The sequence below is a fragment of the Halospina denitrificans genome (assembly GCF_004364635.1).
Classification (GTDB): domain Bacteria; phylum Pseudomonadota; class Gammaproteobacteria; order Pseudomonadales; family Oleiphilaceae; genus Halospina; species Halospina denitrificans.
The window spans coordinates 397,337-455,007 of sequence record NZ_SOAX01000002.1 but is presented as its reverse complement, the minus strand read 5'-3'; the positions used below and the strand labels follow the sequence as shown (position 1 = coordinate 455,007).

Genomic DNA, 57,671 nt, shown 5'->3' with positions numbered 1-57,671 from the left:
AACCCGGACCGGACACTCCGAACACAACCTATCGACTCGGGTATCTTGATGCGGCGGGCTACCGGTTGGCGGTCCACTATTACCGCCAGCCCGAGAGTCTCGGCACGGTGTTCCTCTTTCATGGCTACCTGGACCACACTGGGCTCTATAGCCGCATTATCCACCATTGCCTGTGGCAGGGCATGGACGTGCTCGTCTATGATCTGCCCGGCCACGGCCTGTCCAGCGGTGAGCCCACGGCGATCCAGAGCTTTCGGGAGTACCAGCGGATTCTGCTGACGGTTCTGGCACTGAGCCGGGGGCAGACAACAGACCCCTGGATTGGGGTTGGGCAGAGTACCGGTGGCGGTGTGCTGGTGGACTACCTGCTGTCCTGCCGTGAGGCGCCCGAGGCCATCGCCTTCAGGGGTGTGGTTCTGCTCGCACCGCTGATTCGGCCCGCGGGGTTCCGGATGGGAAAGCTGGTCCATACCCTGACGCGACCCTTCCAGGATCAGTGGAAGCGGGTATTCGTCGCCAACAGCAATGACGGTGATTTTCTCCGCTTCCTGAAGGACCATGACCCGCTTCAGGCCCAGGGTATTGCGATGGCCTGGCTGACGGCGCTGAGGCGGTGGGTTTCACGTATCGAAGCAGCCCTGCCTGTAGACTATGACCTGGCCATCGTGCAGGGTGAGCAGGACACGACCGTGGAGTGGCGCCACAACCTTCGCGTACTAAGACGCAAGTTCCGGCGGGTCCGGGTCTATCAGATCCCCGAAGGCCGTCATCATCTGGTGAATGAGGCCGACCCGATACTGGGGCAGGTGCTGGGAGCGGTTTCCGCGGAAATGGAACGACTCCTGGGGTCGCAGGACACAATCAACGAAACTCTGGAGACGACTTGATGAAAAAAGTGCTTATGGCCGTCGTGGTCAGCGCGGCGATGATCAGTGGCTGTGCGACACAGGATGCCTACACGGGTGAGGAGAAGACGTCGAAGACGATGATGGGCGGTATTATTGGTGCGGTCACCGGGGCTGCGGCCGGGGCTGCCACGTCCAGCAAAGGGGACCGGAACAAGGGCATCCTGATCGGTGCGGCTTCAGGCGGTCTGATTGGCGCTGGCGTGGGCCAGTACATGGATCGCCAGGAGGCGCAACTGCGGCAGAGACTCGAGGGTACCGGTGTACGTGTGAAGCGTGACGGGAACCAGATCGATCTTATCATGCCGGGGAACATCACCTTTGACGTGGACAAATCCAACATCCGGACGTCGTTCTATGAGGTCCTTGATTCGGTAGCCATTGTGGTCAAGGAATTTGATCAGACGGCAATTGCCGTTGGTGGGCATACGGACAGTACCGGAAGCTTCGAGTATAACCAGCAGCTGAGTGAACGTCGTGCCCAGTCGGTGGGGTCTTATCTTCGGGATAAGGGTGTGGCTCAGGGTCGGCTTCATACCAAGGGCTATGGGCCGCGTTTCCCGGTTGCGAGTAATGATACGGAGCAGGGTCGGCAGCAGAACCGGCGTGTTGAGATTCAGTTGATGCCCATGGAGTGAATTGCGTTTTTGGGGAGTGAAGAAGGAAGGAGGGGCGAGGGCACACTGTCAGGGAAACGCTGTGAATACGTCCCTGTACGCTGCCCTCCGCCATCCATGGCTCCGGAGCTTCCCTGACAGTGTGCCCTCGCCCCTCCTTCCTTCTTCACCATGGTTTGGAGTGTGGGGTTAGAGGGGGTAAAGCAAGGAAACCGTTGTAACCGTTGCAATGCCGCAGATGATGTTGAGCGGCAATCCCGCCTTTGCGAAATCTATAAACCGGAATCCCCCCGGGCCGAATATCATCAGGTTTGTCTGGTAGCCCAGTGGCGTTGCGAAGCTTGCCGACGCGGCCATCATTAGTGTCAGGACGAAGGGCTCGGCGGGCATGCCGGCGTTCTGGGTGACGGCCAGTACGATGGGCAGGGTCAGGAGGGCGGCGGCGTTGTTGGTGATCATTTCGGTCATGACGTTCACGAGCACGTAGGTGGCGATCAGCATCAGCAGGTAGTCGCCGGCGGTGAAGGACAGCATGCCGTGGCCGAGCCAGGTGGCGGCGCCGGTTTTGTCCAGGGCGTTGCCCAGGGCGAAGGAGCAGGCGATGGTCAGTAGTACGTGGCCGTCGAGGCTGCGCCGGGCCAGGTTCAGGGTCAGGCAGTTGGTCAGCAGCATGGCCAGGGCGCCGACCATGGCGGCGTGGAGCATGCTCAGGGTGTTGGTGGCGGCCAGAAGGACCACGGCGATGAGGATGGCCCAGGCCCGCCAGGATTTGCGGTGGTCGGGGCTCTCTTCCTCGGTGTCGTTGACCAGCAGGAAATCTCTGGAGTAACGCTGGCGTGTGACAAAGACGGGGCGTGCCTCCAGTAGCAGGGTATCCGCCGGTTCAAGCCGGATATTGCCGAGATTGCCTTCGATGCGCCGGCCGTTGCGGGCGATGGCGAGGACCACGGCGCCGTATTTCTCGCGGAACCGGCTTTCGCGGATGGTGCTGCCCACGGCCAGGCACTCGGGAGAGACCACGGCTTCGACGATGCGGCGCTCCGGGGCTTCCTTGGCCAGTAGTGGCTGCTCTTCGGTGGAGGGGACGAGGCCGCGGATCTGGCGGAGCTCCATGACGGATTGTACGTCACCGGCAAACACAAGGCGGTCACCACTGCGCAGTCGTTCCTCGGAGGGCACGGCGGTTACCACGCCGCCTTCGCGCTCGATTTCAACCAGGTAAAGTCCGCGAAGGTGGCGCAGTCCTGCGTCCTGAACGGACTGGCCGACGAGGGGGCCATCATTGGCGACGGCCATTTCCACGGTGTATTCCCGGAAGTCCCCGAACATCTGCTTGCCGTTGCCTTTCCGGGACCGAAGCGCAAAGGGCAGCCAGACGACGATGAAGGCCAGGCCGATCAGGATCACGGGCAGGCTTACCCAGGTGATGTCGAAGAGATGGAAACCCTCGGAATCGGCCAGGTCCATGTAGAGGCCATTCACGATCAGGTTGGTGCTGGTGCCGATGAGCGTGAGGGTGCCGCCGAGTATGGCCGCATAACTGAGTGTCATCAGCAGTGGCGGAAGGGGCACCTGCTGGTGGCGGGCCCAGCGTGCGACGGCCGGGATGAAGGTGGCCACCACCGGGGTGTTGTTCAGGAAGCCGCTGAGACCGGCGACCGGCGCGATGACCCGCGCCTGGGCGTAGCGCACGGATGCCGGACGGCCAAGCAGGTTCTTGATGATCCAGTCCAGTCCGCCGGTGTTATGGATTCCGGAGGCGATGACGTACATGAAGGCGACGGTGATGAGACCGCTGTTGCTGAACCCCGCCAGGGCTTCCTGGTGTGTGAGAATGCCGGAGACGCTCAGGAATATAAGCGCCGTGAGCATGACCATGTCCGTGGCCAGGCGCGTGGTCATCAGGGTTGTGAGAACGGCAACTACCGTCAGAAGGCTTGTCCAGCCGGTCCAATCCATGCAGGTTCTCTACGGGTCATGTCAGTGATAGCGCAGCCTAGCACTGGTTTTATATGACCAGAAAGAATGATGTTTCATCTTGATAGATTGTTTTGATATAAGGAGGGTACGCACCCGGACCGGGCCGGGTGCGTCAGGACTCAGGAGTTCCGGTTCAGCCAGTCTTCAACCTGGCCGCGGACCTCCTTCACATGGGATTCACCGCTTTCACGCAGTTCGGAGAGGCGCCTGCGGGCGGACTCGACCTTCTCCTGAAGGTCGCTGATCCGCTTGGCGGTCTCCTGTTTCAGCTCTTCCGTGGCTTCCTGGTTTTCCGCTTTCTGCTTGTATTCATTGAACTGGGCCTTGAGGGTGTCCAGCCGGCTTTCCCAGCTGTCCACCTGTTTTTCCAGCTTCTGAATCAGCGTGTCTTTCATAGACATGGTTAATTCCTTATCAGAACAGTACCCGTGCGCGGATGGTGCCCTTCACTTCCTTGAGCTTGCGAAGGGCAACATCACTGTAGGCCTTGTCGACGTCGATGACGACGTAGCCTATCTCATCATTGGTGCGCAGGTATTGTCCACATACGTTGATGTCATTTTCCGAGAAGATCTGGTTGATCTCGGACATCACACCCGGAATGTTCTTGTGGATGTGGAGCAGGCGATGCTGGTCCGGATGCGAGGGCAGCGCCACTTCCGGGAAGTTGACCGAGCCAACGGAAGTGCCGTTGTCGCTGTAGGTGGACAGCTTTTCCGCCACTTCAAAGCCGATGTTCTCCTGGGCTTCAACGGTGCTGCCGCCAACATGGGGCGTGAGGATGACGTTGTCGAACTCGCGCAGCGGCGATACGAATTCCTCATCGTTGGACTTGGGTTCGGTCGGGAAGACGTCCACGGCGGCGCCCAGCAGCTTGCCGGAGCGCAGGCTCTCGCTCAGCGCCTCGATGTCGACAACGGTGCCACGGGAGGCGTTGATGAGGATACTGCCTTCCTTCATCTGGTCCAGTTCCCGCGCGCCGAACATGTTACGGGTTGACTCGGTCTCCGGCACATGCAGCGTGACCACGTCGGACAGCGCCAGCAGTTCCTTCATGGAACCCACTTGTGTGGCATTGCCGAGGGGCAGCTTGGAGACCACGTCGTAGAAGTAGACGTCCATGCCCAGTGACTCGGCCACAACGCTGAGCTGGGTGCCGATGTTGCCGTAGCCGATGATGCCCAGCTTCTTGCCCCGGGTCTCGTAACTGTTCTTGGCGGACTTCATCCACTTGCCGCGATGGGCCGCCGCGTTCTTCTCCGGGGTGCCGCGCAGCAGCATGATGGTTTGGGCCAGAACCAGCTCCGCAACGCTCCGCGTGTTGGAGTGGGGCGCGTTGAATACAGCAATACCACGCTTCTTGGCCGCTTCCAGGTCAACCTGGTTGGTGCCGATGCAGAAGCACCCGACCGCGACGAGTTTCTTAGCGTGGTCGAAGACTTTCTCGGTGAGCTGGGTGCGTGAACGGATGCCAACGAAATGGGCGTCGGCGATCTTTTCCAGAAGGTCTTCTTCCGCGAGCGAATGGCTCAGGTGTTCGATGTTGGTGTAGCCGGCAGCGTTGAGCTTTTCCACGGCGGATTGGTGAACACCTTCGAGCAGAAGAAAACGGATCTTACTCTTGTCGAGCGATGTGTTAGCCATGACAGAATCCAGATTTAATCAGGTTTTCGAAAAAAATGAAGGAAAATCAATTAGTTGCGGCATTGGCCGCATCCTGGGAACAGCTATGGTAGCATAGCTCCCCAGAATTTCCCGATTTTTGATCGGATTTTGAACAGACATCAGAGGATTTCCGAGTCTATGAGTAGCACGGGCACAGCTTTTGATCCGCAAACTCTTGAGTCACTGCTGACCGACGGGGGCAAGGTTCTCACGGCGCCTGACGACCTTGCATCCTACGGCTGCGACTGGACACGCATCTATGAACCGGCGCCCATCGCGGTCGTGCTGCCCAAGAGCACGGAAGAAGTGCAGGCGATTGTTCGGTTTGCGAACGAGCAGCATATGGCGCTGGTGCCTTCGGGTGGGCGTACCGGCCTCAGTGCGGGTGCTGTTGCCGCGAATGGCGAGCTGGTGGTGGCGTTTGACCGCATGAACCAGATCCTGGATTTCAATGCCAGTGACCGTATCGTCCAGTGCCAGGCGGGGGTTGTGACCGAGCAGCTTCAGAACTTTGCCGAGGAGCAGGATCTGTATTACCCGGTGGATTTTGCCTCCGCCGGCTCCAGTCAGCTTGGGGGCAACCTCTCGACCAACGCCGGCGGCATCAAGGTGATCCGCTACGGCATGAGCCGTGACTGGGTGGCCGGGCTTAAGGTGGTGACCGGCAGTGGCGAGATCCTGGAGCTGAACAGGGGGCTGGAGAAGAACAACACGGGTTACGACCTGCGCCAGCTGTTCATCGGCGGCGAGGGGACCCTGGGTTTCATCACGGAAGCGACCATGAAGCTCACGCGCCAGCCGACGGGGCTGACGGTGATGGTGTTGGGGCTCAATGACCTGACCAATACCATGGATGTGCTTCAGGCATTCCGGAACAAGCTGGATCTGACCGCGTATGAGTTTTTCTCCCATGAAGCGATCCAGCATGTGCAGCAGCATGCGGAGGTCCAGTCGCCATTCGAGACGGAAGCGCCGTATTACGCGCTGCTGGAGTTCGAGGCGATTTCCGATGGCGTGCTGGAGGAGGCCATGGGGATCTTTGAGCAGTGCGTGGAGTCCGGCTGGGTGCTGGATGGCGTAATCAGTCAGAGCGAGGCCCAGGCCGAGAAACTGTGGCAGCTGCGTGAGCGGATTTCGGAGTCGATTGCGCCGCGTACGCCCTACAAGAATGATCTGTCCGTGCGGGTTTCCCGGGTGCCGGAGTTCCTGCAGGAGATTGATTCGGTGGTGCAGAAGGAGTATCCGGACTTTGAGATTGTGTGGTTCGGGCACATCGGGGACGGCAATCTGCATCTGAACATTCTCAAGCCGGAGGACATGGAGAAGGCGGAGTTCTTCAGGCGGTGTGAGACGGTGAATGATCTGGTGTTTGGGATTGTTGAGCGGTATGAGGGGAGTGTTTCTGCCGAGCATGGGGTTGGTATGGTCAAGAAGAAGTATCTTGGGTATACGAAGAGTGAGGCGGAGATTGCTGTTATGAAGGGGATCAAGAGGGTGTTTGATCCTAACGGCATTATGAATCCCGGGAAATTGATCGACTCCGAGTGAGTTGCTCCTAGCCTTCAGGGTTGGTGCGGGTGGCACGGCGGGGGCTCCCTTTCAGGGACCGCTGTGAACCCATCCCTGGGCGCTGGCGCGATGACATCCTGTCATCGAGCCTCCCTGAAAGGGAGCCCCCGCCGTGCCACTTCGTGGTGGGTGCGGGGCGCTTCCTGGATCTCCAAAAAAGCTTTATTCCTCAGGCTGCATCTGTTTGGCATGCGCCTATTCTGCTGTTTCTTCCTTTTTGATGTATTCCTCCAGCAGCGGCCGGAAATCGGTTTTTACGCCCAGGCGTTTGAGCATCCAGTAGTGGCCGGCGACCATGCGGTCGATGAGGATGCTTTCGACCGGGGGTTTGAAGGCGTTTAGGTGTTTGAAGACGGTGTGGGTGTTGGCCGCTACCTGTTGGTGGAGGTCGGATTGGGCGAAGTCGTAGGGTTGGTTTTCCGGGGCGAAGGGTTGGTAGAGGATGTTGCGCCACATGGCGTAGTAGTCGGGGTCTACCGGGGGGTGGTCTTCGACTCGGGCGCCGAGGTGGATGAGGTGTTGGTCCAGGGATCGGTAGTTTTCATCCAGGGCGTCGATGATGCAGTTGCGGTAGGCTTCGACGGTGGATGGGCGCAGGTTTTTGATGCAGCCGAAGTCGTAGAGGATGATGGTGCCGTCCGGCCGGTAGGCGAAGTTGCCGGCGTGGGGGTCGCCGTGGATGGCGCGGTGGCGGAAGAGGCCGTCGGCCATGGCCTGGAAGATGCGCTGGCCGATGAGGTTGATGGTGTCCTGGTCGTAGCGCTCCCGGGTGACTTCGCTGATGTGGTCGCCTTCGACTTTCTCCATGGTGAGCACGCGGCGTGAGGAGCGTTCGTGGACGACGTCCGGGATCAGCAGCCAATGGTCATCCTTGTGCTGTCGGGCGAACTGTTCGATATTGCGGGCTTCGTTCTCGTAGTCGAGTTCCTCGTGGAGGCGGTCGCGGACTTCGTTGAACAGCTCGTCCACGCTTTCCTTGGGCATTTTCAGCAGGCCGCCCAGGCGCAGGGCGGTGCGGAGCTGTCTCAGGTCCGAGTCGCAGGAGCGGTCGACGCCGGGGTACTGGACCTTGACGACGACTTCCCGGCCGTCATTCAGGCGTGCCCGGTGGACCTGACCGATTGAGGCGGCGGCGTAGGGGGTTTCGTCCACTTCGGCGAAGAGGTTCTCGATCCGGTCCCCGAGTTCGCTCTCGATCTGGTCTTTGATGACCCCGTAATCCATGGCCGGCGCCTCTTTCTGGAGGCGCTGCAGGGCATCGGTCAGTTCCCGGGGCAGGAAGTCCTGGGTCTGGGAGGCGATCTGGCCCACCTTCATGACGGCGCCCTTGAGCTCCCCCAGGGTGTCGACGATTTCCTCCGCCATTTGGCTGTAGTACTCGTGACGGCTCTGTTCCGTGTCTTCACTGAACCAGTTCTTCGCCCGCCGGGCCGCGTAGCGCGAGGCCACGGAGCCGGTCATGCCGGCGAGACGGAAAAAGCGCCCGGTTCGCGTGGTTACCGGTTTTCTGCTCATAGTACCTCGTTCAAAAAGTCAGGAGACGTTGGTTTCGACACGCAGCCGGTCTTCCAGGGTCAGCGCCAGTTGCTGGCCGGATTCAAGTCGGCCGACGCCGGCGGGCGTTCCCGTCAGGATCACGTCTCCGGGCTCCAGCGTAAAGTGTTCACTCATATACGATAGCAGTGCTGGAACGGGTTTGATCATGTCCGCAGTGTCACCGTCCTGGCGCAGCTCGGCGTCAACGCTCAGCGAAAACCGGAAACGATCAGTATTACGGAATTCATCAATCGGGACGAACGCTGAGAGTGGGCATGCGCCGTCAAACGCCTTGGCGACTTCCCAGGGATGGCCTGAAGCCTTGAGTTGGCTCTGGCGTTCCCTCAGGGTCAGGTCGAGGGCCAGACCAACACCGGCAATAGCCTCCATGGCCGTTGTCTCGCCGGCGGCCCGCAGTGTCCGGCCAATGAGCAGGGCCAGCTCAGTCTCATAATGCACGGGTTCGTTCCCCGGGGGAAGAACGATCGGATCCTCGAGCCGGACCACGGAGGAGGGCGGCTTCATGAACAGCAGTGGTTGCGCCGGAACCGGATTTTCCAGTTCTTTGGCGTGTTCGGCATAGTTGCGGCCCACACACACCACCTTGCTGATGGGGGACTCGAAGCGGCTTCCATCATGGAAGCGGGCGTAGGGTAATGGCACGGGTTCTCCTGCTCTCTTGTTCTGATATTCCCCGTAGCATAGGCCAGTCCGGCTTTAACGAAAACTAACAGGTATCGACTATACCGATCGGAACCCCCGTGCTGTACTTTACGTAAGTTATGGTTGATAGGGGATTCTCCGGGTGAAGGAGAGATCGGAGCAGGTTCAGCATTCGAGCCGGCGCTCTTCGATTGAGGCGCAGCGGCGTGCGTTGCTGCATTGGCTGCTGCTGCTGACTGCCGCATTTACCCTGGGGTTCAGTCTTGTGAATCTTTCCAGAGGCATTCTGTTTGTCGCGGCGATAGAGCTTTTTGTCACCGTTTTTGCTTTCGCTCTTCTCTTTGTGATCCCACGCAGTCGCAACATCCAGGTCTGGAGCTTCCTGTACCTCCTCGTCCTGTTCAGCATGCTGGTCGTTGCGCTGCTGACGCCGAATCTTTCCGACAAGGTCTTCGTCTGGTTCTACCTTATTCCCGTACTTGCGCTTTTCATTCACGGCCGCACACTGGGACTGGCGCTCTCCCTGGTTTATCTGGCGGTGGCCTGGCTGCTCTACTACTACCGTTACTACGATGCCCCTGAACTTCTTGACGTGGTTGGCCTGACCAACGTGGTCGCCTGCAGCCTGGTGCTCACAGGTGGCGTCTACGCCTACGAATACTCCCGTGAACAGGCGGAGGACAGGCTCCATCGTATGGCTTCAACGGATTCACTGACCGGGCTGGCGAACCGCAAGCATCTGCGCGAGCTTCTGGATTATACGGTCGAAGAGTGCCATCGCACGAAGGCCGGCTTCAGTATCCTTGGCATGGACCTGGACTATTTCAAGTCGGTCAATGATCGCTATGGCCATGACGTGGGGGACCAGGTGCTGCAACAGGTGGGCTCAGTCCTTGAGCAGCGCCTGCGGCAGGCGGATGTGCCGGCGCGCTGGGGTGGCGAGGAGTTCATGGTATTGCTGCCCGGAACGGACCGGGAAGGCGCCTCCCGGGTTGCGGAGAATGTTCGTGAAACCCTTGCCGCCTCGCCTGTCAGGGTGAATGGGGAAGACCTGTCGATAACAACAAGCATCGGGATTGCCGAGTTTCCCGAGGACGGCAATACTGTCAGGGAACTGCTGATTGCCGCCGATAACTGCCTTTATGAAGCCAAGTGCCGGGGGCGCGACCGTGTCGTGAATGATGCGGTTTCCTGACAACCCGCCAGTGGAATGATCAGCGCCATGGGTGGAAGGGACTATATGCATGCTTTAATGATTCTGTAATACTGCCGCTGGTTGTCTTTGTTCGACACCCCGACATGGAGAGGCGGAGATGAGGCTCAGTGAGCAGGATCATTACTACTCGGCAGGCGTGCAGAGGATAACACTGCTTCGCGCATTGCTCATTCTGACCATGGTTTTCGCAGCGGGGTTTGGTGTCCTCAACCTTTACCGTGGGCTTCTGATACTCGGAGCTGTTGAACTGGGTGTCGCCTTCCTTTCCGGCATCCTGATGTTGATATTGCAGGGAAGCCGCTACCCGCAGTACTGGGGATTGTTCTACCTGATTCTTTTCTTCGCCATGCTGATCACCGCCCTGGTCACCGCCGGCAATTCAAGAACGGTTTTCGTCTGGATCCTGATTATCCCCATAATTGCTCACTTTCTGCATGGGCGACAACTTGGCCTGTTGCTGTCGCTGGCCTTCCTTGCATCGGCCTGGGCCGTCTATTACCTGAACTTTCTGGACCTGACCCTTCTAGGGTTTACCGATATGGCCAATGTGGTGGCCAGCAGCGTGGTGCTGACCGGATTGATCCATGTTTATGAATATTCCCGTGAGAAGGCAGAGGACCGCCTGGGAAAACTTGCTGCCACGGACTCGCTGACAGGGCTCCCCAACCGCAAGCGCCTGCGGGAGGTTCTGGATCGAACCCTGAGTGAAGCGGAGCGCACGGGCGCGGGTTTCTGCCTTCTGGGTATGGATCTTGACCATTTCAAGAACGTGAATGACCAGTATGGCCATGATGCCGGTGACCAGGCGTTGCGTCAGGTCTCCGATCTTCTTCGCACCCGTTTGCGGCGTACGGATACCGCGGCTCGCTGGGGCGGGGAAGAGTTCTTTGTGCTCCTGCCCGGGACCAGTTCTAAAGGCGCCCTGCAGATTGCGGAAGCAGTGCGGGCGGACCTTGCGGAAACGCCTATCAGGGTGGGGGGTGAACGGTTGAAAGTGACGGTCAGTATCGGAATCTCGGAGTATCCTGCGGATGGGCGGGAGGTTCGCGAGCTTCTTGTGTGCGCGGACCGCCGGCTGTATGAGGCCAAATCCCGGGGCCGTGACCTCGTGGTCAATGAGGGCGGGCCCGGGATTGGCAAAGGGGTTACCGGACCAGCCTGACAACCCGCCCGTCAGAGTGGTCCGTGAGCAGCCAGAGATGGCCATCGGGCCCGTCAACGACGGCCCGGATCCGCTCGCCATTGTCCGTCAGCAGGTCTTGCTCCTGCTCGACGCTTTCGTCGTCAAGACGGAGTCGAACCAGCTTCTCCATGGCCAGGGCGCCGACAAAGAGATCGTCCTTCCAGTCCGGGAATACATCACCGGTGTAGAAGGCCATGCCCGAGGGAGCGATGGAGGGATCCCAGTAGTGCAGCGGCTGAGCCATGCCTTCCTTGTGGGTTTCCTCGGAGATGATGCTGCCGTCGTAATCAATGCCATAGGTGATCTCGGGCCAGCCGTAATTGGTGCCGGCGCGGATGATATTGATCTCGTCGCCGCCCTGGGGCCCATGCTCATGACTCCAGATATCGCCTGTTTCCGGGTGCCGGGTCATGCCCTGGATGTTGCGGTTGCCGTAGGTGTAGAAGGTGTCGTTGGTGCTTGGGTCATCCAGGAAGGGGTTACCCGCAACGGGTTCGCCGTCCATGGTGATGCGGTGAACGCCGCCGGCGTCATCCCCGGTGTCCTGGGCCCGGTCCTTCTCTCCGCGATCTCCCACGGCAATATACAGGTTGTTATCGTCATCAAAGATCATGCGCCCGGCAAAGTGGCGGGTTGTGGAGGAGCGTGGCAGGGCCTCGAAGATCACTTCCCGGTCCCGGAGGGCGTTATCCTCAAGCCGGGCCTTGCTGACCCGTGTCGTCATGCCCTCACTGGTGCGGTGGGCGTAGCTGATTACAAGCTGCCGGTTTTCCTCGAAGTCGGGATGCAGCACCACGTCCAGAAGCCCGCCTTGGCCTCGTGCAGCCACCTCGGGCACGTTTTCAATGGGTGAACCCAGCAGCTCGCCATCCTCGATCAACCTCAGGCGGCCCGCGCGCTCGGTTACCAGGGCGTCCCCGTCGGGCAGAAATGCCAGACTCCAGGGGTGTTTCAGCCCGGAGGCTACGGTTTCCAGCCTGAAATCATCGCTGGGGGCCTCAGCCGTGCAGGCGATGGGCAGTAACGCGAGGATCGGAATGATGAGCTTCTTCTGGTGTTTCACGACGATCTCCTGTTAATCCGGGGTTATGAGCCGAATTTATTTGATTATGGACAGCTAACTGCAATAGCGTAAAGCCATTCGTCAATTCATGAACAGTTCAGGAGAAACAGGGATGCGCGCGATTCTTTGCCGGGAATACGGCCCCGCCGACACACTCGAGATCGGGGAACTGGACTCCCCCGAGGCCAAGGGGAGCAGCGTCAAGGTCCGCGTCAAGGCTGCTGGTCTCAACTTCCCGGACACCCTGATCATCGAGGGCAAGTACCAGCTCAAGCCCCAGATGCCGTTTGCCCCGGGCGGGGAAATGGCCGGCGAGATTCTCGACGTGGGGGATAAGGTAACCCGCTTCAAGCCCAGCGATCGCGTCATGGGCCTGACGGGCTACGGCGCCTTTGCCGAGGAAATCGTCGTGCCCGAGGCGCAGCTGATCCCGATTCCCGACGGCATGTCCGACGAGGAAGCCGCCTCCTTTTCCATGGTCTATGGGACCTCGTACCACGCCCTCAAGCAGCGCGCCAACATCCAGGAAGGCGAAAAGCTCCTGGTCCTCGGTGCCAGTGGTGGTGTGGGCCTGGCAACGGTTGAGCTGGGCAAGGCCATGGGCGCCCATGTGATCGCCGCCGCCAGCAGCCAGGCCAAGCTGGATGTGGCGAAGGAAGCCGGCGCGGATGAGCTGATCAACTACACCGAGGAAAACCTCAAGGATGCCGTGAAAAGCCGGGCCCGCCAGGGCGTGGACGTGGTCTATGATCCGGTGGGGGGCGACTTCACCGAGCAGGCCCTGCGCTGCATGGCGTGGAATGGCCGGCATCTCATCATCGGCTTCGCCTCCGGCACCATTCCGCAGATTCCCGGGAACCTGCCGCTGCTCAAGGGCTGCTCCGTGGTTGGTGTATTCTGGGGCAACTTCACCATGAAGGAGCCCAAGACGAACATGCAGAACATCATGGAACTGCTCAAGCTCTACGGCGAGGGGAAAATCCGCCCGCGTGTCAGCGAGGTCCACCCCTTCGAGGACTACGTCAAGGCACTGAACGGGCTGAGTGAACGCCGGGCCACGGGCAAGATCGTTCTAAAGGTGGCGGACTAACCCGCCTCCAGTTCGAAACCAAGCTCCAGGAGCAGCCGCTCGTGGCCGTGCCCGGCGGCAATATGGACGCTAATGGGCAGGTTGTCGGCTGTCCGCCCCATGGGCATGGAGAGTGCCGGACCGCCCGCCGTATTGAAGTAGGGCGTGAAGCTGGCATAGGCCTGGAGTCGCTCAAAGAGTGTCTCAAAGGGCACATCGGGCGACAGGTAGCCGATCCTCGGCGTTGTGTGGCCCACGACCGGCGACAGCAGGGCATCATAGGTCTTGAAGAAGTGCGCGTACTGCTGTCGGGTTCGTTTGAGGCGGGCCACCATGGCGGGCGTCCGCCACATATTGTGCCGGTAGTGCCGGCTCAGCCCCTTTGAAAGCCCGTCCATCTTCTCCGGCTGGAAACCGCGCCCGAAGGCGTGCCAGCCCAGTTTCTCGGCCATGAAGGCCAGGAAACCCCAGTAGAGCTTGAAATCCTCGGGGAAGGACGGCTTCACCGGCGGTGCCACGGACTCCACGATATGGCCGTTGCGTTCCAGCAGGCGCGCCGTGGCCTCAACCGTCTGGCGCGTGTCGTCGTCGGTGCGGTGGCCGTTGATGGAGTCCGTCATCAGGCCGATGCGCAGGCGCCTGTTACCAGGGCCTTCCACCCGGCCAATGGGTGGAAGCCTGCGGTTGCTGTAGACCGTCTCCATTTCCGCGTGGAAAAGCGCTGTGTCCCGGACGGTCCGCGTCACCACCCCTTCACTGAGAACGTTAACCGGCAGCTGTTTCGCCTGGTCGGTAACACGATGGCGTTCCCGGGTGGGTTTCAGGCCCACCAGGCCGCAGCAGGCGGCCGGAATGCGGATGGAGCCGCCGCCGTCATTGGCGTGGGCCATGGGCACGGCCCCGGCGGCAACCAATGCAGCCGAGCCGCCCGAGGAGCCACCGGTTGAAAACTCCGTATTCCACGGGTTGCGCGTGGGTTCGGTGTAGTCCGGCTCGGTGGTGGCGTTGAAGCCGAACTCCGGCAGGTTGGTCTTGCCCAGCACGTTCAGGCCAGTGCCAAGGAGCTGGCTGGCATAGGCGCCGTCTTTCTTCGCCGGCCGCCGGGCCACGGCGGCGGAGCCATGGCCCGTGGGGAGGCCGGCCAGATCCGTATTGTCCTTGACCAGAAACGGGATGCCGGAAAGTCCATTACCGTGAGACACCGCGCCACGCGCCCGTTCATAGGAACGGAACGCCATGGCGTTCAGCGATGGGTCTACTTTTTCAATTCGTGCAATAGCCGCCTCGGTAAGCTCCCGGACGCTGCACTCACCGCTGCGCAGCTTCTGCGCGAGGCCAACGGTGTCCGCTTCGCCCAGGGCATCATCCCCAAAACAGTGGATGCTTGGCTTGTCCGTTTCAGCCATCACGGTCTCCTCAGGTCAGAAACTGTACTCGCCCTGATCAATGGCCCGGGCGGTGTTCGCGTCAATCTCCTGGTACTCCCGCGTGCCCGGCAACAGTGCGAAAACCCGATCCCCGTCGTCGCCGGGGTGATAGGCCTGTTTCCGGAGATCCGTCTTCTTGTACTTGAAGGTGCCGGTCTTTTCGATGGTCTCGGTCAGCCGCAGGAAGACGGGGATGGCATAGGGCGGGAGGTTGTCCCGAAGGTACCGGTAGAAGGCCTCCAGGTCCGGTGTCTGTTCCCGGGGCACCAGGGTGGCCATGCCGGCCTTGCCGTCGGTTCCGGGGACCTCGATGCCATAGACAATGGCTTCCTCGAAACCACCGAAACCATCAATGATGTTCTCCACTTCCGTGGTGGAGACGTTTTCCCCCTTCCAGCGGAAAGTGTCACCCATGCGGTCGACAAACTGCAGGTGACGGCAGCCGATGTCGCGCATCATGTCGCCGGTGTTGAACCAGGCATCGCCCTTTTTGAAAGCGTCCCGGATGATGGATTTCTCCGTCGCTTCCTTCTGGGTATAGCCCTCGAACTGCCACTTCTTCGTGATTTCGCCGATCAGCAGACCAGGCTCGCCCTGTTTCACTTCCTCCAGCCGTCCCTTGCTGTTGCGGATGGGCTCCTTGGTGCCCTCTTTTACGCGCACCAGCTTGTAGGGGGCGGTGGACATGCCCACGGTGTTGTCCAGGTTCAGGATGTTGGTGAAGCCGATGTTGCCCTCGCTGGAGGCGTAGAACTCCGCGACGTGCTCGATGCCGAAGCGTTCCTTGAACTCCTTCCAGATGGAGGGGCGCAGGCCATTGCCGATCATCTTGCGAAGCGGGTGGTTGCGGTCCTGGGGGCTGGGCGGCTGGTTCAGGAGGTAGCGGCAGAGTTCGCCCACGTAGCCGAAGGTGGTGGCGCCGTAATAGCGCACATCGTCCCAGAAAGTGCTGGCGCTGAAGCGCCGTTTCATGACCAGTGAGGAGCCACCCGCGACCACTGACCCCCAGCACACCAGCAGGGCGGTGGCATGGTAGAAGGGCAGGGTGCAGTAGAGGACGTCGTCCGGTGTCATGTTCAGCGCCATGAGCCCGAAGCTGCCGCTGGCCTTGTAGAACTTGCGGTGGCTGCTGGGTGCGGCCTTGGGCAGGCCGGTGGTGCCGGAGGTGTAGATGTAGACGGCCGTGTCGCCGCGCCGGGGCGGGTCGGCGGGGGCCGGGTCTAGGTCATCAAAATGGCTGACGGCTTCGGCCAGGTTCTCGTAGCCTGCGGGCGCCTCTCCAAAGTCGTTTCGGGTATTACGATCCGCCAGGTAGAGCAGGGCATTGTTGCGTTCTTCCGGCATGACCTTCTCACGCACGGCTTCGAAGCTGTCCAGAAGTTCTTCACCCACCACAATCATCTGCGGGTTGACCAGGCTGATGCTGTGGGCCAGGACATCGCCTTTCTGGGAGGTGTTGAGCATGGCGCAGGCGATGCCGATCTTGGCGGCACCGGTTACCGCGGCCAGCAACTCCGGGCGGTTGCCGAGGAAGATGGCAATGGTGTCACCCCGGCTCAGGCCCTGGTGGCGGAAGTAATGGGCGTAGCGATTGGCCCAGGCGTTGAATTCGTGCCAGTTGATCTGCCAGTCGTCGTAGTGGATGGCGGGCTGTTCGCTGTGGCGTTTTGCGTTCCGCTCGATCAGGGTGCCCATGGAGCCGAGCTTGTCGTCGTTGCTCATGGAGTAGTAGTAATAGCCTCGGGCCATGAAGGGGAATTTGCGCATCAGGCCGGGGACTTTGCGGAGGACGTCTCTGCGGCGGATCTGTTCCGTGGTCATGGGGCTCCCTGTTCTTTTTGTCGGGTTCGTGGCGGGGTCCCGGTCGGGGGCGGTAATCCGGGAATCGCCACAAGTACTTTTCAGCTGCGCTGTCCTGCTCCGCTGAAAAGTCCAGGCCTTACATCCTGTAAGCCCGTTTACGCTCAGTCGCGTAAACCCATGTAGGCTGCCCTCCGCCATCCATGGCTCCGGAGCTTCCCGGATTACCGCCCCCGACCGAGACCCTCTGGTTCAGTGCTAGTCGTCTAGGAAAAAGTCTTTCATCAATTCCGGACCGTTCGGGTCGTAACGGTATTGCTCCAGGTCTGTTATTCCTTCTTCCGCCAGCACGTTGTCATCGATCAAGCACTCGCCCGTGGTTCGTGTGGGCGGGCGCTGGAGGATGGCGCTGGCGGCGTCGCCCATGATTTCGGGTTTGCGGCCCTTGGCCATCAGGTCCGGGCCGCCCACCTCGAATTCGATGGCGGCCGTGGATACCAGGGTTCGTGGCCAGAGTGAGTTCACCGCCACGGGCATCTTGCGGAATTCTTCCGCCATGCCGATGGTCAGCATGGACATTCCGTACTTGCTGACGGTGTAGGGGGCGTTCTGGGCGAACCACCTGGGGTTCAGGCTGATGGGGGGCGACAGGTTCAGGATGTGGGCGTGGTCGGATTCTTTCAGCCAGGGCAGGGCGGCCTGGCTGCAGACGAAGACGGCTCTGGCGTTGATGGACTGCATCAGGTCGTAGCGTTTGACCGGCAGGTCTGCCACGCCCTGGAGGCGGATGGCGCCGGCGTTGTTGACCAGGCAGTCGATGCCGCCGAAGTGGTCGGCGGCCTGTTTCATCACTTCGGCGACCTGGTTTTCGTCCTGGACGTCGAGCTTCAGTGCCAGCGCCTTGCTGCCCGTTTCTTCCACTTCCTGAGCCACCGTATGAATCGTGCCGGGCAGCTTGGGGTGCGGTTCGTCGGACTTGGCCGCGATGACGATGTTGGCGCCCTGGCGCGCGCAGGCGAGGGCGATGGCGCGTCCGATGCCGCGGCTGCCCCCGGTGATGAAGACGGTTTTTCCGTTAAGCGTGCTCGTCATGGTGATTCTTCTCCTGGATTGGATGAATCCTCGGCTGAGACGGTCATGAGGACCTGTCGATTGCGGACCTGGTCACCCGCGCTTACGCGGATGCCTGAAACACTCCCGTCGCGGTCCGCCCTGAGGGGGTGCTCCATCTTCATGGCTTCGAGCACCGCCAGTGTCTGGCCAGCCTGGACAGTGTCTCCCTCAGTCACGCTTATTTCAATGACGGCGCCGTCCATGGTGGCGCGGACTTCGCCGCTGCCCTGTTCATCGGCGCGCCGGGCCGGGGCATGGGTATCGTCCCGCAATGCCAGTGTTCGCCCGGACAGGTGACAATATAGGGTCTGATCCACGAGCTGATATTGGCACGTCTGACGCACGCCGTCCGCACTGAGGATCAATTCCCCGTTGCGGTGGTCTTCGGCGGTCAGTCTGAGCTCATGGTCGCCGACCTGAACCCGGGCTTCGCCCCCGTGATCCCGAAGCCGGACCCAGGTGGCGGTGTGCCCGTCATTGAGCAGCATCGGGCAGGCACTCGGCAGGCTGTTGCTCCAGCCGCCCCGGTCCGCGTACTCGGACCTGATCTCGTTCCGGTAAAGCACCAGTGCGGCAACGGCCAGTTCCATGGAGATGGCCTGGATTGGCTGCAGGCTGGGGTCGTCCCTGAACTCCGTGTCCAGGAAGGCCGTGGTTGCCTCGCCGGCGGCGAAGGTTTCGTGTGCCAGAACCCGGGACAGGAACCAGGCGTTATGGGTGACCCCCAAAAGCACCGTGTCTTCCAGCGCCCGGATCAGCCTCCGGCGCGCCGTGCCACGATCCGGACCACCGGCCACCACCTTGGCGATCATGGGGTCGTAATGGGGCGTCACGCGCATCCCCGCAGAAATCCCATGATCCACCCGGATGCCGTCGCCTTCAGGCGGAATCCAGCAATGAACGGGCCCCGTCTGCGGCATGTAGTTCTGAGCGGGATCCTCCGCGTAAAGCCGCACCTCAATCGCATGCCCGCAGATCCGGACCTCGTCCTGAACGAGCGGCAGCGGCTCCCCGGCCGCAATCCGTAGCTGCAACGCCACCAGATCCAGCTCCGTCACCATCTCGGTAACGGGGTGCTCCACCTGCAGCCGCGTATTCATCTCCAGGAAGTAAAAGGCCCCGGACTCATCAACAATAAACTCAACCGTCCCGGCCCCGACATAACCACAGGCCTGCGCCGCCTTAACCGCCGCATCCCCCATGGCCTGCCGCATGGCTTCATCAACAAAGGGCGAAGGCGCCTCCTCCACCACCTTCTGGTGCCGGCGCTGCACCGAACAGTCCCGCTCCCCCAGATGAATGGCATTACCCTGCTGATCCGCAAACACCTGGATCTCAATATGCCGCGGCCGGACAATCGCCTTCTCCAGAATCAGCTCCCCGTCCCCAAAGGCCGACTCCGCCTCCGACCGGGCCCGCGCCAACTCATCCGCCAGCGCCGCCGGCTCATGCACTAACCGCATCCCACGCCCACCACCCCCGGCGGACGCCTTGATCATCACCGGATACCCAATCTCATTAGCCGCCTCCTGCCAGGCCCCCGACTCCGTCTCCGAACTCTGGAACCCCGGAACCGTCGGCACCCCCGCCTCAGCCATCGCCTCCTTCGACCGCCGCTTCGAGCCCATCAGCTCCATGGCATGCGCCGGCGGCCCGATAAAGGTAATGCCGTTGTCGGCACAGGCCGACACAAAGCCCGCATTCTCGGAAAGAAACCCATACCCCGGATGAACCGCATCAGCTCCCGTCTTCCGGGCCGCTTCAATGATCGCGCCCACATTCAGATACGACTCCGAAGCCGACGCCGGCCCGATACACACCGCCTCATCTGCCACGCTCACGTGCGGCGCATCCCGGTCCGCTTCGCTGAACACGGCAACGGTCCGATATCCTAGCGACTGCGCCGTCCGATTCACCCGAACCGCAATCTCGCCCCGGTTAGCAATCAATACTTTGTTGAACATCTATCACCCCTTACTGGTGATGCATTGCTGTTTCTTATGCGGCGTTTTCCCATGAACTCTAAGTGGTGCGGTGGGGGCTCCCTTTCCGGGAGGCTCGATGACAGGATGTCATCGCGCCAGCGCCCATGGATGGGTTTACAGCGGTCCCGGAAAGGGAGCCCCCATCGCGCCACCTGCACAAACCCAACCGTCTGGAGACAAACCAACCCTATTCCTCAGCCCAGGAAGGCTTCCGCTTCTGCATAAAAGCCATAGTCCCTTCCTGCCCCTCGTCACCGCGAACAGCCCCCGCAAAATCCGCAGCCGCCCGATCCAGCAACGACTCCAACGGCTCCGTCTCCACCGAAAGCAACAACTCCTTGGTCATCCGGGAAGCCCGAGGCGCACAATGCCGAACCCGCTCCAAGGTCTTCGCCACCTTCGTCTCCAACTCCTCACCAGACTTCGCAAAGTCATGCACAACACCCAGCCAGAACGCCTCACTCCCACCAAACCGGTGCCCCGTCAGAGCCAACCGCCGAGCCCGAGTCAACCCGATCCGCCGCACCACAAAAGGCGCAATCTGCGCCGGCGTAATTCCCAACGTCGTCTCCGGCAACCCAAACTTCGCGTCCTCCATGCACAGGGCCACATCCGTCACACAGGCAAGCCCGAAACCACCGCCCATCACGGCCCCCTCGAGCACCGCAACCGTCGTCTGCGGCGCCGACTCCACCTCCGTCAGCAACCGCCCAAAAGCCCGGTTCAATTCAAAGATCGGATCCTCGCCATCCTCCACCTTCTGGCTCCGCGCCGAGGCCATATCCTTCACATCACCCCCGGCACAGAAATGACCTCCGGTACCGCGCAGTACCACGGCCCTGGGCTCCGTCTCATCCCGGATCGCCGCGAATACCTCCCGCAGCTCGTGCACCATCGCCAGGCTCATGGCATTGCGGCTGTCCGGCCGGTTCAGGGTCACATGGAGAAGACCCTTCTCTGTTTCCAGCTTCAGCGTCTCGCACTCGGGCAGGGCACTCATCACGCGCCTCCTTTGTCCTTGCCGGGCAGTGTGCCCATGAGTTTGCAGATGATCCCGAGCATGATCTCGTCGGCACCGCCCCCCACCGACACAAGCCGCACATCGCGGTAAGCACGGGAGACCGGGTTGTCCCACATATAGCCGTTGCCACCCCAGTACTGCAGGCAGGCATCGGTCACCTCGCGGCCCAGGCGCCCGGCCTTGAGCTTGGCCATGGAGGCGAGCTGGGTAACGTCCTTCTGCGCCACGTGCAGTTCACAGGCCTGGTAGGTGAGGGCACGCAGCGCCTCGATCTCCGTCTGCAGCTCGGCCATGCGGAAGTGGATGGCCTGGTTGTTGATCAGAGGTTGTCCAAAGGTCTCACGCTCGCGGCAGTACTCAATGGTCCGGGTCACGCAGCCCTCCAGTGCCTTGATGACGTTGGCCGCACCCCAGAGCCGCTCCTCCTGGAACTGCAGCATCTGCATCATGAAACCGGTCCCCTCGGCACCAATGCGGTTGCGCTTGGGCACGCGCACGTCGTCGAAGAACACCTGGGCGGTCTCGGAGGAACGCATGCCGAGCTTGTCCAGGTGTGGCGCGACGCTGATTCCGGGGGTGTCCATGGGGACAATGATCAGGCTCTTGTTCTTGTGGGGCTTGTCGTCGCTGGTGTTGGCCAGCAGGCAGATGAAGTCGGCGCTGGGGGCGTTGGTGATCCACATCTTATGGCCGTTGATGATGTAGTCATCGCCATCGGATTTGGCATTGGTCTTGAGCCCGGCCACGTCCGATCCAGCACCCACTTCGCTGACGCCGATGCAGCCGACTTTCTCGCCGGTGATGGCGGGGCGCAGGAATTCTTCCTTCTGTTCATTACTCCCGAAGCGCGCCAGGGCGGGTGTGCACATGTCGGTCTGGACGCCGATGGAGAGGGGCACGCCGCCGGCGGCCGCAATGCCAAACTCCTCGGCGGCGACCAGGTTATAGCTGTAATCGAGACCCATGCCGCCGAATTCTTCGGGTTTCTGGATGCCGAGGAGGCCGAGGTCGCCGAGTTTCTTGAAGACCTCGTGGATGGGGTAGCGGCCGTCGCGTTCCCATTCATCGCAATTGGGGTTGATTTCTTTTTCGACGAAATCGCGGACGGTTTTTCTTAGGGCTTGGTGTTCTTCGGTGAATTGCATTTGGGTTTGGCCTCTGGCTCTAGATTGGTTGTTGGGTGCCGGGCTGTGGAGTGGGGGAACCTTTCAGGGACCGCTGTGAACCCATCCATGGGCGCTGGCGCGATGACATCCTGTCATCGAGCCTCCCTGAAAGGTTCCCCCACTCCCCAGTCTTTCCAGGTTTGGGGGTATCGCCGGCCGTTCCAGTCGTCGCTCTTGGCTGAAAACAGCCCCACTCCGGCGCCTTATAACTTTCCGGGTTACGCTGGCAATACTGACAGCATTCTTCATTCCTGGGCCTCTTGGATTTCCGCATAAATCCGTCTGTCTCGATTTTTCGCTCCAAGACTTCGGTTGCTTTTTGATGCCCACGCGAAGCCCCGATTCTGCTCTGGCTCTGGGGACGGTGACCCTTGCAGGGAGGCTCGGCGGCAGGACGCCGCCGCGCCAGCGCCCATGGATGGGTTCACAGCGGTCCCTGCAAGGGTCACCGTCCCCAGAGCCCCAAGGCCCGAAGCCCCGCTCACAATCTCGCAACCCCAAAGCTGTTGGATTGCAAACGCCGCTCATCGCCTTCAGCACAAATCGCCAGCGCCTCACCCACAACGCGACGTGTGTCCCTGGGATCAATCAGTCCGTCATCCCAGAGTCGGGCGGTGCCGAAGAGGGAATGGGAGCCGTCGTTGAGTTTCTTGGCGGTGGACTGTTCGAGGACATCCAGTTGCTGCGGGTCGGGTTCGATGCCGTTCTTGCGTTGTTTTTCCTCGGCCACGATGCGCATGACCTTGCCGGCCTGGGCGCCGCCCATGACGGCGGTGCGGCTGTTGGGCCAGGCGAAGATGAAGCGCGGGTCGAGGCCGCGGCCGCACATGGCGTAGTTGCCGGCGCCGTAGGAGCCGCCGATGACGACCGCGATGCGCGGGACCCGGGCGTTGGTGACGGCCTGGATCATCTTGGAGCCGTGTTTGATGATGCCGTTCTGTTCGGAGTCGGTGCCGACCATGAAGCCGGTGGTGTTGTGCAGGAACAGAAGCGGTGTTTCGGACTGGTCGCAGAGCTGGATGAACTGGGCGGCCTTGGCGGCACCGCGTGGCGTGATCGGGCCGTTGTTGCCGATGATGCCCACGGACCGGCCGTAGAGCTCGATCCAGCCGCAGACGGTCTGGCTGTCGAAATCGTTCTTGAAGTCGAGGAAGCGCGAGCCGTCGGCGATGCGGGCAAGGATTTCGCGCACGTCGTAGGGCTTGCGGCTGTCGGCGGGGATGACGCCTGGGAGTTCCTCCGGGCTGTAGATCGGATCTTCCCAGTCGCGGCTGTTTTTCGCTGGTTTGGACTTGTTCCAGTCCAGTGACGCCATGATCTCGCGGGCCTGGCGTACGCCGTCGGCGTCGTTCTCGGCCAGGTATTCGGCGGTGCCGGCCACTTCGCTGTGCATGACGGCGCCGCCCAGGTCCTCGTCCGTGGCGATCTCGCCGGTGGCGGCCTTGAGCAGGGGTGGGCCGGCGAGGAACATCTTGGACTGGCCGCGCACTACCACCACGTAGTCGGACAGGCCGGGCTGGTAGGCGCCGCCGGCGGTGGCGTTGCCGTGGACGACGGTGATCTGGGGAATGCCGGCGGCGGACATGCGGGCCTGGTTGGCGAAGCCCCGGGCGCCGGGGACGAAGATGTCCGTGGCGTAGTTGAGGTTGGCGCCGCCGCTTTCGGACAGCGAAATCACCGGCAGGTTGTTCTCCATGGCAATTTCCTGGGCCCGGAGTGTCTTATCGAGCCCAGCCGGGGTGATGGTGCCGCCCTTGATGGCGCTGTTGCTGGCCGAGATCAGGCAGCGTGCGCCGCCCACATAGCCGATCCCGCAGATCATCCCGCCACCGGCCATGCTCCCGTCCTTGTCTTCATGCATCTTGTAGCCGGCCAGCGAGCAGATCTCCAGGAAGGGGCTGCCCCGGTCCAGCAGAAGGTTGATGCGCTCCCGTGGCAGCAGCTTGTTCTTCTGGTTGAACTTTTCCCGCGCCTCTTCCGCCTTGTCGCGCACGAGCTGCTCGACGCTCCGGAAGGTATCAATCTCCGCCTGCATGGCCTCGGCGTTCTCGGTGAACTCCGGGCTGTTCGGGTCGATGGTGGATTCAATCACCTGCATGGCGTTCAGTCCTCGTCATTCTGGAGTACCCGGGGCGTGACCGCCCGGTGGAAGCCGTTGAAGGCCTCGTTGTTCTTCGCTTTCGGCAGCGGCCAGACGCTCCCGCCCTGGGAGGCGCCGCCGTCGATGCGCAGTGTGTCGCCGGAGATGAAGCGTGAGCCGGGGGAGAGCAGGAAGCAGATTGCCGCGCTTACCTCGGCTTCCGTTCCGATGCGCTTGCAGGGCACGGCCTCACGCAGACCCCGGATCCAGCTCTTCATGCTGTCCGGGTAGCTGTCCATGCCACTGGAGCCGATCCAGCCCGGGGCCACGGCGTTCACCCGTACCCCGGAAGCACCCCATTCCACGGCGGCAGTCTGAGTGAAGTTCACCATCCCGGCCCGCGCGGCGCCGGAGTGCCCCATACCGGGCATGCCGCCCCACATGTCGGCAACGATGTTCACAATGGCGCCGCCGGTCTTGGTCATGCTCTGGTTGTAGACCTCGCGGGAAACAAGAAAGCCGCCGGTGAGGTTGGTGCGCACGACGGTCTCCCAGCCTTTCTGGTTAATGCCGGCCAGCGGCGAGGGGAACTGGCCGCCGGCGTTGTTGACCAGGCCGTGGATGGGGCCATGGTCGCTGATGATGCTCTGGACCACGGGTTTGACGGCGTCCTCGTCGCGGATGTCGCAGCTGTAGGGGTGGGCGGTGCCGCCGTCTTCCTTGATTTCATCCGCGACAGCCTGGACTTTCTCGAGCTTGCGGCCAATGAGGATGACGTTGGCGCCCAGCGAGGCCAGTTCATGGGCGGTGCAGCGGCCGATGCCGGAGCCGCCGCCGGTGACGATAATCGTCTGGTTCTCGAACAGGCCTGCTTTGAATACTGATTGGTAGCTCATCTGGGTTTTGTCCCTAGCCTTTTGGTTCTGTGCCGGCACCGCTGCGGGGGAACCCTTTCGGGGACCGCTGTGAACCCATCCATGGGCGCTGGCGCAATGACATCCTGTCATCGAGCCTCCCCGAAAGGGTTCCCCCGCATCGGTGCTTCTGAATTTTGGGGGGAGCGCTTATTTTTAGAGCTCTATTTCCGTCTGCACTCACTCAATGATTGTTCTTCCTGTAGTTCTTCGAGCATTCTTACCAGTCTAGGGCCCCAATACCTCGGTTGCGTTACCGTTGAGCTTGCAGCGCCGCAGTGGGGAGTGCTTTCAGGGAGGCTCGGCGGCAGGAAGCCGCCGCGCCAGCGCCCAGGGATGGGTTCACAGCGGTCCCTGAAAGCACTCCCCACTGCGGCGCCCCCTCAAAGCTCACAATCCAAAAGGCTCAACGCACCAACCCCGAAGGCACCGGAACAGGAATTTCCAGCAACTGTTGGGCAAACGCCTTCCCCTGCGGATCAATCCGCAGACTGGCAACGCCGCCGCCACCAAGGCTGTGCTTCAGCAGAAAATTCAATCCATGGATCCCTGGCATATGCCACCGCAGTACTTCGCCTTTCTCGGGATCCAGCGTGTGTCCCATCCATTCAGCTACGCGCTCCGGCTTCAGCGCCGCCGCAATCCAGGGCAGGTAGTCCTCGCGCCGGGCAACCACACCGATGTTGCAGTGATCGCCCTTGTCCCCACTGCGCCCCCAGGCCAGATCCACCAGACGCACTTCGGTATCCGCCTTGCCCTCAGCCCCGGGGATCGGTGCGTCTTTTGATGTTTCGCCCGTGTTGAAACCGCCCTCCGTGGGCACATCGACCTCTTTTTTCTCACCGTTCATATCCACAGAGACGGAAACCATGTCTTTCGGTACCAGGCACGAATACAGCCGGATCTTGGGCCAGACCGTGGGGCGGCCGCCGACGATGCCGGTCAGACCCGGGGCCATGCCGGTGCCGGCCTGGGCGATCTCGCGGGAGAAGATGACCAGGGCTTTCTTGTCCGGGTGGGTCGCGCTGATCTTGATGACGACTTCCCGGGTATCGGCGTGGCGGCCCTGGGGGCCGTAGGTGGTTTCGGTGCCGAGAAGCTCCACGCTGGTGTCGCTGTAGGGCGCATGGCCGTATTCCTGGATGACTCGCTCGGACTTTCGCAGTATGGCGTTGGCGACGGCGTCGGCCTTGCGCGCGGCGTCCATGCCCGCCAGCAGGAAGGTGACGGTGCACTTGTGGCCGTCCGGCCAGGTGCCGGCGACTTTGTACGTGTCGGTCGGCGGAAGGCCCCGGGCGCCGGTGACTTGGACCTGGTCCGGGCCGGTTTCTTCGAGGCGGACCTGGCTGAAGTCGCAGGCAACGTCCGGCAGGTGGTAGGCGTGCGGGTCGTCGATCTCGTAGACGAGCTGTTCCGCCACGGTGCCGAAGTTAACGGCACCGCCTGTCTCGGGTGGCTTGGTGATGATGAAATCGCCGCTCGGCTCAACCTCCACAATGGGGAAGCCCATGTTGTCGAAACCATCCATGACGCTTTCCCAGTCGGTGAAGTTGCCGCCGGTGGCATGGGCGCCGCATTCGATGAGGTGGCCAGCCAGGCTGCCCTGGGCAAGGCGGTCGTAGTCATCCGCGGCCCAGCCGAATTCGTGCATCAGCGGGGCCAGGACGACGGCGCTGTCGGCAACCCGACCGGTGACGACAATATCGGCTCCCTGCTCCAGTGCACTGACAATACCGGGTGCGCCCAGATAGGCATTGAGGCTGACCATCATGCCGGGCAGGGGAGCGTCTGTGTCGATCTCGGTGATGCCGGCCTTTGAAAGCTGGTTCTTCTGTGGCATCAGGTCGTCGCCCAGGACCATCCCGATCTTCAGGTCCAGCCCCTGTGCATCCACCAGGGCCTGGAGGGCGTCGCGGCAGGCGACGGGGTTAACGCCGCCGGCGTTGCTGATGACCTTGAGGCCCTGCTTGCTGATCTCGCCGAGCAGTGGCGCCATGACGGTATCCACGAAATCCCGGGCATAGCCCTGTCCCGGATCCTTCATCTTCTGGCCGGCCATGATGGACATGGTGATCTCGGCCAGGTAGTCGAAGACGAGGTAGTCGAGGTTGCCTTTTTCCACGAGCTGGCGCGCGGCGGTCTGGGTGTCGCCCCAGAAGGCGGCGGCGCAGCCGATGCGCAGGGACTGGCGGCTTGTCATGGGTGTGTCCTTTTAGGGTTCAAAGCCTGTTGGAAGAAATGTACCTAGCAAGCGCTTGGTTTGTAAAGCGTGCTATGCTGAAACTGCTAGAATCATGGCCGTTGTCCCGAATCCGTAAAGGAGCATTCGCTTGCCTACTGCCCAGGCTGGTCCCTCACAGAGCTTTACCGACCCGAACAGTGCCCGCGGGCGTCTTCTCAAACAGGCCGCCCATCTGTTTCGCGAGAAAGGGTATGAGCGCACCACTGTGCGTGACCTGGCGGCAGCCGTGGGGATCCAGTCCGGCAGTATCTTCCATCATTTCCGTACCAAGGAAGACATACTCAAGGCGGTGATGACCGAGGCCATCCTGGTGAATACAGAGCGCATGCGGGCCCGCCTCAAGGGAGCCTCTTCCACTCGTGATGCCGTTGAGGCGCTGATCCTGTGTGAACTGGAATCCATTAACGGGGAGACCGGGGAGGCCATGACCGTCCTCGTCTACGAGTGGCGAAGCCTTTCCGAGGAAAGTCAGCGCTCCATTCTCGCGCTGCGTGAGACCTATGAGGGCCTGTGGCTTGAGGTGCTGAAGCAGGCGCGCCAGGAAGGACTGATCCAGGCGGATCCTTTCGTGCTGCGCCGTTTTCTGACCGGCGCCCTGAGCTGGACAATCACCTGGTACCGGCCAGAGGGCTCCATGACCGTTCCCGAGCTGGCCCGCCAAGCCATGGCAATGCTTAAGCTTTAAACAGCCCTTGGTGCTACCGCATTTCCCTTTTGGTGCCACTCGCTGTGGTGACATCACATTTTGCCACTTCGGCCATCCCTTCCGGTTGCATCGTCCTTCAGACTGCCGTTTCATATTCATCCATTGAGAAATGTCACATTGTGACCCAGGAACTGTTGACGCAATTCAAGCTGTCGAACAACTCAAGTATTGTCTCGGTCGCGTGATGGCGATAGCGCCTGAATCGGATGGCCGTGGATCCAAAAAGGAGTTTTACAGATGCATAACAAGACCAATAAGAGCATGCCTCTGGTTCGCGTTCTCGGGGTAATGGCCCTGGTAGTGACGCTGGCCGGGTGTTCGGTCAACCCGCTTCACAAGATCACCGGTGACGTCATGACCGGTTACGCCCAGAAGGAAAACACGCCCTATGTGCTGGCCATGACGGATATCGAGATGGCCTGCTCGCTGGGGGAGTCGGTGGACCCGCTTCTCTATTCGTTTTCACGCGTAACCATGGCACCGGAGAAGACCGGTACGCTGCTGCAGATTCTTTCCGGCATCTGCATGGAACAGCGCGCGGTTGAGGAAGAGCTGCGTTACCTGCGGGCCGATTACAACGGCAATACCGGCAATATGCGGGACGCGCGCGAGAACATGCAGCGCCTCTACGGCATCACTGCCAACCGTCGTGTTGAAGCCTATCAACGGATGCTGCGCGGGTTCAGCTACGATCCTGTTCCGGGTGCTGAATGCCCCGACTTCTATACCGACCAGGACGAGATTACCTTCCTGCTTGGCCTCGCCGCCGGTGCCCAGGCTGTTATTGACAACGGCAAGGCCCGGGGCCGGGCCGAGGTTCCAAGGAGTATTGCCGCCGAGGTGGAGCGCTCCGCTGACTGCGTGGACAACGAGAAATGGGCCGGACTGCCCAAGGCACTGCAGGCCAGCATCTGGGTACTGCTCCCCGACCTCCGCCCGAACAAGGACGTGGACCCATGGGCAACCCTCAAGAACAGTCGTGAACTCGGTTTCGAACGTGGGCTTCGCACCTCGGCCGCGCTGGAGCTGTTGATGGCGGAAAACGTCGGCAAGGACAAGGTGATTGCGGACTCCCTGGCCTACCTGGAACGGACCCGGGACGAATTCCAGGTCAACCCTGAATACAGTCTCCCGGACCTCGTGGGAATGCGCATCGCGTGGGCGGTCTCGGACCGTATCTGGACCGAGAAATACGGCTACCGCACGCCAAGGGATCAGTTCGGAAAGACCGGAAAAGAGACTGACAGTAAAGACGATGTTGATACGGAAGGCCTCCTCTGAGGAGGCCTCAATCCAAGAGCCCTACAAAAACAGGAACAGGAGCCATTCATGCGATTTCGTTCACTGAGTGCATCACTACTTCTGGCAATGGCGCCGTTGGCCCAGGCACAGGATGACGCAATTGATATGTGCGTGTTTGACCTCATCGGCTCCAGTGGCGACCAGTTCGCACTGGTGGAGGATTACGCGCTGGATATGCGCGACAAGGGGGTGGAGTACAACCTGGAGCCCTACACCGATGAAGGCGTTGCCATGTCCGACTTCGCTGCTGGCAAGTGTGATGCCCTGGCGGCAACGGACCTGCGTATCCGTCGCTACAATGAATTTACCGGGACACTGAGTGCAGTAGGGGCCATCCCCTCCTATGACGCGCTTGAAACAGCGCTCACGGCAATCGCCCAGCCCAAGGCGAGTGATTACATGGAGGAAGGTAACTATGAGGTGGCCGGTATCTTCCCACTCGGTGCCGCTTACCTCTTCGTGACCGATCGTGATATCAACACCGTGGAAAAGCTGGCCGGCAAGCGCATTGCAACGCTCGACCACCATCCGGATGCGGTGCACATGGTGAACTACGTTAATGCCAGTGTTGAGCCTTCCGAGATCACCGATTTCGGTGGCAAGTTCAACAACCGTTCCGTGGATGCGGCCTATGCGCCGGGCTGGGCCTATGAGGCGCTGGAGCTCTATCGCGGCATTGGCGACGAGGGCGGGATTGTCGACTACCCCCTGGGTCAGCTCACCCTGCAAGTCATTGTTCGTGATGACGTTCTGAGTGACAAGAAAGCCCAGCAGTCACGCAATGTTGCCCTGGACCATTTTGACAGTGCTCTCTCCGTGATTCAGGAATACGAAGAGGATATTCCTGACCAGGCATGGGTCGATATCCCGGATTCCGACATCGAGGATTATCAGGAAATGTTCCGCCAGAACCGGATTGAACTGCGTGATGGCGAGGATGAGGACGGCGACAAGGTGAAGCAGGTCTACCATGGCGAGATGCTGACTCTGCTGCGCAAGGTGCGTTGCAAGCTGAACCCGGATGCGTCCGAGTGTACGGCATCAGATCGCGAATAAGTCCGGAATCCATAGCCTGAGGTTGTAATGGTGGAACAGTCGCCCTCGTCCTGGGGGAGCGCACGCTCCCCCAACCATGCACGTCGGTTGCATGGAAGTATTGTACTCCTGCTGCTGCTGGCATTGCTGCTCATGGGGCTTGGAGGCTCCATGCACACCCGGCTGCTGTCGATGGGGGAGCAGATCTGGCCCGGCTACTACTCGCTGAATCCCCACGCCAGTGCGCCGAGCTGCGAAACCGACATCGATCTGGATAAGCGCGTCCAGGAAGAGATCGCCGAAAAAGAGGATGACCCTTTCGGGATCAGTGGTGGTGATGCGCCGAATGAGAAGGCGATCAGGGACTCCATCAAACGCAACCTGGAGCGGTGCGAGGAGCGCCACGAGAAATTCGAGGCCATGCAGGAGCGCATTACCCCTGTTCTCATTGCCTACAAGGCGGTCGAACGGGGTATGTCCGAATGGCTGACGGATAACCGTTCCCTGTCAACCTATCTGTTTATCCTGCTCCTTGGGTTTGGCGCGGCGACTGCTGCCTTCAGCAACCACCACATCAGCATTGTGCCCCCCATGAACCGCCCGGACTGGGCGCTCGCCCAGGGCGGGCAGCTGGTGGTGAATCTGCTGATGGTCCTGTCCCTGAGGAACTACCTGGGCGACCTGGAGTCGACCCCGGATACCCAGAGACTGCAGGAGGTTCAGCACGCCTGGACGCTGATGTTCGGTGTATTGGCGGTCATCAATCTCTGGCGCATGTTCAGGATGCCGGACTACCTTCCGAAGGGACGTTTACGCCTGGGGTCACCTCTGGTTCTGCCTCTCTACTGCTGGATGGGGCTGGCGGGCTATGTGTACTTTGCCCATGATGGCAGTTGGGATACGGCCGGGTTGGGAGTCTATTTCAATCAGCTCACCAAGCATGCCTCGCTGTTCGTCAATATCGGGCTCTATGTTTTCGTGGGCATGATGCTCAAGCAGACGTCGATCCCTCAGCGTCTGCTGGCTGTCATCCATCCCTGGCAGTTGCCGCCGGCGGCACTGGCGTCCCTGGTCATATTCGCGACGGCCTTCCCCACCGCATTCACCGGGGCGTCCGGGATCTTCATCCTCGCTGTTGGTGGCACCATCTACGATGAGCTGCGGCGTGCCGGTGCCGGGCGTCAACTGTCATTGGCGACAACCGCCATGTCCGGGAGTCTCGGCGTGGTGCTCAATCCCTGTCTGCTGATCGTGGTTGTCGCGGCCCTGAACCGGGAAGTGACCACCACCGAACTCTTCGGATGGGGCTTCTGGGTCTTTGTGCTCTCGGCCTGCATCTTCACCTTCATGGTGTGCAGCAGCGAGAAGGAATGGAAACCCCGGGTGGTGAACAAGCGTTATGCCATGAAGACATCGCTGCGCGCTCTCAAACCACTGATTCCTGATGTGGCGCTGGTGGCGGTTGTGGTTTTTGCCTTCTGGCTGGTTCTGGGTATGGAATTCAATGAGTTCAGTGCCCCGACCATGCTGCCGATCATCATGATGGCGCTGGTCTGGCTCGATCATTCGGGGGAGGGCAGCAGGACCCTGGGCACTGCCAGACGGGTGGCAGTGGGCGCCGGCGAATCGGCGGTCCACGTGGGGGCGTTGCTCACGCTTATCGGGCTGTCGATGACGGTCGGAGGCGTGCTGGAGCGCTCCGATATCATCGCTGGCCTCTTCCCGGCGCAGGCGGACTCGGTCCTTCTGGTGGTGCTGGCGCTCATGGTGATGCTGACCATCATCGGCATGTTCATGGATCCCTTTGCGGCCGTGGTTCTGGTCTCCGCCACCATTGCCCAGCCGGCCATCGGCCTGGGCGTGGATCCGCTCCACTTCTGGGTCATGACCATTGTTGCCTTTGAACTTGGATACCTCACGCCGCCAGTGGCGCTGAACCATCTTCTCACGCGGCAGGTGGTCGGCGTTCGCGAAGCGTTCGTACCGGAACCCGAGGCGCCCAATTTCTATCGACGGTTCCAGCGTCTGCTGCTGCCGTTGATGGTGATGTCGCTGACGCTGGCTCTGGTGGCATTGGTGCCGCTCCTGTTTTACGGTAAGTAATCTGTGACAAGGTAAAACATTGTGGAATCGCGGCATTCTGTGCCGCGTTTCCTTCCGGCATCATGATGTGCGTGCCAGACTTGATGGACAGAGTTGAATGGAGCTGTACGTGATTGGGTCGCGATCGCGGTTTTCACAAGGACACTTAACAGCGCGTCTCTCGCTGCCTCTGGTTCTGGGTATGTCATTGACCGGCTGTGGCGGGGATGGTGACGGGTTTATGGATAATCAGCCCGGAACACTCAGCGGCACCATCGAGATAAGCTCTGGAACGCGCGTTGATAGGGATACCGCTCTTGATCTGGAGATTGGAGGGCTGGACAGCTCCCTGAGCAGTCCGATCGAGGGTGTCCAGAATCCCAGTGCCCCCTTTCCGGGTAATGTCATTGCCGGGGGCTACGTCAGTGCGTATTCCGGGTCCTACGATGCCGAACTCGACTACCCAAAAGATGACCGGGACACATTGCGCCTGCAGCTTTCAGAAGGCCAGCGTGTCTCGGTGAATTTCTTTCCCGCCCTTGCCGACTCATCAGGCGAATTCGAAACTGAGGATGCTCCCCAAACCAAGTTGACACTCACGCCTGTAGGTAATGAGGCAAATAAGGTGTCCAGTGCCGAAGACAGGGAGCTGAATAAATCGGTGCAGGCTCCACAGAACGGGGAGCATGATCTCGTTATTAGAACGACCGATGGAGGTCCCGCCCGTTACGTACTTCGATCAACCTCACTCAGCGGGAATGAGACCCTTGGGCAGGCATCTGCAGATTTCGAGCCTGGCGAAGCCATAATCACCAGGGAAGCAGTGGAATCGGGTGGGGCGATTCGGGCACAGGCCAGCGGGTCGGTTGAGCTCGCAGACCAGGTTGCAAGTCAGAAGGGGCTTGGAGGTAACCAGTTTCAGGTCACTATGCCAATAGAGCGAGAGGCCATTCTGCCGGCGGGTGCGAGCAATTCGAGGCGCAAGGCGCAAACGCTGGAGTGGATCCGGGAGCTCAATGACACCCCGGGTGTTGCGTCAGCAGTTCCCAATCACAGGGTTCGTGCAACCCAGTCCACGATTGACTGTGCAACAGCAGAGCCGGACCATCCCGAGTGCCAGGATCAGTTTGGACTCCAGGCGTGGCACTACAATCTGATCAACACGACAGGGGACTCAGGGGCGTGGAGCAAGGCGGCAGGAACCAATACTCGGATTGCAGTCCTGGATACCGGGGTGGCCTGGATGGATGGCGACTGGCATCCCGATCTGGCCCCGAACATCAACTGTGGTGAACCGGGCGGGTGTTTTGACGCCGTGGACGGCTCTCTCCCGATTGATGAGGATGGCTCCCATGGGACCCACGTCTCCGGACTTGCGGCGGCAGCCGCAACAGACGACGGAGACGTAACCGGGGTGGCGCATGACGCAAAGCTGGTTCCTGTTCGTGTACTTGGGGGTGATGAGGGGACCGTTGCTGACGTTATCGAAGGCGTCCGCTGGGTCATCAATAATGGCAATCCTCATGCGGATGTGATCAATCTCAGTCTTGGCAGTCAGACACAGAACCCAACGCTTGGCGATGTGCTGGCGGAAGCGACAGCGGCTGGCATTCTCGTGGTGGCTGCATCTGGAAATGCGGGCGACGATCGGCAATTCTTTCCGGCGGCCTTCCCCTCCGTTCTTGCGGTCGGTGCCGTGGACTGCGAGGGCAATCGCTCCAGCTTTTCCAATTTCGGAAACTGGTTGGACTTGGTCGCTCCGGGCGGGGGTAATGCAAGAGCTTGCGACAGTAATGGTGAGGCTGACGATTCTGTATTCAGCTCTTTCCCTTCCGGTGATCCGCCGGTTGGTGGCCTGGAAGGTACTTCTATGGCGGCACCCCATGTCGCAGGTGTGCTTGGCCTGATGCGCGAGGTGAATCCCGGTGTTGAAATGCCGATTATCCGGGCCTTGCTGCGTGAAGGCAGGCTGACCCAGAACAATGATGCCGGTACTTTTGACCAGGAGCTGGGGCGGGGCATTATTGATGCGAACGCTTCGGTCACGGAGGATCTGTCCGGTTTTGCAGCACTGGCGCCGAGCCTGGAGCGGCTGCGTCTTGACGACGACCGGCAGACGGTTGATCTGTCCTTGGATGCGGTGGGTAACGACTCCGCCACTTTCAATGAGGTAACGGTTACTAATGGAAAGCAGCCCTGGCTGGTCGTCGAGCCTGCGGACGGTGAGCGCAACTTCCGGGTATCGCTGGATACAGAGGAGATGGATGAGGGCCAGTTCTTCCGCAGTGCGATCAATGTGAGCTATAGGGTGGATAACGGTGAAACGCGTGAGTACCAGATTCCGGTGACGGCCACCCTGGAAGCCAATGAGTCCGACCGCAATGCTGGCGCCCACTTCGTTCAGCTGGTCCCGGTGGATGCCGCCAACGATGGGTCAGTTTCCGAGAATACCGTACAGACCCTGGTGGAAGCCCGGAATGGTCAGTACCGGTTCAAGTTCGACACCAGTGAGATGGAGCCGGGAGAGTACCTGCTGATTGCGGGCTCGGATCTGGATAATGACGGGGCCTTCTGTGGTGCCGGCGAGGCCTGCGCGGAATTCCCGGTTACGGGGCAGCCGCGGCCCATCGAGATTACCCGGAACATGAGCCGGAGCGTGGAACTTGAAACCGCCTTTACCCGTCCGTTCGATTCCCAGGGTGGTGGCGTAGTGCCGGTAGGTGGTTATCCGCGGCTGAACCAGGATGAAATGGAGTAGGGACATGAAGCGTTTTATCGGGGGTGTTGCCGTGTTGGGGAGCCTGTTGCTGGCAGCCTGCCAGTCGGGAACGGCGGACGATGGGGTGGCCGTTGAGATGGTGGCCAGCGCGGATCAGTGCGGCCGCGATGAGGCGGCACTGGTATGGGCTGAAAACAGGTCGGATTTCCCGGCCGGTTCGGAAGCGATGGCCACCGCCAGTGAGTCGGTCCTGAACGCGGGTGACCCGGTCCTGCTGGTCTACCTGGGTCAGAAACCAACGCCCGGCTACAGTGCCGCGCTGCAGGGCTCGGCGCTCACCGACGGGCGCCTGCACATTGATCTGAAGGCAGAGGAGCCTGATCCCGGTGCCATGATGGCGCAGGTTATCACCACCCCCTGCGTGGCCCTGCGCATTCCCTCCGGCGTCGATGCGGGAGAACTGGTCGTTTCCATGGACGCGGATGGCTTCCCGCTCGGGCTCCGGATCCCGGATTGACGCTGAACAGAGCCCGAATCTCTGTTACATTAGCGGACGCCTTCGGGCACACCACATGCGTCTACCGGGTATCGACCATCCATGACACAGCGAAGTGACTACAACGCCGATTCCATTGAAGTCCTGAAGGGACTCGACCCCGTCCGCAAGCGGCCGGGCATGTACACCGACACCTCCCGTCCCAACCATCTGGCCCAGGAGGTCATTGATAACAGCGTTGACGAGGCGCTGGGCGGTTATGCGAAGCGCGTGGATGTGGTCCTGCATAAGGATGGTCGCCTCTCGGTAACCGACGATGGGCGCGGCATGCCGGTGGATTGGCATCAGGAGGAGGGCGTTTCCGGTGTGGAACTGATCCTCGGGCGCCTGCATGCCGGCGGCAAGTTCTCCACTGAGAACTACCAGTACTCGGGTGGCCTGCACGGTGTTGGCGTATCGGTCGTGAATGCCCTCTCCCTGGAGCTTGAGGTCCTGATCCGCCGTAATGGCCAGCTCTACCGAATCCGTTTCGAGAACGGCCACAAGGTTGAGGACCTGACCCCCATTGATACGGTGGGCAAGCGCAACACGGGCACCTGCCTGAGCTTCCTGCCGAATCCGGACTATTTTGAGAGCCCACGCTTCTCCATCAGCCGGCTGCGCCACAACCTCCGGGCCAAGGCGGTGCTGTGCCCGGGCCTGACCGTGACCTTCCTGCAGGAGGAAAGCGGGGAGAAGGACGAGTGGTATTACGAGGACGGCCTGACGGATTATCTGAAGACCGCGCTTGCCGACCGCGAATGCCTCCCGGCAGAACCCTTCACGGGCAGTATTGCCGGTAATACCGAAGAGGTCACCTGGGCACTGCAGTGGTTGCCCGAGGATCCCGAGGTAGTGGCGGAGAGTTACGTCAACCTGATCCCGACCACCCAGGGCGGCACCCACGTCAACGGGCTGCGAACCGGTCTTCTGGAGGCCCTGCGTGAGTTCTGTGAGTTCCGCAGCCTGCTGCCGCGCGGGGTCAAGCTGACCCCGGATGATATCTGGGAACGCTGCAGCTATGTGCTTTCCTTCAAGATGCAGGAGCCCCAGTTTTCCGGGCAGACCAAGGAGCGCCTGTCATCCCGTGAGGCGGCGAGCTTTATTTCCGGCGTGGTCAAGGATGCCTTCAGCCTCTGGCTGAACCAGCATACCGATGTGGCGGAAGCGCTGGCGGAGTTCGTGATCGGCAATGCCCAGCGCCGTCTCAAGTCGTCCCGCAAGGTGGCCCGCAAGAAGGTTGCCTCAGGGCCGGCGCTGCCGGGCAAGCTGGCGGATTGCACCGGCACGGATCCGGCGCGCTCCGAGCTCTTCCTGGTGGAGGGGGATTCCGCCGGCGGCTCGGCCAAGCAGGCCCGGGACCGGGAATACCAGGCGGTCATGCCGCTGCGGGGCAAGATCCTCAACACCTGGGAGGTGGATTCCGGCGACATCCTGGCCTCCCAGGAAGTGCACGATATAGCGGTGGCCATCGGTGTGGACCCGGGTTCCGGGGACCTCACCGGGCTGCGCTACAACCGCGTGTGCATACTGGCGGACGCGGATTCCGATGGCATGCACATCGCCACGCTGCTGTGCGCACTTTTCGTGAAGCATTTCCGGCCGCTGGTGGAGGCGGGGCACGTGTTCATGGCCATGCCGCCGCTCTATCGCATCGACCTTGGCAAGGAAACCTTCTACGCCCTGGACGAGCATGAGAAGCAGGGCATCCTGGATCGCCTGGCAGCGGAGAACCGCAAGGGCAAGATCCAGACCCAGCGCTTCAAGGGCCTGGGTGAGATGAACCCGCTGCAGTTGCGCGAAACGACCATGGCCCCGGATACCCGTCGCCTGGTTCAGCTCAGCCTGAGTCCGGACGACGGTACCGATGACCGTATGGATATGCTGCTGGGTAAGAAGCGGGCGGCGGATCGCCGCACTTGGCTGGAAGAGCACGGCAACAAGGCCGAGGTGGTGGGGTAGAGTCCGCCACGCCCGGCCTGGGTTACCTCAGTCCTTGAGCTGGCGGAACACCAGGCTGGCGTTGGTGCCGCCAAAGCCGAAGCTGTTGCTCATGACCAGCGGCATGTCCGCATTGTCCTTGCGTTCACGCGCAATCGGGTAGGATTCCGCACCTGGGTCCAGGTTCTCGATGTTCGCCGATGCCGAAATGAACTTCTCGCGCTGCATGATCAGCGTGTAGATCGCCTCGTGCACGCCCGCCGCGCCCAGGGAATGGCCGCTCAACGGCTTGGTTGAGCTGACCGGCGGCATATTGTCGCCGGTGACCTTGTGGATCGCATCCAGCTCGACGATGTCCCCCATGGGGGTGCTGGTGCCGTGGGTGTTGATGTAGCCCAGCGGTTCTTCCAGCCCCTTCAGGGCCTGCTGCATGCAGCGCACCGCGCCTTCCCCGTTGGGGGCGACCATGTCGGCGCCGTCCGAGGTGGCACCAAAGCCCACCAGTTCACCCAGGATGGTCGCGCCGCGCGCCTGGGCGTGCTCCAGGGACTCCAGGGCGACAACGCCACCACCACCGGCAATTACAAAGCCGTCACGGTTTTCGTCGTAGGTGCGGGAAGCCGTCTCCGGGGTGTCGTTGTACTTGGTCGAGAGCGCGCCCATGGCATCAAAGAGCAGGCTCAGGGTCCAGTGAAGGTCCTCGCCACCGCCGGCGAACATGACGTCCTGGCGCCCCATGGCAATGAGATCCGCCGCATGGCCAATGCAGTGGGCACTGGTGGCGCAGGCGGAGGTGATGCCGTAGTTGACGCCCCGGATACCATACGCGGTGGCGATGTTGGCATTGATCGCACTGCCCATGGTGCGGGGAACGCGGTAGGGGCCAACCCTGCGGATGCCTTTCTCCCGGTGGGTGTCGATGGCATCCATGAGTTCCACGGTGGAGGCACCACCAGTGCCCATGATTACGCCGGTGCTGTCCGCCTTGATGTGCTCATCCTTCAGGCCGGACTGCTCAATGGCTTCCTGCATGGACAGGTAGGCATAGGCCGAGGCCGGACACATGAAGCGGTACAGCTTGCGGTCAATCAGTTCCTTGGGGTCAATGTTGACGGTCCCGCAGACATGGCTGCGCAGCCCGTTATCGCGTGCCTCCGGACTGAACTCAATGCCGGGGCGCCCCTCTCGCAGTGATTCCGTCACTTCCTGTTGATTGTTGCCGAGACTTGAAACAATGCCCATCCCGGTAATGACAACACGTCGCATGATTGTGCCTCTGTTCAGAAATTCTCTGTTGATGTGAATAGCCCGACCCGCAGGTCCTTGGCGTGATAGATGGGGCGCTCGTCAACGGAAACGATGCCGTCCGCGATTCCCATTGTAATACCCCGCCGGACCACGCGCTTGATGTCGAGCTGATAGCGGACCAGTTTATTGGAGGGTAGCACCTGGCCGGTGAATTTCACTTCACCGGAGCCGAGCGCACGCCCGCGGCCCTGGCCGCCACCCCAGGCGAGAAAGAAGCCGGTCAGCTGCCAGAGTGCGTCCAGACCAAGGCAGCCGGGCATAACCGGGTCGCCCTTGAAGTGGCACTGGAAGAACCAGAGGTTGGGGTCGATGTCGAGTTCTGCAATGAGCAGGCCCTTGTCATAGTCACCTCCCTCATCGCTGATGTGGGTGATGCGGTCGAGCATCAGCATCTGGTCCACGGGCAGCCGCATATCACCTTCAAACAGCTCCCCGTTACCGCATTTAATGAGGTCGGATTTGTCAAAGCTTTCCGCAGTCATTCAGTGGCTCTCATTCAGAAAACAGTCGTTACCCTAAAAAATAATGGCGCGCCTGTCTTGATACGGCGTAATCCATATTTGACCAAGGAATCCAACCTTCCAAGCTAACACTTGTTAGCTTTTATGTGAAATAAAAGGATGGCTGCCAAGCAGGTTTTCAGACCCTTAGTATGTCACAGCATGGAACAACGGTTCTATCATTGTGGTCAAAAGCCTGTGTACGCGTTCAGTTTTTCTGAACGTCTGAGGCAAAAGTTTTCTGTTTCATCCCCGGTCCTGTGGATTTACAGTTCTGGTACGGGTCGGAGAAACAGCAGGGAGAAAGGACATGCGCTGGCGTAACACGCACGACGGTTGGGGGTTGGTCAGCATTGCCTTTCACTGGGTTTTTGCCCTCGTGATTGTTGGTCTTTTTGCCATTGGCCTCTATATGGTGGACCTGGGATACACGGATCCACTGTCCAATGTGTTGCCCGAGTGGCACCGGAGCCTGGGGCTCCTGCTGGGCGCCGCACTGCTTGCGCGCCTGGCCTGGCGCTTTCTCTCGCCCCCGCCGGCGCCATTGCCCAACTATCAGCGGATTGAGCATGTCATGGCAGTGCTTATGCATTGGGTCCTGTACCTGTTGATGATCGCCATCATTGTCAGTGGCTACTTCATATCAACGTCGGACGGCCGCGGGGTCTCGGTCTTCGATTGGTTCGAAGTGCCGTCGGTGACCGGCCAGGTCAATAACCTGGAAGATCTTTCGGGCCAAATCCATTACTGGGGGGCCTGGATTCTCATTGTTCTGTCGGCCATGCATGCACTGGCGGCCCTTAAGCATCACTTTATCGATCACGACCGGACTCTGCGGCGGATGCTCAACCCCGCCTCCACAAATCACCAAACCAGTGACAACAACAGGAGAACACCATGAAGATGACAACATTGCGTCAGGGAATTATCGCCGGCACTGCCCTGGTGGGAGCCGGCCTGTTCAGTAGCGCGGCATTTGCCGACGAGCACGGCGGCACCTATGCGTTCGACCGGGATGGCCAGCACCAGTTCATCCAGTTCCGCATCAGCCACCTGGGGTTCAGCACCCTCTATGGCCGTTTCAATGACTTTGACGGCGAGTTCACCTATGACGCGGAGAATCCCGAGGACTCCTCCGTGGAGGTCACGGTGGATACGGCCAGCGTGGATTCCAACCACTCCGAACGTGACAAGCACCTGCGTGGTGAGGACTTCCTCTATGTGAGCGAGTATCCCAAGGCGACCTTTGAAAGCACCGATGTCGAAATGCACGATGACGATTCCGCCACGGTCACGGGTGACCTGACGCTGCGCGGTGTCACCAAGGAGATTGAGCTGGATATGGAGCTGATCAAGCACGGTGTGGATCCGTGGGAGAACTATCGCATGGGCTTCGAGGGCACGACCACGCTGACACTTGATGATTTTGGCATTCCGGAGAATCTGCCGGAAGCTGATCAGGTGGAGCTGATGCTTTCGGTTGAGGGCATTCGTCAGTAACCCCGACCCGAAGGATCGTGGCCGGTGGTGTGGCGGTGATCGCCATGCTGCTGGCTGCATGTCAGGGTTACAAAGACAAACACGCTCACACCCAGACTTGCGAGTACATAGAGCCGCAGGTCGACAATCCCGCCGGCCCAGATTGTTTCCACACCCAGTATCAGCGCAAACGTCACAATTCCCACTACGAGCCCCTGTGCCAGGGCCCGGCGTATAATGCGAGAGCGGCTTGGCGTCATAAGGGGTATTGGCTCCACCTTGAAATGGGGCCGGCATAAGCCGGTGAGAAGAGCCTAGCGGCAGTCGCCCGAGGCAAGCTATTCGGGAAATCCACTATCGCCGGTTTGGAGTCCGGCCCCAGCCTCCCTATAATGGCGCTTTGCCCGGACCGGGACCGGGCACCGAATCCTTCACCTGGTAGAGGGCTTATGCCGGAATTTGAGACAACGGACGACGGGTTCGAACGCGTAGCGCTGCGTGATTACACCGAGAAGGCGTACCTGGAGTATTCCATGTACGTCATTCTTGACCGCGCGCTGCCCCATATCGGGGATGGGCTGAAACCGGTCCAGCGGCGGATCATCTATGCCATGTCGGAGCTTGGCCTGGCCGCGACGGCCAAGTACAAGAAATCCGCCAGAACCGTGGGCGACGTCCTGGGCAAGTTCCATCCCCATGGTGATGCCGCCTGCTACGAAGCCATGGTGCTGATGGCGCAGCCGTTTTCCTATCGCTACCCGCTGGTGGACGGGCAGGGGAACTGGGGCAGCCAGGATGACCCCAAGTCCTTTGCCGCCATGCGCTACACGGAATCGCGTCTGGCGCCCTTCTCCGAGCTGCTTCTGAGCGAGCTCGGGCAGGGTACCGTGGACTGGGTCCCGAACTTTGACGGCACCATGAACGAGCCGGCGACCCTGCCCGCCCGGGTGCCCCATGTGCTGCTCAACGGCACCACCGGCATTGCCGTGGGCATGGCCACGGATATTCCGCCCCACAACCTGAGGGAGGTGGCGGCGGCCTGCCTGCGCCTGCTCGATGATCCGGACACGGACGTGGATGGGCTCTGTGAACACATCCAGGGGCCGGATTTCCCGGCCGGTGCCGAAATTGTTTCCGCCCCGGAGGACCTGCGCCAGCTCTATAAGAGCGGCCGCGGCACACTGCGCATGCGCGCCCGCTGGCAGGTGGAGAGTGGCGATATCGTGATTACGGCCATGCCGCACCAGGTGTCCGGCAACCGCATCATGGAGCAGATTGCCCAGCAGATGCATGCCAAGAAGCTGCCCATGGTGGGCGACCTGCGCGATGAGTCCGACCACGAGAACCCCGTGCGGATGGTGATCTCCCCGCGTTCGAACCGGGTGGATACGGACGCGCTCATGACCCACCTCTTCGCCAGCACGGACCTGGAAAAGAACTACCGCATGAACCTCAACGTCATCGGTATGGACGGTCGCCCCGCGGTTCGGGACCTGCGGGAAATGCTGCAGGAATGGCTGACCTACCGCCGGGAGACGGTCCGGCGCCGCCTCGAACACCGCCTGGGCAAGGTGGAGGCGCGGCTGCACATCCTGGAAGGCCTGCTGGTGGCCTACCTCAACATTGATGAGGTCATCGAGATCATCCGGACCGAGGACAAGCCCAAGCCGGTGCTGATGGAGCGCTTCGAGCTCTCCTCAGACCAGGCGGAAGCCATACTGGAACTCAAGCTGCGCAACCTCGCCAAGCTCGAGGAAATGAAGATCCGGGGCGAGCAGGATGAACTGGCCCAGGAGCGGGACAGTCTCAACAGGATATTGGGCTCTGAGAAGCGACTGACCGACCTGATCAAGTCCGAGCTGGAAGCGGACGCGGAAAAATACGGCGATGACCGGCGAAGCCCCATCCAGGCCCGGAGCGAAGCCAGGGCTTTCAACGAAACCGACCTGATCTCCGGCGAGCCGGTCACGGTGGTGCTCTCGGAAAAGGGCTGGATACGCTCGGCCAAGGGGCACGATATTGATCCCACCGGGTTCAACTACAAGGCCGGCGACCGCTATTTCCTGTCGGTGCGGGGGCGCAATAACCAGCAGACCCTGGTGCTGGACACCACCGGCCGAAGCTATGCCATTGCCACCCACTCACTGCCATCGGCGCGGGGGCAGGGCGAACCCCTGACCACCCGGATCAATCCGCCATCGGGAGCGGGCTTTGCCGGGCTCCTGATGGCGGAGGAAAAAGGCCGGGTATTGCTGACCACCACCGCCGGCTATGGGTTTGTGACCCAGTGTGACTCACTGCTCAGCCGCAACCGTAACGGCAAGGCACTGCTCACGGTGCCGAACGGGGCGCAGGTGCTTCCCCCCAAAGTCGTCCGCGAGGGAGAGAAGGTCTGGCTGGCGGCCATTTCCAGCGACGGTCGGATGCTGGTTTTCCCGCTGGAGGAACTGCCGGAACTCGGCAAGGGTAAGGGCAACAAGATCATGGGCATTCCACCGGACCGGCTTCGCAATGGCGAAGAGTCCATGGTGGCGGTGGCAACCTTCACCGAAAAGGATTCGCTGGTCCTCTACGCGGGCAAGCGCCATCTCAAGCTGCGCTTTTCCGACCTTGAGCACTACCTGGGTGAGCGCGGACGCCGGGGCCACAAGCTGCCCCGTGGCCTGCAGCGGGTGGACCGGCTGGAAGTAACTGAACATAACGAACCCGGCGAGGAGGCTCCTTCAACGGATGAGTGAACTGGTACTGATCAATGTGTCCGGGCGAGACAAGCCCGGACTGACGTCCGAGATCACGGGCATCATGGCGAACTTCGACGTGCGCATCCTGGATATCGGCCAGGCGGTGATCCACGACCACCTGACCTGGGGCATCCTCGCGGAAATTCCCGAGGAGAATAATGCGCCCCAGGTCTTCAAGGAGTTGCTGTTCCGCATCCACGAGCTGGATCTGCAGGTGCGCTTCGAGCCCATCACGCCGGAGGCCTACGGGCACTGGGTGGAAGGCAAGGGGCGTGGCCGCTATGTGGTGACGCTGATGGCCCGGGATATTACAGCCGACCAGATTGCACGGGTTTCCAGCATCACCGCCCAGCACGGCCTCAACATCGACAATATTGCCCGCCTGTCCGGCCGCACGAGCCTGGAGCGCAGTGACCGGATCGCCTGTGTGGAGTTCTCGGTGCGCGGCACGCCATCGGATCTGGAAACGCTGCGAGCGGACTTCCTCAAGATCGCCACCGACCTGAACGTGGACATCGCTTTCCAGGAGGATTCCATCTACCGGCGCAACCGGCGCCTGGTGGTTTTCGACATGGACTCCACCCTCATCGAGGCGGAAGTTATCGATGAACTGGCCCATGAGGCCGGGGTGGGTGACCAGGTTGCCGAGATCACGGAAAGGGCGATGCGCGGTGAGTTGGACTTCAGTCAGAGCTTCCGCGAGCGTGTGGCGCTGCTTGAGGGTATGGAGGAGTCTGTGCTCCAGAACGTGGCCAGCCGGCTCAAGCTCACCGAAGGGGCCGAGCGCCTGATCACGACTCTGCGTAACCTGGGTTATCGTACCGCCATACTTTCCGGTGGCTTTACCTATTTCGCGCGCGATCTTCAGCAGAGGCTGAATATCGACTATGTCTATGCCAACGATCTCGAGATCAAGGACGGCCAGGTAACCGGCGAGGTTCAGGGTCCCATTGTTGATGGCAAGCGCAAGGCGGAGCTGCTGGAACAGATCGCCCAGCAGGAGCGCATCAGCCTGCAGCAGGTGATTGCCGTGGGTGATGGCGCCAACGACCTGCCCATGCTCAGCCGGGCGGGTCTTGGTGTTGCCTTCCGGGCCAAGCCGCTGGTGAAGGAATCGGCGCGCCACTCCATCTCAACACTGGGGCTGGATGCGATCCTGTATCTGTTGGGGTACCGCGAATCCGACAGGGCGCCGGATCTGGTAGCTGTGAATAACAGCCAGTGAGGGCTTATTCCCCCTCACCAAAGTCGTAATTCATTTCCGGTGTGGGCTCCTGCAGGTAGTAGCCCTGGATGTAGTTCACACCGGACTGCCACAGGGTTGCCAGGACCGTGGCATTCTCCACGAGTGGCACGATCGCCAACTTGCCCTGCTGCTGCAGGCTCTGGATCATATCCTTGATCGTTTCCTTGGCTTCGTCATTCTTCTGGATCTCTTCGGTATAGGAGCCGTCCAGTTTCACGTAGCTCACATCCAGGTGCTTCAGGGTGTTGAACGGATTCAGGGCACCGCCGAAGTGGGTGAGCGAGAGGCTGCAGTGTAGTTCCGAGAGGGCCTTGGAGAATTCCTTGACCTGCTTCAGATAGGTGGTGGCGTCCTTTTCGGCAATCTGGAAGATCAGGGAGTCGCCGGGGAGCCGCGCCGCCTTGAGGACCTTGCCAAGCCAGGATGGAAATGTCTGGTCCTGTATGGTTTCTCCGGCCAGGTTCAGGAAAAGCCGGGTCTCGTGCCCCTTGGAACGATGGGAAGCGAGCTGCTTGATGGCCTGGAGTGCCACCCAGCGGTCGATTTTTGCGGCCATTTCGATCGGGCCGCCAGGGGGCAGGAAGTCATAGGGGGAGACTTCCTTGCCGTTATTGTCCAGCATCCGCACAAAGGCTTCGTAGTGCTCTTCGCCTTCACCCCTGAGGTTGATGATGGGCTGGAAGAGCAGGCGGAACTGGTCGTTGTCCAGCGCGTGCTGGATGGCATCCACGGTTTCGTCCGTATTCTCATCCCCATCAACCTTGGGCGCGTAGATGTGGACGCCGTTGCCCTGCTCATGGCCTTCCTGGTTGCGTACGTCGTCGGAAGCCGTGTGCGCGCGCCCGATCAGGTCCTCGGCCCGTGGGGCATTTTCGGTAATTGCCGCGATACCAATACTGACCGTCAATTGGATGGTGCGCCCGGAGACATCGAAGAGGTGGTCCTCCACCTTCTTTCTGATCGCTTCCGCCGTGCTGGCAAGCGTGTCCGCATTGCCCTGGGTCGCCAGGATACAGAAGGCGTCGTCGCTCAGCCGTGCCAGTAGCTGGTGGTCTTCGACGGTTTCTGAAAGGATGGTGGCCATGTCGCCAATCACCAGGTCGGCGCCGGATATGCCGATCTGGGTTTTCTTCTGTACGAAGTCATCCAGGTTGATGTAGGCCAGCGCCGCGTCCGTGTTCTCCTTCTGGACGCGGGTAATGGTCTGATTCAGGGCGTCCATCAGGTACTGTCGGTTGTAGAGGCCCGTCAGCACGTCCTTGCTGCTGATTTCCTTGAGTCGTTCCTCGAGCTCCGCACTGTCCTGCTGTGGACGCGCAACAATCTGGATACAGGGTTCGCCGTCATAGGTGGCGGAGGAAATCTCAATGGACACATCCACGGTTTCCGAGTCGGCACGCTCGATGGTTGCCGCCAGCGAGTCCGCCGTTTCCTTGCCCTCTCGCTGGGCTTTCATGAACTTCTTGAATTCGCCCTGGCTCTCGCCGGTGAGCGTGTCCAGTATGGGCACCGCCAGAAGATCGTCCGGATCCTCGTACCCCAGCAACTCCATGTAGGACTGGTTGGCATAGACGTGCATGCCATCGTTGATGTAGGCGATGGCATCCTTGGAGCTTTCAAGAAGCAGGTGGCAGCGCTGTTCCGCATCCCGCAGGTAACCGGCCAGGGATCGGCGGTTACGGCGCTCGAAGAGGTTGGTCAGCTCGCGTTCGATGACCCTGGACAGCAGAACGGTCTGTTCGAAGGGAACGGCATCCTGGGCCCCTTTGCCCATAATCGCCTGGCGTCGCTCGGAATCCTCACTCTCCATCATAAGGATGGTGGGGATATCCTTGTCCAGCCGTTTGATGTGGGCAACGGCTGAATCGGGGTCTGGTTCCTGCTCGGCGTCGCGTATCAGCATCAGGTCCCAGGTGCCCGAGTTCAGGGTTTCAAGCAGGTCTTCCTCAGAGGTGACGCGGTGCGCGCGGGTCGCCCGGCCGGCGTTGCGCAACAGGCTCACAACCTGTTCCGCGTCGTTCTGGGATGGATCGAGAAGCAGCAGATGAATGGTTTCAGTGTTTCTGGGCATAAAGCCGGAAACTCTCCAACGTCATAGTAATGGTGGCCATAGTTTTACAGGGAATGCCACAGGGAATCAAAGTCGTCTTCTTCTCCCGATCCCATGGGGCCGCGTCCTGCTGCGGGTTCGGGGGTGGGCTGACGGAACTTCAGCTCGAACTGGCTAATGCTGCTGGTGGTTGAAACCCGCCTGCTGAGTTGGGCCTGTTGCTGTTGGCCTTCACGCAGCAGGGTAACCCGGTTGCCCGCCTGGAAGGGCATGCGGGGCGTGAGCATGGTTGCAGGCTGGCCGATGCTGTTGAGCTCGGGGAGCAGAAGCCCGCGCAGGAACTCACTGCTGTTACCAACCTTCTGGTCGAGACGAAGTGCACAGGCAGTAGCACCGGGCGCGAGTAACTCCACCCCGAGCTGGGTTCCCTGCTTGCCCACCTGGCGTATCCAGCGGATCAGGGCGATGCTCCAGGGATGGTCTTCATGCTCTCGCACACCCAGTATCTCGCCCGTCTGCAGGGACGCAGGCATGTCTGTATTCCAGTTGATGCAGTAGCCGCCCGGACTGGTATTTTCAAGGTTGACCTCGTACCAGGGATAGGCGCGCTTATGCTCCTCGTTACCCGCAATGTCACCGCCGGCGCCCCGGAAGTTGATGGGCGTATCCGGGGAGACCATGCTTTCCGATTTTTCCGCGTCAAAGGCGCCGGCCCAGGCATCGTTCCTGCGCTGGGCAGTGCTCAGGAAGATGTTCTCGTCGCTGCCGCCATCGAGGCTGTTGACGAATCGGTTGAAGGGGATTTCGCCGGCGCAGAAGTAGTGCAGGGCGCTCATGCCCAGGGCGATCTGCAGCTTTCCGGAGCTGGGCATCCGACGGAAGGACCGCTTGGTGAGTATGCCCAGGGCCTGGCTCAGGTGCATGATAAGCGCGTCATTGATCTTGATCGGGATCTCGGGGAGATCGTCATCCTGTTTCCTGCTGTCCCGGGCCTCCGGGTAGCGCGCAAGGGCTTCCGCGAGGCGGGTGCTGTCAAAGCCAAGGTGATCGCTGCTCAGCGGTGTTTTCATCAGGTTGCGATAAACCGGCGGCCCGTCCTGATCCAGCGAAATGATGAACAGCGCCTTGTCCATCCCCACCTGCACGAGCTCCGTGTGGTCTGTCCAGCATTCAAACAACTGGTAGGCGTCCGCCAGCTCTTTCTGGCGCAACTGGTTGGGACGACAGCAGCCGAGTAAAAGCAGCCGCTTGTACGCATCGGCAATGGAGGTTTCCTGGCGGAACTGGTTGGTTGTATCCGGGACCAGGTAGTCGGTCAGTTCATGCTCCAGTGCATAGCGGAAGATCTGGTGGATTTCGTACCAGCTTCGCGCGGGACTCGGGCAATAGAGCTGACTGGCACGCACGACGGTGTTACTGAGTCCGGACAGGGCCCTGTGGCAGGCCTTGGTTACCAGTTCCCGATGCTTGCTTTCCTGGGCCTGTGACGCAATCTGGCTCAGTGCCAGCTTATAGCCATTGGCCAGGTGCAGCTGAAGTGCCTGTGCCAGGTTGGCGACTTTTCGCTGTTTTTCCGTCAGCGCTATGGACCGCCCAAGAAAGTGCTGGGCCAGCTGGTCGCACACGAACCGGACCTGGGGGCGGAGGCTGCCGAGCAGCTTCATGCGCAGCTGCGGAGAGGCTTCAAGCTGGTTGAGTTCAATGATGGCATGGTACAGCTGCCGCGCGGATTCACCCACATTGGCGATCGGCAGCCCTTCCACCCATGCCTTGAAGGCGCGCGGATTCGCCTCACAGAAAGACAGGCTCGTGAGTTTCTGTTCCGGAAGTGTCAGGTCGGGCTGTCCTCGGTTGCCTGCCATGGGTCGTTACCGCTGCCTTGTATAAGCCATAGAGTTCATTTTCAGCATCCCGGGTACAATACAAGCCCATGGTTGGCATAAAAGCAAGCAAACCGGGGATTGGGTTGGTTTTTTGTGACGTCAGAGGTTTAGTGGTCGTTTCGAGCCTTCGCCCGGGATTTCGCGTACCAGGCGTGGCACCAGAAAGCCCGGAAGGCGCGTCATTAACTCCCGAGCCAGCTCCCGGGCCCGCGCATCCCCCGGATCGTAGTGGGCCGCTCCGGCCACCGGGTCGAAAGCGTGCAGGTAGTAGGGCAGCACGCCCGCATCGAAAAGAGTCTCGCTCAACTGCTCGAGGGTGTGCGCATCGTCGTTGATACCGCGGAGAAGGACGGCCTGGTTCAGGAGCAGGACACCGGCTTTCTTCAGGCGTTCCATAGCGTCTTTCACGTCACCATCGATTTCCGCCGGATGATTCACATGCACCACCAGGATGGTCTGCAGCCGGGTGTTGCCCAGCCATGCCAGAAGCGTCGAATCCACGCGCTGCGGAATCACCACCGGCAGGCGGGTGTGCAGCCGGAGCCGCTTGATGTGTGGAATCTGTTCTATCTCGCCGGCCAGCCGCCCCAGGACCCTGTCGCTGGTCGCCAGGGGATCGCCCCCGCTGAAGATGACCTCGTTGATGCGTTCGTCCGCCGCCAGTTGCGCCAGGGGTTGCTCCCAGCCGGAGCCGCCGAGCTGGTGATCGCCATAGGGAAAATGGCGCCGGAAGCAGTACCGGCAGTTGATGGCACAGGCTCCGGTCACCACCAGCAGTGCCCGGGACTGGTATTTGTGGATCAGGCCCCCGTTGGCGCTGGCGGACGCATCCGCGAATTCTGCCAGCGGATCCGCCACATAACCCGGTGCCGGCTCGGATTCCGCGGGCTCGGGCATGACCTGGCGCAATAGCGGGTCCCGTGGGTTGCCCGGCTCAATGCGACTCAGGTAGGGCTCTGGGACCCGGATCGGGAAGTATTGATGGCCGGGCTCCATGCCCTCGATCAGGGACTCCGGAAGCGCCAGCCGCTGACAGAGTTCCCGGGGCGTGGTGACGGCCCGGGCCAGGATTTTCTGCCAACGGGGCTCTTCATTGTGTGCCCTGGTTTCGACAGGGGCCTGGGCGGGTTGTATCATTGGCCACCTACTTTAATTGGTAATCCGAGCGAGGAATCGATGGCGACCTATTCTACCAACGAATTTCGTGGCGGGCTTAAGGTCATGCTTGATGGCGACCCCTGCGTGATTCTGGAAAACGAATTCGTGAAGCCCGGCAAGGGCCAGGCCTTCAGCCGGGTGAAGCTGCGTAACCTGATGACCAACCGGGTCTGGGAACGCACTTTCAAGTCCGGGGACTCCCTGGAGGCTGCAGACGTGATGGAGCTGGACATGGAGTATGTCTACAGCGACGGCGAATTCTGGCACTTCATGAAGACGGATGGCTCCTACGAGCAGTTCGCGGCCGACGAGCGCGCCGTAGGCGATGCGGTCAAGTGGCTCAAGGAGCAGGATGTCTACAACGTGACACTCTACAACGGCTCTCCCCTGAACGTCACGCCGCCGGCTTTCGTGGAGCTTGAGGTTGTGGATACCGATCCCGGCCTCAAGGGTGATACCGCCCAGGGTGGGTCCAAGCCTGCAACCCTCTCCACAGGGGCCGTGGTCCAGGTACCCTTGTTCATTGAAATCGGTGAGGTCATCCGCGTCGATACCCGCAAGAATGAATACGTGGCACGCGCCAAGAGCTGATGAGCTGGCAGCCTGGCGCATCGCTTTCCATGCTCCGGGCTCGCGCCCGGCTTCGGCAGCAGGTGCGTGACTTCTTTGCTGAGCGCGGTGTTCTCGAGGTGGATACGCCGGTACTGGGTCGCTACGGCGTCTCGGAGCCCGCCATTGACAGCATAGCCGCTTCGGCGCCCGGGCTGGACGGTGTCCTGCAGACCTCCCCCGAATACTTCATGAAACGCCTGCTTGCCGCCGGAAGCGGCTCCATCTACCAGATGGGGTCGGTGTTCCGTGCGGGCGAGTCCGGGCATCGCCATAATCCCGAATTCACCATGCTCGAATGGTACCGGCCCGGGTTCAGCATCGAGGCGCTGATGGAGGAAGTGGCGGCGCTTGTGCGGGTGGTGCTCGAAATCGGCTCACCGGTTATTCACGATTACCGGGACCTGCTGCGCAGCCATGCGGGTGTGGATCCCTGGATGGATGATGATGCGATCCTCCGGAGCCGGGCGTCCGAGGTCAGCGGTATTCCAGCGGACGCTCTGGATCGCGGCGAGGCGCTGGATCTGCTCCTGAGCCATCAGGTAGAGCCAATCCTTGCCGGAGAAGAGGCGGTCTTCGTGCGCGGCTACCCGCCCGATCAGGCAGCCCTGGCTCAGGTCGTGCGGGAAGGGGATATCGAGGTCGCACAGCGCTTTGAGCTCTATGTAAGGGGCGTGGAGCTGTGCAACGGGTATCGGGAACTGACCGATGCCGGAGAGCAGCGGGCGAGGTTCGAGCGGGACAACCAGATTCGCCGGCGCCAGGGGAAACCCGAAATGGCGCCGGATCCGGGGTTGCTGGCGGCGCTGGAAGCGGGGTTACCGCCATGCAGCGGTGTCGCACTGGGGCTGGATCGGTTGCTCATGCTGCAGACGGGGGCAGCCAGCCTGGATGAGGTGCTGCCGTTCTCCGTCGACCGTCTATAACGCTCTTGCCAGGGCGTTGCCCATCCGCAGGCTATCTCCCGAGCTCAGGTCGGCTTCAGGGGCAAATTGACCCCGGGGGAGCATGACGATAGCGGTGCTCCCAAGGTGGAAGCGCCCCATTTCCTGTCCCCGTTCGAGCGTCAGGGCCTTCGAACCGGTTACCGGGTAGCTCTGGCTCCACATCCGGCGTCCGGCCGGAGCGACGGACCCGGCCCAGACGGTCTCGATGCCAGCCACGATCATGGCGCCCACCAGAACCACCACCATGGGGCCCCGTTCGGTGCGGAACCAGGCAACCACCCGTTCATTGCGCGCAAAAAGGCGTGGCACCTTTTGCGTGGTAACCGGATTGACGGAAAACAGGCGCCCGGGGATATAGGTCATTTTCTCGAGCGTGCCGGTCAGCGGCATGTGCACCCGGTGGTAATCACGGGGAGAGAGGTAGATGGTCGCAAACAGGCCCTGTTCAAACGGCTCCAGGGTGGGTTCCGCCTCGCCGGTCAGTTCCGCCGCGGAAAACGTCTGTCCCTTGGCCTGGAAAAGGCGGCCGCGACGGATCTCTTCGCACTGGCTCAGGGTGCCGTCCGCCGGCGAGATCACGGTCCCCTCATCGCCGCTCAGGGGGCGGGCATCGGCCTTCAGGGCGCGGGTGAAAAACGCGTTGAAGTTCGGGTAAGCCTCGGGGTCCGGCTCCAGCGCCTCGTTCATGTCCACGCCGTAGCGCGCGATGAACCAGTTGATGAACCGGCGCCTGATCGCGGGGTTGGTGGTGTTGGCCAGCGTGCCCGCCGCCCGCGAGATAAGGTGCTGGGGCGCCAGGTGCTGTGCGGCCACGAAGGCGCTGTCGGTCAGGTCTTTACTCATTCGACGGGGGTCTCCGAACGGTTACCCCATTCCGCCCAGGAGCCGGCGTAGGCCCTGACTTCCGGGAAACCCAGCGCTCTGGCAACCACGTAGGTCAGCCCGGAGCGGTGATGGCTCTGGCAGTGGGTGATGACCCCGGACTCCGGCGTAATGCCATGCTCGCTCAGCTTCGCGCGCAGCTGGTCTTCGGGAAGCAGCCGGTAATGGCGGGCCGGGTCCATGAGTTCCGTCCACTCCAGGTTGACGGCGCCGGGTATATGGCCGTTGCGTGCCGCGGACTGGCGTTCGCCCCGGTACTCTTCGGGGGAGCGGGCATCCCAGATGGTGATGTCATCCGCTTCAATGGCCGAAAGCACCTCCTGCATGTCCGCAGTCGGGCCGGTCTGGATTTCAATGTTGGGTTGCGTGGGCTGGGGGCGCGGCATTTCTGTGTTGACCGGGTAGCCCTCCTCGACCCAGGCGATACGCCCGCCGTTGAGCAGGCTGTAGCGGCTGTGGCCGGCACAGTCGAGCAACCAGAGGAAGCGCCCCGCCCAGCCGCCGCCTTCATCGTCGTAGGCCACCACGTGGTGCTCTGGGGTCAGGCCGATCCGGCCCAGCAGTGCCTCCAGTTCGGCACGCTCCGGGAGCAGCCCGGGAACCGGCGATGAAGCACCACGGGTTTCGCGGGGATGAACATGGATCGCGCCCGGAATGTGACCCTGGGCGTAGTGTTCCGGCCCGGACAGGTCGACGATCAGGAGATTGTCGTATTGGTCCAGGGATTGGGCCAGCGTTTCCGGCTCCAGGATCAGTGGCAGTTCGCTCATGGGCTCCTCGGGATCATTATGCTGAGCGAAGGATACCAGAGGCCCCCGGGGTTCACTAGCGGGCCGGTAGGGGGGCATACTTTAGTCCGGGTTCAACTGGTAGGGCGTTGCCGTTCGGCCTCGTCACGGATTCTCAGGTAATGCTCGAACCGTTCCCGGTGCAGTTCGCCGTTTTCCACGGCTTCCTTAAGGGCGCAGCCGGGCTCATTCCGGTGGTTGCAGTCCCGGAACCGGCAGTGGCCGATCCAGCGCCGTATATCCACGAAGCCTTCCGTAATGTCGTCCGGCGTCATGTGCCAGAGCCCGAACTCCCGGATCCCCGGTGAATCAGTGATGGCGCCGCCGCTTTCAAGGCGGTAGAGATAGGCGGTGGTGGTCGTGTGGGTGCCTTCCCCGTGGCGCGACAGGCCGCCGGTCCGGAGGCTGGTCTCCGGCAGCCAGTGCTGGATCAGGCTGGACTTGCCGACCCCCGACTGGCCCGCAATCACGCTGATGCGCCCTTCCAGGAAAGCCGGCTCATCCTGGCCGGAAGGGTCATCCTGGGCCGAGGTCCGCTCAACCCGGTAACCCAGATTCCGGTAACGCTCCAGCAGTGACTCGATGGCGGGCTCGGACTCGGCGTCCAGCAGGTCCGATTTGTTCAGCAGGATCACCACATCCAGGTCGTGGATTTCCGCCGCCGCCAGGTAGCGGTCCATGAGTTCCGGCTGCGGGGCTGGCTGCGGGGCGATCACCAGAACCAGTTGGTCCACGTTGGCGGCAATGGTCTTCAGCCGCCCGAAGCGATCCGGGCGCTGGAGTTCGCCGTGGCGCTCATGGCGGGACACGATCACGCCGTCACCCGCGTCGTCTTCCTGCCAGACCACCCGGTCTCCGGCAACCAGGCCGCCCAGGTTGGTCCGGGCATGCACACGCCGCTGCCGGAACTCGCCATCCTCCTCGGCGTCCATCAGGAGCTCGCCCCCGAAATGGGCAATGACGGTTCCGGCCTGGCCCTCGGCAACGTCCTCGGACTGCCACTGCTCCTGGCGGGATTGGATGCGCTTCTGTTGCTGCTGACTGAGCTTGCGTTTACTCGGCACTGTGTCTTGTCTGTTAGCTGTGAGAAGATGCGGATACTTTGAGGCGAACGCACAGAATAGCGAAATGGGAGACGCTCAGCCATGGCGGAAACGAACGAACGGGCCCAGCGCCTGATCTGGATCGACCTGGAAATGACCGGACTGGAGCCGGAACGGGACCGCATCATCGAAGTGGCCACCATCATCACGGACGCGGACCTGAACACCATCGCCGAGGGCCCGGTGCTGGCCGTTCACCAGCCGGACGCCGTCATGGAGCAGATGGACGAATGGAACACCACCACCCACGGCAACTCCGGCCTCACCCAGCGGGTGCACGACAGCAAACTCACCGAGCGTGACGCCGAACTGGAAACACTGGCCTTCCTGAAAGAATACGTGGACGCCCGCCAGTCCCCCATCTGCGGCAACAGCATCTGCCAGGACCGCCGCTTCCTGGCCCGTTACATGCCAGAGCTGGAGGAATACTTTCACTACCGCAACCTGGACGTGAGTACCCTCAAGGAACTGGCCAAGCGCTGGAAGCCGGAAGCGCTGGAGGGCTTCACCAAGAAGGGGACTCACCAGGCGCTGGATGATATCCGCGAATCCATCGCGGAGCTGCAGCATTACAGGAAGATGCTGTTCGGGCTTTGAGCCCGCCCCGTTCCCCCTGGAATGCTGACTTATCGCGATTAATCAGGATTCGGTGGTTTCCACCAGATCCTGAAGGATCTCGTCGACGTGTTCCTCCGGCTTCACCTTGGCGTAGTGCTTGCGGATCACGCCCTGCTCGTCGATCAGGAAGGATTCCCTGTTCACGCCCAGCGCCGGCTTGCCGAACATCTTCTTTTCCTTGAGCAGGTTGTAGGCTTTCAGAACGTCATGTTCCGGATCGGCAAGAATCGGGAAATTCAGTGATTCCTTGTCCGCGAATTTGCGGTGGGATTTAACGGTATCCCGACTGACGCCGAGTACCTGTACGCCATACGCTTTCAGCTCATCGAGCCGGTCACGGAACTGCTGCGCCTCCACGGTGCAGCCCGGCGTATTGTCCCTAGGGTAAAAATAGAGCAGGACGGTCTGCCCCCGGTAATCCGCCAGAGAATGTTCGTTTCCGTCCTGATCCTGAAGCCTGAAATCCGGCGCCTGTTGTCCTTCCCAGCTCATGATTGGGTGTGTCCTCTGTTGGGTGATCAAGTATGGGCGGGGCGTAGCTTACGAAAAAATGGAGTGTTGATCACCCTCGCCAGAAATCGCCAATCGGGCTTGAACCTAATGATTGGCATCCTCGCGAATCATTGCCTTCAGGGCCTCATCAATCCTGGTTTGCCACCCTTTCCCCTGGCTGCGGAAGTACGCTACAACTTCCGGGGAAAGGCGGATCGTTACCCGCTCCTTGGTCACCTCCGCTTTCGGTCGCCCAACGGGCTTTAGCTGGCGAAACTCATCCTCCGAAAGCTCGTAGGTGTCAGGATCGGCATCAATTCCCGCGTTGATCCGGGCATCCTCGTCCTCATCGGGAACCTCAAAGTTATGGTTTCTAGTCTTTTTGGCGGGCATATCGGTTTACCTCTCGTGCATTGGCCTTTCGCAGGCTGATGATGCGCCTGGTCTGTTCACGGTCTGTAAAGACGACACAGAAAACGCGTCTCTCAATCGGGGCGAAGCCGATGTATCGAGCCTCACCGTAGTGATGCGGATCATCAGGTATTGCCAGCAGTTCGTCCCATTCAAGACTTTCTGCTTCAGCCAGCGACACCCCATGCTTACTGATATTCGCCGCATCCTTGGCGGGGTCGAAGTCGATGTCCACTTAGTTAATGTATGTACAAAAAATGGCGGCGTCAACGATTTGATCTTAGGGGGGAAGTTTGGCTGATACAATTATCTGGATGCACTAGCTTGAGTGCTTATTTGAGTCCATGGCCCACAAAAAATCGGCGATGAGCCCAGCCTTTTAGGGGGCTCCTAAAGACTTTGAAAGTGAGATATGGATCCAGATAATATTTTAAAAATTGTAGGCTTGCTTTGGCTTGTTTTCTGCGTGGTTTCTGGGTTTCTAGTGGGGCGCAAATTGCATGTCTCGGTGAAGCTATTTGTTGAAAGGCTCAGGCAAACTGATGAGAATCTGTATAAGAGGCTTCTCGACAACAGAGGGCAAACTTTTCTAAAAAGAGGTCATGTGACATTAAGGGATCAAAAAGAGATTCGATATATAGTTGATAATTTTGAAGATATCACTTCATCGTTAGACGAGGAGCTTAAGGAAAACGTAGAGAGAGTACGTTATTGGCGTAAGATATGGACTTTCGGAGCGATCGCAATGATGGTTTCAGTTCCCGCCATCCCACTACCTGTCACTTTACTATTAGCGGCGATCTTCTTGTAGGTTGGAGCGGGTCGAAATCTGAATTTTGAATGCTATCACCACACACCACACACCACACACCACACACCACACATTCAGGTTTAGGCGACTTCATGCCTCCGCAAAGCCCATTCAACATGCTCCCGCACCATCTCAGAAGGATATTCCTTCCGCGCCCTCAACGCCTCAATCACCGGAATGGTGCTCGGGGCGTTGCCCAGCCCCACCGCCAGGTTCCGTAACCACCCCTCGTAGCCGGCTCGCCGAATGGCGGAGCCTTCGGTGCGTTTCAGGAAAGTCTCCTCATCCCACAGGAACAGCTCGGCCAAGGTGCTGTTATCCAGTCCGTGGCGGGGCTGGAAGTCGGGTTCTTCGGTGGATTCGCTGAACTTGTTGAAGGGGCAGACCAGCTGGCAGTCGTCGCAGCCAAAGACGCGGTTGCCCATCAGCGGTCGCAGTTCTTCCGGGATGGGGCCGTTGTTCTCGATGGTGAGGTAAGAGATGCAGCGGGCCGCGTCCAGCACATAAGGTTCCGGGAAGGCGTTGGTGGGGCACACATCCAGGCAGGCGGTGCAGCTGCCGCAGTGGTCGGTAGGGTAGGGGGCGTCCATAGGCAGCGGGGCGCTGGTGTAGATCTCGCCCAGGAAGAACCAGGAGCCGGCTTTCGGGTGGAGCAGCAGGGTGTGCTTGCCCTGCCAGCCCAGGCCCGCCTTCACGGCGATGGGCTTTTCCATCACCGGGGCGCTGTCGACGAAGGCGCGGTGGTAGTAGCCGGGCAGCGCCTCGTCGATCCATTTCGCCAGTTTCGCCAGGCGCTTGCGCATGAGCTTATGGTAATCCCGGCCCAGGCTGTAGCGGGTAATGTAGGCCTTTTCGTCGTCGGCCAGGACCGCGTCCGGGTCGTCCGGGTCCGGGCGGTAATCGAGCCGCACCGCGATGATCCGCTCGGTACCTTCCACCAGTTGTGCCGGCCTGTAGCGCTTCTCGCCGTGCTGGGCCATGTAGCCGAGATCGGCGTTCAGTTCCCTGTCCAGCCACTGGTTCAGGCGCTGGCCGGTTTCCTCCAGTTGCGTATCCGTAATACCCACGGCCTGGAACCCCAGTTCATGGGCCCAGTCACGGATCTTGTCGG

The 57,671-nt window shown here is 60.9% G+C and carries 49 protein-coding genes (2 of these 49 running past the window's edge); 21 read left to right on the top strand and 28 right to left on the bottom strand.

What is annotated here, in order from left to right; all coding sequences use genetic code 11:
* Positions 1-887: the 3' portion of an alpha/beta hydrolase gene (locus tag DES49_RS05735; RefSeq protein ID WP_133735423.1), read on the top strand. 151 nt of this gene lie to the left of the window's left edge; only the last 887 of its 1,038 coding nucleotides appear in the window; the start codon falls outside the window, past its left edge; the stop codon is at positions 885-887.
* On the top strand, positions 887-1,543 hold the full coding sequence (locus DES49_RS05730; protein ID WP_133735422.1) for a YiaD family glycine zipper/OmpA-like lipoprotein: 657 nt from the start codon (positions 887-889) through the stop codon (positions 1,541-1,543). Before DES49_RS05735 ends, DES49_RS05730 begins: the two co-directional genes overlap by 1 nt.
* Before the next feature lie 168 nt (positions 1,544-1,711).
* Here the strand turns inward: DES49_RS05730 and DES49_RS05725 are convergent, their stop codons facing one another.
* The 3 genes from DES49_RS05725 to serA all read right to left on the bottom strand — a co-directional run bounded on the left by DES49_RS05725 (position 1,712) and on the right by serA (position 5,146).
* Positions 1,712-3,481, bottom strand: coding sequence for an SLC13 family permease (locus DES49_RS05725; protein WP_133735421.1), 1,770 nt, complete (start codon positions 3,479-3,481; stop codon positions 1,712-1,714).
* A 140-nt stretch (positions 3,482-3,621) separates the two neighbouring features.
* The gene (locus tag DES49_RS05720; RefSeq protein ID WP_133735420.1) at positions 3,622-3,903 is read right to left on the bottom strand and encodes a sll1863 family stress response protein; all 282 of its coding nucleotides are present in this window, start codon (positions 3,901-3,903) and stop codon (positions 3,622-3,624) included.
* Between the two features lie 13 nt (positions 3,904-3,916).
* Complete coding sequence (serA, locus tag DES49_RS05715; protein ID WP_133735419.1) at positions 3,917-5,146, bottom strand: phosphoglycerate dehydrogenase; 1,230 nt, start codon at positions 5,144-5,146, stop codon at positions 3,917-3,919.
* A 159-nt stretch (positions 5,147-5,305) separates the two neighbouring features.
* On the opposite strand from serA, the gene DES49_RS05710 reads away from it, so the two are divergent.
* The gene (locus tag DES49_RS05710; protein WP_208297020.1) at positions 5,306-6,715 is read left to right on the top strand and encodes an FAD-binding oxidoreductase; all 1,410 of its coding nucleotides are present in this window, start codon (positions 5,306-5,308) and stop codon (positions 6,713-6,715) included.
* A 216-nt stretch (positions 6,716-6,931) separates the two neighbouring features.
* Here DES49_RS05710 and DES49_RS05705 read toward each other — a convergent pair whose 3' ends face one another.
* Both DES49_RS05705 and DES49_RS05700 read right to left on the bottom strand, forming a co-directional pair.
* Positions 6,932-8,251, bottom strand: a complete 1,320-nt coding sequence (locus DES49_RS05705; protein WP_133735417.1) for an ABC1 kinase family protein — start codon at positions 8,249-8,251, stop codon at positions 6,932-6,934.
* An 18-nt stretch (positions 8,252-8,269) separates the two neighbouring features.
* Positions 8,270-8,935, bottom strand: coding sequence for a fumarylacetoacetate hydrolase family protein (locus DES49_RS05700; protein WP_133735416.1), 666 nt, complete (start codon positions 8,933-8,935; stop codon positions 8,270-8,272).
* 142 nt (positions 8,936-9,077) lie between these two features.
* Between DES49_RS05700 and DES49_RS05695 the strand changes: the two genes are divergently transcribed.
* Positions 9,078-10,130: a GGDEF domain-containing protein gene (locus DES49_RS05695; protein WP_133735415.1), complete on the top strand. Its 1,053-nt coding sequence runs from the start codon at positions 9,078-9,080 to the stop codon at positions 10,128-10,130.
* Positions 10,131-10,248: 118 nt separating this feature from the next.
* On the top strand, positions 10,249-11,313 hold the full coding sequence (locus DES49_RS05690) for a GGDEF domain-containing protein (RefSeq protein WP_133735414.1): 1,065 nt from the start codon (positions 10,249-10,251) through the stop codon (positions 11,311-11,313).
* Here DES49_RS05690 and DES49_RS05685 read toward each other — a convergent pair.
* Positions 11,297-12,397, bottom strand: coding sequence for a PQQ-dependent sugar dehydrogenase (locus tag DES49_RS05685; protein ID WP_424955220.1), 1,101 nt, complete (start codon positions 12,395-12,397; stop codon positions 11,297-11,299). The two genes, DES49_RS05690 and DES49_RS05685, sit on opposite strands and share 17 nt — an antisense overlap.
* A 112-nt stretch (positions 12,398-12,509) precedes the next feature.
* On the opposite strand from DES49_RS05685, the gene DES49_RS05680 reads away from it, so the two are divergent.
* Complete coding sequence (locus DES49_RS05680) at positions 12,510-13,487, top strand: NADPH:quinone oxidoreductase family protein (protein ID WP_133735412.1); 978 nt, start codon at positions 12,510-12,512, stop codon at positions 13,485-13,487.
* Here DES49_RS05680 and DES49_RS05675 read toward each other — a convergent pair.
* The 9 genes from DES49_RS05675 to DES49_RS05635 form a co-directional block, all read right to left on the bottom strand.
* On the bottom strand, positions 13,484-14,872 hold the full coding sequence (locus tag DES49_RS05675) for an amidase (protein ID WP_133735411.1): 1,389 nt from the start codon (positions 14,870-14,872) through the stop codon (positions 13,484-13,486). The two genes, DES49_RS05680 and DES49_RS05675, sit on opposite strands and share 4 nt — an antisense overlap.
* 15 nt (positions 14,873-14,887) lie before the next feature.
* Complete coding sequence (locus DES49_RS05670; protein WP_133735410.1) at positions 14,888-16,714, bottom strand: long-chain-acyl-CoA synthetase; 1,827 nt, start codon at positions 16,712-16,714, stop codon at positions 14,888-14,890.
* A 237-nt stretch (positions 16,715-16,951) separates the two neighbouring features.
* On the bottom strand, positions 16,952-17,785 hold the full coding sequence (locus DES49_RS05665) for an SDR family oxidoreductase (RefSeq protein WP_133735409.1): 834 nt from the start codon (positions 17,783-17,785) through the stop codon (positions 16,952-16,954).
* Positions 17,782-19,770, bottom strand: a complete 1,989-nt coding sequence (locus DES49_RS05660; RefSeq protein WP_133735408.1) for an acetyl/propionyl/methylcrotonyl-CoA carboxylase subunit alpha — start codon at positions 19,768-19,770, stop codon at positions 17,782-17,784. Before DES49_RS05660 ends, DES49_RS05665 begins: the two co-directional genes overlap by 4 nt.
* A gap of 208 nt (positions 19,771-19,978) precedes the next feature.
* Complete coding sequence (locus tag DES49_RS05655) at positions 19,979-20,791, bottom strand: enoyl-CoA hydratase/isomerase family protein (RefSeq protein WP_133735407.1); 813 nt, start codon at positions 20,789-20,791, stop codon at positions 19,979-19,981.
* Positions 20,791-21,957, bottom strand: coding sequence for a citronellyl-CoA dehydrogenase (gene atuD / locus DES49_RS05650; RefSeq protein WP_133735406.1), 1,167 nt, complete (start codon positions 21,955-21,957; stop codon positions 20,791-20,793). The genes DES49_RS05655 and atuD overlap by 1 nt, the downstream gene beginning before the upstream one ends.
* Before the next feature lie 502 nt (positions 21,958-22,459).
* Positions 22,460-24,076, bottom strand: coding sequence for an acyl-CoA carboxylase subunit beta (locus DES49_RS05645; RefSeq protein WP_133735405.1), 1,617 nt, complete (start codon positions 24,074-24,076; stop codon positions 22,460-22,462).
* Between the two features lie 5 nt (positions 24,077-24,081).
* On the bottom strand, positions 24,082-24,954 hold the full coding sequence (locus DES49_RS05640) for an SDR family oxidoreductase (protein WP_133735404.1): 873 nt from the start codon (positions 24,952-24,954) through the stop codon (positions 24,082-24,084).
* Positions 24,955-25,378: 424 nt separating this feature from the next.
* Positions 25,379-27,172: an acyclic terpene utilization AtuA family protein gene (locus DES49_RS05635; protein WP_133735403.1), complete on the bottom strand. Its 1,794-nt coding sequence runs from the start codon at positions 27,170-27,172 to the stop codon at positions 25,379-25,381.
* Between the two features lie 130 nt (positions 27,173-27,302).
* Here DES49_RS05635 and DES49_RS05630 point away from each other — a divergent pair, with 130 nt between their 5' ends.
* The 7 genes from DES49_RS05630 to parE all read left to right on the top strand — a co-directional run bounded on the left by DES49_RS05630 (position 27,303) and on the right by parE (position 37,555).
* A complete protein-coding gene (locus tag DES49_RS05630; RefSeq protein ID WP_133735402.1) occupies positions 27,303-27,899 on the top strand; it encodes a TetR/AcrR family transcriptional regulator in 597 nt (198 codons plus the stop codon).
* A gap of 258 nt (positions 27,900-28,157) precedes the next feature.
* Positions 28,158-29,201: a hypothetical protein gene (locus tag DES49_RS05625; RefSeq protein WP_133735401.1), complete on the top strand. Its 1,044-nt coding sequence runs from the start codon at positions 28,158-28,160 to the stop codon at positions 29,199-29,201.
* A 48-nt stretch (positions 29,202-29,249) separates the two neighbouring features.
* A complete protein-coding gene (locus DES49_RS05620; RefSeq protein WP_133735400.1) occupies positions 29,250-30,278 on the top strand; it encodes a putative solute-binding protein in 1,029 nt (342 codons plus the stop codon).
* Positions 30,279-30,305: 27 nt separating this feature from the next.
* Positions 30,306-32,360 carry a TRAP transporter large permease subunit gene (locus tag DES49_RS05615; protein WP_133735399.1) on the top strand — a complete coding sequence of 685 codons (2,055 nt, stop codon included), beginning with the start codon at positions 30,306-30,308 and terminating at the stop codon, positions 32,358-32,360.
* A 220-nt stretch (positions 32,361-32,580) separates the two neighbouring features.
* A complete protein-coding gene (locus DES49_RS05610; RefSeq protein ID WP_166646000.1) occupies positions 32,581-35,097 on the top strand; it encodes a S8 family peptidase in 2,517 nt (838 codons plus the stop codon).
* A gap of 4 nt (positions 35,098-35,101) precedes the next feature.
* Positions 35,102-35,575 (top strand): protease complex subunit PrcB family protein, encoded by a 474-nt coding sequence (locus tag DES49_RS05605; protein ID WP_166645999.1) that lies wholly within the window; start codon positions 35,102-35,104, stop codon positions 35,573-35,575.
* 81 nt (positions 35,576-35,656) lie between these two features.
* Positions 35,657-37,555 carry a DNA topoisomerase IV subunit B gene (parE, locus tag DES49_RS05600; protein ID WP_133735396.1) on the top strand — a complete coding sequence of 633 codons (1,899 nt, stop codon included), beginning with the start codon at positions 35,657-35,659 and terminating at the stop codon, positions 37,553-37,555.
* 27 nt (positions 37,556-37,582) lie between these two features.
* Here parE and fabB read toward each other — a convergent pair whose 3' ends face one another.
* Together fabB and fabA are read right to left on the bottom strand one after the other, a co-directional pair.
* Complete coding sequence (gene fabB, locus DES49_RS05595; protein ID WP_133735395.1) at positions 37,583-38,800, bottom strand: beta-ketoacyl-ACP synthase I; 1,218 nt, start codon at positions 38,798-38,800, stop codon at positions 37,583-37,585.
* 14 nt (positions 38,801-38,814) lie between these two features.
* On the bottom strand, positions 38,815-39,324 hold the full coding sequence (gene fabA, locus DES49_RS05590) for a bifunctional 3-hydroxydecanoyl-ACP dehydratase/trans-2-decenoyl-ACP isomerase (protein ID WP_133735394.1): 510 nt from the start codon (positions 39,322-39,324) through the stop codon (positions 38,815-38,817).
* A gap of 328 nt (positions 39,325-39,652) precedes the next feature.
* On the opposite strand from fabA, the gene DES49_RS05585 reads away from it, so the two are divergent.
* Together DES49_RS05585 and DES49_RS05580 are read left to right on the top strand one after the other, a co-directional pair.
* Complete coding sequence (locus DES49_RS05585; RefSeq protein ID WP_133735393.1) at positions 39,653-40,243, top strand: cytochrome b; 591 nt, start codon at positions 39,653-39,655, stop codon at positions 40,241-40,243.
* Positions 40,240-40,842 carry a YceI family protein gene (locus DES49_RS05580; RefSeq protein ID WP_424955219.1) on the top strand — a complete coding sequence of 201 codons (603 nt, stop codon included), beginning with the start codon at positions 40,240-40,242 and terminating at the stop codon, positions 40,840-40,842. The genes DES49_RS05585 and DES49_RS05580 overlap by 4 nt, the downstream gene beginning before the upstream one ends.
* Here the strand turns inward: DES49_RS05580 and DES49_RS05575 are convergent.
* A complete protein-coding gene (locus tag DES49_RS05575) occupies positions 40,836-41,081 on the bottom strand; it encodes a hypothetical protein (protein WP_133735392.1) in 246 nt (81 codons plus the stop codon). The genes DES49_RS05580 and DES49_RS05575 overlap by 7 nt on opposite strands.
* Before the next feature lie 189 nt (positions 41,082-41,270).
* Here DES49_RS05575 and parC point away from each other — a divergent pair, with 189 nt between their 5' ends.
* Together parC and serB are read left to right on the top strand one after the other, a co-directional pair.
* Positions 41,271-43,559, top strand: coding sequence for a DNA topoisomerase IV subunit A (gene parC, locus DES49_RS05570; protein WP_133735391.1), 2,289 nt, complete (start codon positions 41,271-41,273; stop codon positions 43,557-43,559).
* On the top strand, positions 43,552-44,787 hold the full coding sequence (gene serB / locus DES49_RS05565) for a phosphoserine phosphatase SerB (RefSeq protein WP_133735390.1): 1,236 nt from the start codon (positions 43,552-43,554) through the stop codon (positions 44,785-44,787). Before parC ends, serB begins: the two co-directional genes overlap by 8 nt.
* 4 nt (positions 44,788-44,791) lie before the next feature.
* On the opposite strand, the gene DES49_RS05560 is transcribed toward serB, so the two are convergent.
* The 3 genes from DES49_RS05560 to epmB all read right to left on the bottom strand — a co-directional run bounded on the left by DES49_RS05560 (position 44,792) and on the right by epmB (position 49,878).
* Positions 44,792-46,879 carry an EAL domain-containing protein gene (locus tag DES49_RS05560; protein ID WP_133735389.1) on the bottom strand — a complete coding sequence of 696 codons (2,088 nt, stop codon included), beginning with the start codon at positions 46,877-46,879 and terminating at the stop codon, positions 44,792-44,794.
* Positions 46,880-46,923: 44 nt separating this feature from the next.
* Entirely contained in the window at positions 46,924-48,720 is a 1,797-nt protein-coding gene (locus DES49_RS05555; RefSeq protein ID WP_133735388.1) for a GTPase, read from the bottom strand.
* A gap of 120 nt (positions 48,721-48,840) precedes the next feature.
* Positions 48,841-49,878: an EF-P beta-lysylation protein EpmB gene (gene epmB, locus DES49_RS05550; protein WP_133735387.1), complete on the bottom strand. Its 1,038-nt coding sequence runs from the start codon at positions 49,876-49,878 to the stop codon at positions 48,841-48,843.
* A gap of 39 nt (positions 49,879-49,917) precedes the next feature.
* Here epmB and efp point away from each other — a divergent pair, with 39 nt between their 5' ends.
* Positions 49,918-50,490 carry an elongation factor P gene (gene efp / locus DES49_RS05545; protein ID WP_133735386.1) on the top strand — a complete coding sequence of 191 codons (573 nt, stop codon included), beginning with the start codon at positions 49,918-49,920 and terminating at the stop codon, positions 50,488-50,490.
* A complete protein-coding gene (epmA, locus tag DES49_RS05540; protein ID WP_133735385.1) occupies positions 50,490-51,434 on the top strand; it encodes an EF-P lysine aminoacylase EpmA in 945 nt (314 codons plus the stop codon). The genes efp and epmA overlap by 1 nt, the downstream gene beginning before the upstream one ends.
* Here epmA and asd read toward each other — a convergent pair.
* The 3 genes from asd to rsgA form a co-directional block, all read right to left on the bottom strand.
* Positions 51,429-52,298 carry an archaetidylserine decarboxylase gene (gene asd, locus DES49_RS05535; protein WP_243864903.1) on the bottom strand — a complete coding sequence of 290 codons (870 nt, stop codon included), beginning with the start codon at positions 52,296-52,298 and terminating at the stop codon, positions 51,429-51,431. The genes epmA and asd overlap by 6 nt on opposite strands.
* Positions 52,295-53,107, bottom strand: a complete 813-nt coding sequence (locus tag DES49_RS05530; RefSeq protein WP_133735384.1) for a sulfurtransferase — start codon at positions 53,105-53,107, stop codon at positions 52,295-52,297. The genes asd and DES49_RS05530 overlap by 4 nt, the downstream gene beginning before the upstream one ends.
* A gap of 92 nt (positions 53,108-53,199) precedes the next feature.
* Complete coding sequence (gene rsgA, locus DES49_RS05525) at positions 53,200-54,189, bottom strand: small ribosomal subunit biogenesis GTPase RsgA (protein WP_133735383.1); 990 nt, start codon at positions 54,187-54,189, stop codon at positions 53,200-53,202.
* An 81-nt stretch (positions 54,190-54,270) separates the two neighbouring features.
* Between rsgA and orn the strand changes: the two genes are divergently transcribed.
* Positions 54,271-54,825, top strand: coding sequence for an oligoribonuclease (orn, locus tag DES49_RS05520; RefSeq protein WP_133735382.1), 555 nt, complete (start codon positions 54,271-54,273; stop codon positions 54,823-54,825).
* Positions 54,826-54,867: 42 nt separating this feature from the next.
* Here the strand turns inward: orn and bcp are convergent, their stop codons facing one another.
* From bcp to DES49_RS05505, 3 genes are all read right to left on the bottom strand, one after another.
* On the bottom strand, positions 54,868-55,338 hold the full coding sequence (gene bcp, locus DES49_RS05515) for a thioredoxin-dependent thiol peroxidase (protein ID WP_133735381.1): 471 nt from the start codon (positions 55,336-55,338) through the stop codon (positions 54,868-54,870).
* 105 nt (positions 55,339-55,443) lie between these two features.
* Entirely contained in the window at positions 55,444-55,731 is a 288-nt protein-coding gene (locus tag DES49_RS05510) for a BrnA antitoxin family protein (protein ID WP_133735380.1), read from the bottom strand.
* A complete protein-coding gene (locus DES49_RS05505) occupies positions 55,712-55,984 on the bottom strand; it encodes a BrnT family toxin (protein WP_133735379.1) in 273 nt (90 codons plus the stop codon). The genes DES49_RS05510 and DES49_RS05505 overlap by 20 nt, the downstream gene beginning before the upstream one ends.
* 177 nt (positions 55,985-56,161) lie before the next feature.
* Here DES49_RS05505 and DES49_RS05500 point away from each other — a divergent pair, with 177 nt between their 5' ends.
* Positions 56,162-56,560, top strand: a complete 399-nt coding sequence (locus DES49_RS05500; RefSeq protein ID WP_133735378.1) for a hypothetical protein — start codon at positions 56,162-56,164, stop codon at positions 56,558-56,560.
* A gap of 80 nt (positions 56,561-56,640) precedes the next feature.
* Here the strand turns inward: DES49_RS05500 and queG are convergent, their stop codons facing one another.
* Positions 56,641-57,671, bottom strand: partial view of a tRNA epoxyqueuosine(34) reductase QueG gene (queG, locus tag DES49_RS05495; protein ID WP_133735377.1) — the 3' portion only. 25 nt of this gene lie beyond the right edge of the window; only the last 1,031 of its 1,056 coding nucleotides appear in the window; its start codon lies off the right edge, out of view — the gene reads right to left on this strand; the stop codon is at positions 56,641-56,643.

What these genes read in the sequence shown, in the direction of transcription:
- serA (WP_133735419.1), bottom strand. Translation starts at nt 5,146, where the DNA reads ATGGCTAACACATCGCTCGACAAGAGTAAGATCCGTTTTCTTCTGCTC.
- DES49_RS05500 (WP_133735378.1), top strand. Translation starts at nt 56,162, where the DNA reads ATGGATCCAGATAATATTTTAAAAATTGTAGGCTTGCTTTGGCTTGTT.
- DES49_RS05660 (WP_133735408.1), bottom strand. Translation starts at nt 19,770, where the DNA reads ATGTTCAACAAAGTATTGATTGCTAACCGGGGCGAGATTGCGGTTCGG.
- DES49_RS05580 (WP_424955219.1), top strand. Translation starts at nt 40,240, where the DNA reads ATGAAGATGACAACATTGCGTCAGGGAATTATCGCCGGCACTGCCCTG.
- DES49_RS05575 (WP_133735392.1), bottom strand. Translation starts at nt 41,081, where the DNA reads ATGACGCCAAGCCGCTCTCGCATTATACGCCGGGCCCTGGCACAGGGG.
- DES49_RS05665 (WP_133735409.1), bottom strand. Translation starts at nt 17,785, where the DNA reads ATGACGAGCACGCTTAACGGAAAAACCGTCTTCATCACCGGGGGCAGC.
- DES49_RS05710 (WP_208297020.1), top strand. Translation starts at nt 5,306, where the DNA reads ATGAGTAGCACGGGCACAGCTTTTGATCCGCAAACTCTTGAGTCACTG.
- DES49_RS05605 (WP_166645999.1), top strand. Translation starts at nt 35,102, where the DNA reads ATGAAGCGTTTTATCGGGGGTGTTGCCGTGTTGGGGAGCCTGTTGCTG.
- DES49_RS05510 (WP_133735380.1), bottom strand. Translation starts at nt 55,731, where the DNA reads ATGCCCGCCAAAAAGACTAGAAACCATAACTTTGAGGTTCCCGATGAG.
- DES49_RS05560 (WP_133735389.1), bottom strand. Translation starts at nt 46,879, where the DNA reads ATGCCCAGAAACACTGAAACCATTCATCTGCTGCTTCTCGATCCATCC.
- DES49_RS05585 (WP_133735393.1), top strand. Translation starts at nt 39,653, where the DNA reads ATGCGCTGGCGTAACACGCACGACGGTTGGGGGTTGGTCAGCATTGCC.
- DES49_RS05640 (WP_133735404.1), bottom strand. Translation starts at nt 24,954, where the DNA reads ATGAGCTACCAATCAGTATTCAAAGCAGGCCTGTTCGAGAACCAGACG.
- epmB (WP_133735387.1), bottom strand. Translation starts at nt 49,878, where the DNA reads ATGATACAACCCGCCCAGGCCCCTGTCGAAACCAGGGCACACAATGAA.
- DES49_RS05725 (WP_133735421.1), bottom strand. Translation starts at nt 3,481, where the DNA reads ATGGATTGGACCGGCTGGACAAGCCTTCTGACGGTAGTTGCCGTTCTC.
- serB (WP_133735390.1), top strand. Translation starts at nt 43,552, where the DNA reads ATGAGTGAACTGGTACTGATCAATGTGTCCGGGCGAGACAAGCCCGGA.
- DES49_RS05655 (WP_133735407.1), bottom strand. Translation starts at nt 20,791, where the DNA reads ATGAGTGCCCTGCCCGAGTGCGAGACGCTGAAGCTGGAAACAGAGAAG.
- DES49_RS05680 (WP_133735412.1), top strand. Translation starts at nt 12,510, where the DNA reads ATGCGCGCGATTCTTTGCCGGGAATACGGCCCCGCCGACACACTCGAG.
- DES49_RS05705 (WP_133735417.1), bottom strand. Translation starts at nt 8,251, where the DNA reads ATGAGCAGAAAACCGGTAACCACGCGAACCGGGCGCTTTTTCCGTCTC.
- bcp (WP_133735381.1), bottom strand. Translation starts at nt 55,338, where the DNA reads ATGAGCTGGGAAGGACAACAGGCGCCGGATTTCAGGCTTCAGGATCAG.
- DES49_RS05530 (WP_133735384.1), bottom strand. Translation starts at nt 53,107, where the DNA reads ATGAGCGAACTGCCACTGATCCTGGAGCCGGAAACGCTGGCCCAATCC.
- efp (WP_133735386.1), top strand. Translation starts at nt 49,918, where the DNA reads ATGGCGACCTATTCTACCAACGAATTTCGTGGCGGGCTTAAGGTCATG.
- DES49_RS05610 (WP_166646000.1), top strand. Translation starts at nt 32,581, where the DNA reads ATGGATAATCAGCCCGGAACACTCAGCGGCACCATCGAGATAAGCTCT.
- parE (WP_133735396.1), top strand. Translation starts at nt 35,657, where the DNA reads ATGACACAGCGAAGTGACTACAACGCCGATTCCATTGAAGTCCTGAAG.
- DES49_RS05620 (WP_133735400.1), top strand. Translation starts at nt 29,250, where the DNA reads ATGCGATTTCGTTCACTGAGTGCATCACTACTTCTGGCAATGGCGCCG.
- DES49_RS05730 (WP_133735422.1), top strand. Translation starts at nt 887, where the DNA reads ATGAAAAAAGTGCTTATGGCCGTCGTGGTCAGCGCGGCGATGATCAGT.
- orn (WP_133735382.1), top strand. Translation starts at nt 54,271, where the DNA reads ATGGCGGAAACGAACGAACGGGCCCAGCGCCTGATCTGGATCGACCTG.
- asd (WP_243864903.1), bottom strand. Translation starts at nt 52,298, where the DNA reads ATGAGTAAAGACCTGACCGACAGCGCCTTCGTGGCCGCACAGCACCTG.
- DES49_RS05670 (WP_133735410.1), bottom strand. Translation starts at nt 16,714, where the DNA reads ATGACCACGGAACAGATCCGCCGCAGAGACGTCCTCCGCAAAGTCCCC.
- DES49_RS05690 (WP_133735414.1), top strand. Translation starts at nt 10,249, where the DNA reads ATGAGGCTCAGTGAGCAGGATCATTACTACTCGGCAGGCGTGCAGAGG.
- DES49_RS05635 (WP_133735403.1), bottom strand. Translation starts at nt 27,172, where the DNA reads ATGACAAGCCGCCAGTCCCTGCGCATCGGCTGCGCCGCCGCCTTCTGG.
- atuD (WP_133735406.1), bottom strand. Translation starts at nt 21,957, where the DNA reads ATGCAATTCACCGAAGAACACCAAGCCCTAAGAAAAACCGTCCGCGAT.
- fabB (WP_133735395.1), bottom strand. Translation starts at nt 38,800, where the DNA reads ATGCGACGTGTTGTCATTACCGGGATGGGCATTGTTTCAAGTCTCGGC.
- epmA (WP_133735385.1), top strand. Translation starts at nt 50,490, where the DNA reads ATGAGCTGGCAGCCTGGCGCATCGCTTTCCATGCTCCGGGCTCGCGCC.
- DES49_RS05645 (WP_133735405.1), bottom strand. Translation starts at nt 24,076, where the DNA reads ATGCAGGTGATTGAATCCACCATCGACCCGAACAGCCCGGAGTTCACC.
- DES49_RS05720 (WP_133735420.1), bottom strand. Translation starts at nt 3,903, where the DNA reads ATGTCTATGAAAGACACGCTGATTCAGAAGCTGGAAAAACAGGTGGAC.
- DES49_RS05555 (WP_133735388.1), bottom strand. Translation starts at nt 48,720, where the DNA reads ATGGCAGGCAACCGAGGACAGCCCGACCTGACACTTCCGGAACAGAAA.
- parC (WP_133735391.1), top strand. Translation starts at nt 41,271, where the DNA reads ATGCCGGAATTTGAGACAACGGACGACGGGTTCGAACGCGTAGCGCTG.
- fabA (WP_133735394.1), bottom strand. Translation starts at nt 39,324, where the DNA reads ATGACTGCGGAAAGCTTTGACAAATCCGACCTCATTAAATGCGGTAAC.
- DES49_RS05615 (WP_133735399.1), top strand. Translation starts at nt 30,306, where the DNA reads ATGGTGGAACAGTCGCCCTCGTCCTGGGGGAGCGCACGCTCCCCCAAC.
- DES49_RS05625 (WP_133735401.1), top strand. Translation starts at nt 28,158, where the DNA reads ATGCATAACAAGACCAATAAGAGCATGCCTCTGGTTCGCGTTCTCGGG.
- DES49_RS05675 (WP_133735411.1), bottom strand. Translation starts at nt 14,872, where the DNA reads ATGGCTGAAACGGACAAGCCAAGCATCCACTGTTTTGGGGATGATGCC.